This window comes from Amycolatopsis sp. NPDC104587, from assembly GCF_055583645.1.
The window spans coordinates 202,836-258,192 of sequence record NZ_JBVJNO010000013.1 but is presented as its reverse complement, the minus strand read 5'-3'; the positions used below and the strand labels follow the sequence as shown (position 1 = coordinate 258,192).

The following is a 55,357-nucleotide window of genomic DNA, read 5'->3' as shown; positions in this document are numbered from 1 at the left end:
AGGTACGACGCCGCGAAGAGTGAGGCGTAACGCGTTCTAGTCCGCCCAGGGGAGCCGCACCGCTTCGAGTTGCGGGTCGTTCAGCAGCGCTTCGATCAGAGTGGGCGGGCCGGCGACCTTGGTTCCCCACAGGTCGTAGTCGGTACCCAGGCACCAGGAGCGGTCCTCGGCCCAGAGGTTCGAGGGACTGAAGTCGGGCTCGGGGTTGTCGTACAAGAGTCCGGCGTCGCCGAGGCGTCCGGTGCGCACCACGAGGTTCTCCAGGTCGCGAAACCCGAGCGTCGCCGGGCTGTAGTAGGCCAGGCATGGCGTGTCCGGCCCGGCGGGACCGTGCTCGACGAGGACGTCGACCAGCCGTGTCCACGTTTCCCGGTCGAGGCTTCCTTCGGTGGGCGGGATGATGCCGAGCGGCCAGCTGCCGTCCCTCGTGACCGACGGGAAGCACCGATGGCCGGGTAGCTGTCCCCGGGGAACGACGGGATCGCCGACGCGCTCGGCGAGCTCCGCCCAGCGCAGCCGTCGCCAGCCGGGGCCGGGGTGCTCGGCGCGGCCCAGTCCGCCGCCCGTCGTGACGGTCGTGGCTTCGAGGTTGATGCCGCCGAGGGTGATCGGCTCGACCTCGCCCGCGGCCAGGCGCGCCTGGCGGTACTCGTGGTGTGTCGTGCCGGTGGGCCCTTGCTCGTGTTCGTACATCGTGTTGAGAACCCATGCCGCGTCAGGCATCGGCGGTGGCAAGAAGCCGGTCAGGCCGTCGCCGCACAGATCTCGCAGCCAGCCCGTGGTGCCGGATGGTGCGGGCGGCCACTGCTTGTCCATGCGTCCATGATCTCAGCCGCGGCCGGTCCGCCGACCTTGCCCAAAGTAAGAACGTGTTCTAGTTTTGAGCTGTGCAGACCGATCTGGGCTTGACCGGCGCCGTGGTGCTCGTCACCGGCGGCGTCCGCGGCGTGGGCCGGGGCATCACCGACGTCTTCCTCGCCCACGGCGCCCGCGTCGTCACCTGCGCCCGGCACGAAACCCCCACCGACGCCGAGTTCGTCCAGTGCGACGTCCGTGACGAAGCCCAGGTCACCGCCCTGATCGACGGGATCGTCGAACGCCACGGCCGCCTCGACGTCGTGGTCAACAACGCCGGTGGTGCTCCCTTCGCGCCCGCCGCGGAGGCGTCGCCGCGGCTGCACGAGAAGATCGTCCAGCTGAACCTGCTCGCCCCGCTGCTGGTCTCCCAGAAAGCCAACGCCGTCATGCAGCGCCAGGACGGCGGCGGCTCGATTGTGATGATCTCCAGCGTCAGCGGGACCCGCGCGTCGCCGGGGACCGCGGCCTACGGCGCCGCCAAGGCCGGGCTCGGCAACCTCACCGCCAGCCTCGCCGTCGAGTGGGCGCCCCAAGTGCGGGTCAACGCCCTGGACGTCGGCATGGTGCGCACCGAGCAGGCCCACCTGCACTACGGCGGCGAAGCCGCGATCGAGGCGGTCGGCAAGACCGTGCCGCTGGGCCGCCTCGCCGAGCCCGAGGAGGTCGGCGCCTGCGCCGCGTTCCTCGCCTCCGGCCTCGCCTCCTACGTCTCCGGCGCCACCCTGCGCGTCCACGGCGGCGGGGAGGTCCCGGCGTTCCTCGCCGCGGCCGACGTCAACCACCAGGAGGATTCGTGAGCAGGTTGTGCCAGGACCGCGTGGTCGTGGTGACCGGCGCCGGCCGCGGCATCGGGCGGGCCCACGCGCTCGCCTTCGCCGCCGAAGGCGCGCCGGTCGTGGTGAACGACGTGGACGGGGACGCGGCCGCCGGAGTCGTCGCCGAGATCGAGGCGCCGGGCGGCAAGGCCGTCGCGAACACCGACGACATCGCCGACTGGGCCGGGGCGAAGCACCTGGTCGACACGGCGCTGGAGAACTTCGGCCGCCTCGACGTGCTGGTCAACAACGCGGGCTTCGTCCGGGACCGCATGCTGGTCAACCTCGGCGAGGACGAGTGGGACGCGGTGGTCCGCGTCCACCTGAAGGGACACTTCGCGCCCCTGCGGCACGCCGCCGAACATTGGCGCGCCGAAGCCAAAGCCGGGCGGACGCCGAGCGCGCGTGTCATCAACACGAGCTCGGGCGCCGGGCTGCTGGGCAGCGTCGGCCAGGGAAACTATTCGGCGGCGAAGGCGGGGATCGCCGGACTGACCGTCGTGGCGGCGGCCGAGCTGGCGCGCTACGGCATCACCGTCAACGCGATCGCGCCGGCCGCGCGGACCCGGATGACCGAGGCGGTGTTCGCGTCGATGGCGCGGCCCGGCGAGGGCTTCGACGCGATGGCGCCGGAAAACGTCTCGCCGCTGGTCGTCTGGCTCGGCAGCGAAGAGTCCGCGCACGTCACCGGGCGCGTCTTCGAGGTCGAGGGCGGGAAGGTCGCCGTGGCGGAGAGCTGGCGGCACGGCCCGGCCGTCGACAAGGGCGGCCGTTGGGACCCGGCCGAACTCGGCCCGGTCGTGAAGGACCTGCTCGAGCGCGCGCCCGAGCCCGAACCCGTGTACGGAGCGAGCTGATGGGCATCCTCACCAAGCGCGACGGCCACGTCGAAGTGATCACCGTCGACTACCCGCCGGTCAACGCGCTGCCCGTGCGGGGGTGGTGCGACCTGGCCGACGCGCTCAAGAAGGCCGGTGACGACCAGGACGTCCACGTTGTCGTGCTCCGCGCGGAAGGCCGGGGCTTCAACGCCGGCGTCGACATCAAGGAGATCCAGCGCAGCGCCGGGTACGACGCGCTCGTCGGCGCGAACAGAGGCTGTTACGCCGCTTTCGGCGCGGTCTACGACTGCGCGGTGCCAGTGGTCGCGGCGGTGCACGGGTTCTGCCTCGGCGGTGGCATCGGCCTGGTCGGCAACGCCGACGTCGTCATCGCTTCCGACGACGCCACCTTCGGTGTCCCCGAGGTCGAACGCGGCGCGCTCGGGGCCGCCACACACCTGGCGCGGCTGGTGCCGCAGCACCTCATGCGCACGCTCTACTTCACGGCCCGGCGCATCACCGCCGCCGAGCTGCACGCCCACGGCTCGGTCTACGAGGTCGTGCCGCGTGCCGGGCTCGACGACGCGGCCATGGCCGTCGCCCGGGACATCGCGAAGAAGGACCCGCGGGTGATCCGGGCCGCGAAGGAGGCCCTGAACGGCATCGACACCCAGCAGGTGCACCGCAGCTACCGCTTCGAGCAGGGTTTCACCTTCGAACTCAACCTGCTCGGCGCGTCCGACGAAGCCCGCGAGGAGTTCTTGAATGGCCGATAAGCGCACGACCGCCGACGACGCCGTGGCGGAGATCCGCGACGGCATGACGATCGGCATCGGCGGCTGGGGCTCCCGGCGCAAGCCGATGGCGCTGGTCCGCGCGCTCCTGCGCACGCCGGTGAAGGACCTGACCGTGGTCTCCTACGGCGGTCCCGACGTCGGCCTGCTGTGCGCGGCCGGGAAGGTGAAGCGGGTCGTGTTCGGGTTCGTCACGCTCGACTCGATCCCGTACGACCCGTGGTTCGGCCGCGCCCGCGAGACCGGCGCGATCGCCGTCACCGAGTACGACGAGGGCATGTTCGGCGCGGCGCTTTCCGCTGCGGCGCAACGGCTTCCGTTCCTGCCGATGCGAGCCGGGCTCGGCTCGGAAGTGATGCGGGCCAACCCGGACCTGCGGACCGTCCGCTCGCCCTACGCCGACGGCGAGGAGCTGGTCGCGGTGCCGGCGCAGCACCTGGACGTCGCGCTGGTGCACCTCAACCGGGCCGACGCCCGCGGCAACGCCCAGTACCTCGGCCCGGACCCGTACTTCGACGACCTGTTCTGCCTGGCCGCCGCGAAGCGGTTCGTCTCGGTCGAAAAAGTCGTCGAAACACCGGACCTGATGGCGGGCGGGCCGGTGCAGTCGCTGCTGCTCAACCGCGGCAGCGTGGACGGTGTCGTCGAGGCGCCACGCGGCGCGCACTTCACCACCGCCGTGCCGGACTACGGCCGCGACGAACGGTTCCAGCGGCACTACGCCGCCTGTGCCAAGGATCCCGAGGCGTGGCCGGGGTTCGCCGACCGGTTCCTGTCCGGGGACGAGACGCGTTATCTGTCCGAAGTGGACAAGTTCGAGGCGGAGGCGGCATGAGCGCGACCCGGGCCGAGATCGCCGTCGTGGCGGTGGCCGAGCTGTTCCGCGGCGACGGCGAGATCGTCGTCAGCCCGATGGGCCTGGTCCCGCAGCTGGGCGCGAAGCTCGCCCGGCTGACCTTCGAACCCGACCTGCTCATGTCCGACGGCGAGGCGTTTCTGGTCACGACCGACGGGGAAGTCGAGGGCTGGCAGCCGTTCCGCAAGATGCTCGACACGATCGTCCCGCACGGACGGCGGCACGTAGTGATGGGCGCCAACCAGGTCGACCGCCACGGCAACCAGAACATCTCCGCCATCGGCGACCACGCCCGGCCGAAGAAGCAGCTGCTCGGGGTGCGCGGCGCGCCGGGCAACACCGTCAACCACCGCACCAGCTACTGGGTTCCGCGGCACAGCACGCGCGTCTTCGTGGACACCGTGGACGTCGTGTCGGGCGTGGGTTACGACAACGCCGCGAAGGCGGGCCCGTCGGCCGAGAAGTTCCACGACGTGCATCGGGTCGTCTCGAACCTCGGGGTGTTCGACTTCGGCACGCCGGACCACTCGATGCGGGCGGTGTCGCTGCACCCCGGCGTCACCCGCGAGGAGGTCACGGCGGCGACCGCGTTCGAGATCGACTTCGGCGATGCGGAAACGAGCCGTGAGCCCACGGACGAAGAACTGCGGATCATCCGCGCAGTGCTGGACCCGAAAGGCCTGCGCGACAAGGAAGTCCCGGCGTGAAGACGGCGCTGACCGAGCTCGCCGGGATCGACCACCCCGTCGTCCAGACGGGGATGGGCTGGGTCGCCGGGCCGCGGCTGGTGTCGGCGACCGCGGAAGCGGGCGCGCTCGGCATCCTGGCGTCGGCCACGATGACCTACCCCGAGCTGGAAGCGGCGGTCGCGGAGGTCAAGAACCGGACGGGGAAACCGTTCGGCGTCAACCTGCGCGCCGACGCGGCCGACGCCGGCGACCGCGTCGACCTGCTGATCCGTGAGGGGGTCAAGGTCGCGTCGTTCGCGCTCGCGCCGCGCAAGGAGATGATCGCGAAGCTGCGCGACCACGGGATCGTCGTGATCCCCTCGGTCGGGGCCGCCCGCCATGCCGAGAAGGTCGCGGCCTGGGGCGCGGACGCCGTCATCGTCCAGGGCGGCGAAGGCGGCGGGCACACCGGGGGAGTGGCGACCACGCTGCTGCTGCCGAGCGTGCTGGACGCCGTCGACATCCCGGTCGTCGCCGCGGGCGGGTTCTTCGACGGGCGCGGCCTCGCCGCCGCGCTGGCTTACGGCGCGGCCGGCGTCGCGATGGGCACCCGGTTCCTGCTCAGCAAGGAGAGCACCGTCCCGGACGAGGTCAAGCGCGTCTACCTCGAGCAGGGTCTCACCGGGACGGTGGTCACCCGGCGCGTCGACGGCCTGCCGCACCGGGTCCTGCGCACCGACCTGGTCGACAAGCTGGAGCGCACCGGCCGGCTGCGCGGGCTCGCGCAGGCGGCGAAAAACGCGCTCCGCTTCCGGAATATCACCGGACTGTCCCCGGTTGCGATGGTCAAAGAAGGCCTGGCGATGAAGCACGGCAACGCACTGACGTGGAGCCAGCTGGTCATGGCGGCGAACACCCCGATGCTGCTGCGCGCGGGGCTCGTCGACGGCCGGACGGACGCGGGAGTGCTAGCGTCGGGACAGGTGGTGGGCATGATCCACGACCTGCCCACGGTGGCCGAAATCGTCGAGGGCACAGTGGCCGGGGCAGGTGAGATCCTTCGCCGCCTCGGCCGGGAAACGGGAGGATGAGCGAGGGTGGCGCTGAAGGTCGGTTACAAGGCTTCCGCGGAGCAGTTCGGACCGCGGGACCTGGTCGAATACGCCGTGCGCGCCGAAGAGGCCGGCCTCGACTCGGTCTGGGTGTCGGATCACTTCCTGCCGTGGCGGCACGAAGGCGGGCACGCGCCGTGGGCGCTGGCGTGGATGCCGGCGGTCGCCGAGCGCACGAAGCGGGTGCAGATCGGCACGAGCGTGCTGACCCCGACGTTCCGGTACAACCCGGCGGTGATCGCCCAGGCGTTCGCGACGATGTCGCTGCTGTCGGGCGGCCGGGTGATCCTCGGCGTGGGGTCCGGCGAGGCGCTGAACGAGATCGCCGTGTCGGGGCGCGAGTGGCCGGAGTTCAAGGAGCGCTTCGCCCGGCTGCGTGAGTCGATCAAGCTGATCCGCGAGCTGTGGACCAGCGACAACGTGAACTTCGACGGCGAGTACTACAAGCTGGTCGACGCGCGCATCTACGACCGCCCGGAGCAGCCGGTTCCGGTGTACATCGCCGCGGGCGGGCCGGTGGTGGCCAAGTACGCGGGCCGCGCGGGCGACGGGTTCATCTGCACGTCCGGCAAGGGCATGGACCTCTACACCGAGAAGCTGATGCCGGCGGTCAAGGAAGGCGCGGAGGCGGCCGAGAAGACCGTCGAGGACGTCGACCGGACGATCGAGATCAAGCTGTCCTACGACCGCGACCACGAGAAGGCGCTGGAGAACACGCGGTTCTGGGCGCCGCTGTCGCTGTCGGCTGAGCAGAAGCACAGCGTCACTTCGGCCGACGAGATGGAACGGCTGGCCGACGAGCTGCCGATCGAGCAGGTCGCGAAGCGGTGGATCGTCGCGTCCGACCCGGACGAGGCCGTGGCGCAGATCAAGCCGTACCTGGACGCGGGTCTCAACCACCTCGTCTTCCACGGCCCGGGGCACGACCAGGAGCGGTTCCTGAGCCAGTTCTCCGAGGACGTGCTGCCGAAGCTGCGCGCCCTCGGCTGAGCTAGAGCCGCTCGATAATGGTGACGTTGGCGGTGCCACCGCCTTCGCACATCGTCTGCAGGCCGTAGCGGCCGCCGCGGCGCTCCAGCTCGTGCAGGAGCGTCGCCAGGAGCTTGGTGCCGGTGGCCCCGATCGGGTGGCCGAGGGCGATCCCGCCCCCGTTCACGTTGACCCGGTCGGGGTCCGCGCCGGTTTCGTCCAGCCAGGCCAGGACCACACTCGCGAACGCCTCGTTGACCTCGAACAGGTCGATGTCCTCGACGCCCAGCCCGGTCTTCCGCAGCGCCTGCGAGGTGGCCGGGATCGGGCCGGTCAGCATCCACACCGGGTCGGCCGCGCGCACCGACAGGTGGTGGATGCGCGCCCGCGGGGTCAGGCCGTGTTCGCGGACGAAGCGGTCGGACGCGACCAGCGCCGCGCTTGCGCCGTCGGAGATCTGGCTGGCCACCGCCGCCGTCAGCCGGGAGCCTTCGCTGAGCGGCTTCAAGCCGCGCATCCGCTCCAACGTCGTGTCACGGCGCGGGCCTTCGTCCTGCCGGAAGCCGTCGACCGGGACGATTTCGGCGTCGAAGCGGCCTTCGTCGATCGCCGCGAGCGCGCGCTGATGGCTGCGCAGCGCGTACTCCTCCATGGCGGACCGGCTGATCTCCCAGTGCGCGGCGATCATGTCGGCGCTGCGGAACTGCGACACCTCGACACTGCCGTAGCGCTCCTGCCAGCCCTTCGAGCCGGAGAACGGGTCGTCGAAGCCGTACTCGCGCCCGGCCAGCATCGCCGCGCTGATCGGGATGCGGCTCATGTTCTGCACCCCGCCGGCCAGCACGAGGTCCTGCGTGCCGGACAGGACGGCCTGCGCGGCGAAGTGCACGGCCTGCTGGCTCGACCCGCACTGCCGGTCGATCGTCACGCCGGGCACGTGGTCCGGGAGCCCCGCGGCCAGCCACGCCGTGCGCGCGATGTTCCCGGACTGCGGGCCCAGGGTGTCCGTGCAGCCGAGGATGACGTCGTCCACGAGGTCCGGGTCGACGCCGGCGCGTTCGACGACCGCCTTGATGACGTGCGCGCCGAGGTCGGCGGAGTGCCACCCGGACAGCGCGCCGCCGCGGCGTCCCACGGGCGTGCGGACCGCGTCGAGGAGGAAGGCTTCGGGCACGAGAACTCCTAGGGGTGCTGGCTGCTGACGGAGACGACTTCGCCGGTGAGGTAGCTCGCGTAGTCGCTGGCGAGGAAGACCATGACGTTGGCGACCTCCCACGGCTCGGCGGCGCGGCCGAACGCTTCGCGTTTGGTCAAGTCCTCCAGCAGCTCGTCGCTGGTCACCTTGGCGAGGAACGGATGCATGGCCAGGCTCGGCGCGACGGCGTTGATCCGGACGCCGTGCTCGGCGGCGTCGAGCGCCGAACACCGCGTCAACGCCATCACCCCGGCCTTCGCGGCCGCGTAGTGCGCCTGCCCGGCCTGGGCGCGCCAGCCGATCACCGACGCGTTGTTGACGATCGCCCCGCCGCCGCCCTGGGCGACGAACTGCTTCAGCGCCGCCCGCGTGCAGCGGAAGGTCCCGGTGAGCGTGATGTCCAAGACCCGCGACCACTCGTCGTCGGCCATGTCCAGCACCGACTTCGTCCCGCCCAGCCCCGCGTTGTTGACCATCACGTCGAGGCGTCCGAAGTGCTCCACCGCGCCGGTGATGAGCGCCTGGACCTGGTCCTCGGCCGTGACGTCGCAGGGAATCGCGTGCACCTTGCCGAGCGCGGCCAGTTCGGCCGCCTTCTCGCCGAGCCGCCGTTCGTGCCAGTCGGAGACGACGACGCTCGCGCCCTCCTCCAGGCACCGGCGGGCCACGGCCGAGCCGATGCCGGTGCCGGCAGCGGCGGTGACCACGACGACCTTCCCGGACAGCAGGTCGTGGCCTGGTGGGTACTGGGGGATCACGGGCGGGCCTCCCTCGGCAGGCCGAGCACGCGCTCGGCGATGATGTTCCGCTCGATCTCGTCCGACCCGCCGTAGATCGTGTCCGCGCGGGTGAACAGGTAGAGCCGCTGGGCGTCGTCCAGCTCGGCGCCGGCGGCGACGAGCGACCGCGCACCCCGGGCACGCATCGCCAGCTCGCCGAGCCCGCGGTGCCACTGCGCCCACAGCAGCTTCCCGACGGCGACCTCCGGTCCGGCGGGACGGCCGAGCGTCCGCAGCGCGTGCGCGCGCAGCACACGCAGGCCGATCCGGGCGCGGGTGAGGTCGGTGCGCAGCAGGGGGTCGTCGTAGGTGCCGGTCCGTTTCGCCTCGGCGACGATGTCGTCCAGCTCGCGGCGGAAGCCGATCTGCTGGCCGAGCGTGGAGACGCCGCGTTCGAAGCCGAGCGTGGCCATCGCGATCTTCCAGCCGTCGCCGGGCTCGCCGACGACCAGCTCCGCGGACGTGCGGGCGTCGTCGAAGAAGACTTCGTTGAACTCCGACGTCCCGGTCAGCTGCTGGATCGGCCGCACGGTGACGCCGTCCTGGCGCAGCGGCACCAGCAGGTAGGACAGGCCGTGGTGGCGCTGGGATCCGGGTTCGGTGCGGGCGACGACGAAGCACCAGTCGGCCACGTGGGCCAGGGACGTCCAGATCTTCTGGCCGTTGACCACCCACTCGCCGTCACGCAGGACCGCCGACGTCGAGACGGCGGCCAGATCGGAACCGGCGCCGGGCTCGGAGTAGCCCTGGCACCACAGCTCTTCGACGGCGACGATCTTCGGCAGGAACCGTTTCCGCTGCTCAGGGGTGCCGAAGGCAATGAGCGTCGGGCCGAGCAGCTGCTCGCCGATGTGGTTGACCCGCGCCGGCGCGCCCGAGGCGGCGTACTCCTCGTGGAAGGCGACCTGCTCGTCGAGGGACAGGCCGCGCCCGCCGAACTCGCGAGGCCAGCCGACGCACGTCCAGCCCGCGGCGGCGAGGTGGCGTTCCCAGGCCAGGCGCAGGTCGAACGCCTCGTGCTCGCGTCCCGGGCCGCCGAGGCCGCGCAGTTCCGCGAACTCGCCGGTCAGGTTGTCCGCGAGCCAGCCCGCGACCTCGCGGCGGAATCGCGTCGGTTCCACCCACGCCTCCTTGCTGCCGGGCCGGTCCGGCACCTAGGGTAATGAGAACACGTTCTAGTTTGTCGGTCCAGAGGAGGGTGTGGTGGGACAGACCACGATCCCGGCCGTCGTCCGCGATGCCGCAGCGAAGTTCGGCTCGGCCGAGGCGCTCGTCGACGGCACCCTTCGCCTCGGTTTCGACGATCTCCTGGAACGTGTTCAGTCGGTCGCGCGAGCGTTCGTCGCACGCGGCGTGCAGCCCGGCGACCGCGTCACGATCACCCTCCCCAACACCCACCACTGGGTCCTGACGGCTTTGGGCGCGCTCTACGCGGGCGCGACGCTGATCCCGGTCAACACCCGGTTCACCGCCGCCGAGACCGTGGACCTGCTGGTCCGCAGCCGGGCGAAGGCCCTGGTCGTGGCGGCCGACTTCCTCGGCGCCGACCGCCACGCGGCGATCGTCGCGACCGGCGCGGACCTGCCGGACACCGTGGTCCGCGTGCCGCTCGAACAGCCTCACCGCGCTGTTGAAGGCACCTTGGGCTGGGACGAGTTCCTCGCCGAAGCCGACCGCGTGCCCCTGGCCGAAGCCGAGGCCCGCGCCGACGCTGTCCGACCCGAGGACGTCAGCGACATCCTCTTCACCTCGGGCACGACCGGCCGCTCGAAGGGCGTGCTGTCGGCGCACCGCCAGGTGGTCGACGTCGCCGCGGCCTGGGCGGACTGCGGCCAGGTCACCGCCGACGACCGCTACCTGGTGGTCAACCCGTTCTTCCACAGCTTCGGCTACAAGGCCGGGATCGTGGTCGGCCTGCTCACCGGCGCGACGATCATCCCGCAAGCGGTCTTCGACGTCCGCGCGGCGCTCGACGTCATCGAACGCGAGCGCATCTCGGTGCTGCCGGGGGCGCCGACGATCTTCCAGTCGCTGCTGCGCGAGCCTCACCGGGACGTCTCGTCGCTGCGGCTCGCGGTCACCGGCGCGGCGACCGTGCCCGCGTCGCTGGTCCGGCGGATGCGCGCCGAGCTGGGCTTCGAGATCGTCCTGACCGCGTACGGGCTCACCGAAGCCGTCGTGGTCACGATGTGCCGGCCGGGAGACGACGCCGAGCTGGTCGCGAGGACGTCCGGCCGGGCGACCGCCGGGTTCGAGGTCGAGATCCACGGCTCTCCCGGCGAGGTCGTCCTCCGGGGACCCAACGTGATGCTCGGGTACCTCGACGACGCCGAGGCCACCGCGAAAGCCGTCGACGAAGACGGCTGGCTGCACACCGGCGACGTTGGGGAGCTGGACGCCAGCGGGTACCTCACGATCACCGGCCGGCTCAAGGACATGTACATCTGCGGCGGCTTCAACGTCTACCCGGCCGAAGTCGAGCACACGCTGACCGAACTGGACGGCGTGCGCGACGTCGCCGTGATCGGCGTGCCGGACGAGCGGCTCGGCGAAGTCGGCAAGGCGTTCGTCGTCGGCGACGGCCTGACCTCGGCCGGCGTCATCGCGTTCTGCCGCGAGCGGCTCGCCAACTACAAGACCCCGCGGTTCGTCGAGTTCCTGGACGAGCTGCCCCGCAACGCTTCCGGCAAGGTGCTGAAGCGGCTGCTCAGTGAGGAGACGAAATGAGCGAGGACGTCGTCCGCTACGAGCGCCGCGGGCCGGTCGCCGTGGTCACCATGAACCGGCCCGAGTACCGCAACGCCCAGAACTCGGCGATGACGTACGCCCTCGACGACGCCTTCACCCGTGCGGTGAACGACGCCGAGGTCAAGGTGATCGTGCTGGCGGGGGAGGGCAAGCACTTCTCAGCCGGGCACGACATCGGCACCCCGGGCCGCGACGTGGACCAGCCGTTCGACCGGCGCGCGGTGCTGTGGTGGGACCACACCGACCGGACCGGCGGTGACCAGCGGTTCGCCCGCGAGTCCGAGGTCTACCTCGGCATGTGCCGCCGCTGGCGGGAGCTCCCGAAGCCGATGATCGCGAGTGTGCAGGGCGCGTGCATCGCGGGCGGGCTGATGCTCGCCTGGGTCTGCGACCTCATCGTCGCCTCCGACGACGCGTTCTTCGCCGATCCGGTGGTGCGCATGGGGATTCCCGGCGTCGAGTACTTCGCGCACCCGTGGGTGCTCGGCCCGCGGGCGGCGAAGGAGGTGCTGTTCACGGGCGAGCGCTTCACCGTCCAGCAGGCCAAGGAATGGGGGATGATCAACCGGATCGTCCCGCGCGCCGAGCTGGAGCAGCACACGCTGGAGCTGGCGGAGAAGATCGGCGGGATGCCGCAGTTCGGTCTCGCGCTGGCGAAGAAAGCCGTCAACCAGGCCGAAGACCTGATGGGCATGCGGTCCGGAATGGACTCCGTGTTCGGGCTGCACCACCTGGCGCACGCCCACAACGCGGAGACGTCGGAAGACTCCCTCGGCGGGCAGTCGGCGCGGTCGATGCGCCACGCGAACAAGGGGGCTTGATGGACCTCGACATCGACGAGGCCTCCGCGGCCTTCCGGGCCGAAGCGCGTTCGTGGCTTTCCGAGCACGTCCGGCAGTTGCCGTCGATGGACACGGCCGAAGGCTTCGCGGCGCACCGGGAGTGGGAGGCCGAGCTGGCCGACGCGCGGTGGTCGGTCGTGTCGTGGCCGCGGGAGTACCACGGCCGGGACGCGTCGATGCTGCAGTGGCTGCTGTTCGAGGAGGAGTACTACGCTGCGCGGGCGCCGGGGCGGGTGAGCCAGAACGGGATCTTCATGCTCGGCCCGACGCTGTTCGCGCACGGGACGCAGGAGCAGCGTGACCGCGTCCTGCCCGCGATGGCCCGCGGCGACGAGGTCTGGGCGCAGGCGTGGTCGGAACCCGAGGCGGGCAGCGACATCGCGGCCCTGCGGAGCACGGCGGTGCGGACCGACGGCGGCTGGCGGCTCTCGGGCGCGAAGACGTGGAGCTCGCGGGCTTCCTTCGCCGATCGCGCGTTCGGGCTGTTCAGGACCGATCCGGAAGCGCAGCGGCACCACGGGCTGACGTACTTCATGCTCGACCTGCGTGCCGACGGCGTCACCGTCCGGCCGATCCCGCAGCTGGACGGCGAGCCGGGGTTCGCGGAGATCTTCCTCGACGACGTCTTCGTGCCGGACGAGGACGTCATCGGCGAGCCGGGGCAGGGCTGGCGGGTCGCGATGACGACGGCGAACAACGAGCGTGGGCTGTCGCTGCGCAGCCCGGGGCGGTTCCTCGCCGCGGCCGACCGGCTCGTGGATCTCTGGCGGGCGAAGGACTGTCCACCGTCCACACAGGATCGCGTCGCCGACGCCTGGATCGGCGCCCGCGCGTACCGGCTCTACACGTTCGGCACGGTGAGCCGTCTCGCCGACGGTGGTGAGCTGGGCCCGGAGTCCAGTGTGAACAAGCTGTTCTGGTCCCATCTGGACCTCGAGCTGCACGAGACGGCGTTGGACGTGCTCGGCCCGGCCGCGGAAACGAACGCGGACTGGGTCGACGGTTACCTGTTCTCCCTGGCCGGGCCGATCTACGGCGGAACCGACCAGATCCAGCGCACCACGATCGCCGAACGGGTGCTGAAACTGCCGAGGGAGGCGCGCCGATGAGGTTCCAGCTGTCGCCGGAGCAGCGCCAGTTCTCCGCTTCCCTGCACGACTTCCTCGACAACGCCGACACCGCGGCCGCCACCCGCGCCTGGGCGGCCGGGGACCACGACCGCGGCCTGAAGCTCCTGCGCGGACTGGCCGACCTCGGGGTGCCCGCGCTGCTCGTCGGCGAAGACCACGGCGGGCTCGGCGGCACCCCGGTCGACCTGGTGGTCGCGTTCGAGGCGCTCGGGTACCACGCCGTGCCCGGCCCGGTGGTCGAAACCGCGGCCGTCGCCCCTTCCGTGCTGACCGGGGACCGGCTCACGGCACTCGCCGAGGGTGACCTCCTGGCCACGGTCGTCGCGCCGCCGGAGGTGCCGCTCGCCCTGGACGCCGACGTCGCCGGGGTGGTCCTCGACCTCAACGAAGGTGTGGTGTCCGGTGTCGGGACCGAGCTCGTCCGGTCGGTCGACCCGGCCCGGCGGCTGTTCCGGATCACCGGGACCACCCGGCCCACCGCGGCGGACCCGGTCGCGTTCGACCGGGGTGTCCTGGCCGTGGCCGCGCAGCTGCTCGGGGCGGGTCAGTGGCTGCTCGACGCGTCGGTCGCCTACGCCAAGCAACGCAGCCAGTACGGCCGCGCGATCGGCGAGTACCAGGCGGTCAAACACCTGCTGGCCGACGTCGTGACGCAGCTCGAACTCGCCCGGCCGCTGCTGTACGGCGCGGCCGTCGCCGGCGACACGTTCGCCCGCGACGTCTCGGCGGCGAAGGTGATGGCGGGCGACGCCGCGTACCTCGCCGCGCGCACGGCGTTGCAGGTGCACGGCGCCATCGGCTACACCGCCGACCACGACCTGGGCCTCCGGCTGACGAAGGTCCGTGCTTTGGTCGGAGCCTGGGGAACCGGGGCGTTCCACCGGGCGCGAGTCCTGGCGGAGCTGCGATGACCGATCCGCTGGAGACCGAGGAAGCCCAGGCCCTGCGGGACGCGGTGCGGTCGTTGCTGACCCGCCGGTCGGGCCCGGAGGCGGTCCGGGCCGCCATGGAGTCGCCGCTCGGGTACGACGACAAGCTCTGGTCGACGCTGTGCGAGCAGATCGGCGTCGCCGCGCTCACGATCCCCGAGCATTACGGCGGCGCGGGCGCCGGCCTGGCCGAAGCGTGTGTTGTCCTGCAAGAACTCGGCCGCACACTCGCCCCCGCCCCGATGCTCGGCTCCGCGGTGCTGTGCGGCGAAGCGTTGCTGCGCACGGGAAACGACGAAGCTTGCGAGCGCCTGCTGCCGGGCATCGCCGCGGGCACGACTCTCGCCGCGCTGGCCTGGTCCGACGATGACTGGGCGCCGGGTCTGACCGCGTCGGACACCGGACTCGACGGCCGCGCCCACTACGTCCTGGACGGCGACATCGCGGACGCTCTCTTTGCGCTGGCTCGCACCCCGGACGGGATCGGCCTGTTCGAGGTGCCGCTCGAGGACGTCCGCCGGGAGCGCGTCACCACGCTGGACCCGACCCGGCGCCTGGCCGTGGTGGACTTCGAGAAAACACCGGCCCGGCGCCTGGACACCAACGGCTTCCCGTTGCGGAAGCTGCGGGACACGGCGACGATCGCCGTCGCGGCCGAGCAGGTCGGTGCGGCCGCCCGTGCGCTGGAACTGACGGTGGAGTACACGAAGCAACGCCGCCAGTTCGGCCGTCCGATCGGGTCTTTCCAGGCACTGAAGCACCGGATGGCGGACGTGCACGTCCACATCGAGGCGGCCCGCTCGGCGCTGTACGCGGCGTTGGTGGACGGCGACGCCGAGGCCGTGACCACCGCGAAAGTCGTGTGCAGCGAAGCGTTTTCCCACGCGGCGGCGGAGATGATCCAGCTGCACGGCGGCATCGCGATCACCTGGGAGCACGACGCGCACCTGTACTTCAAGCGCGCCCACGGGACCGCGTTGTTCTTCGGCGCCCCGTGAGCGCGCTGTCGTCCTAGGCCAGGTGGTGCACCTCCTGCAGCCCGTAGACCGGCGTCGGCAGGCCTTCCGCCCGCGCCTTCAGCTGCAACGCCAGGTACAGCGAATAATGCCGGGACTGGTGCAGGTTCCCGCCGTGGAACCAGAGCCCTTCCTGCTGGGTGGGCTTCCACATGTTGCGCTGCTCGCCTTCCCACGGGCCCGGGTCCTTCGTCGTGTCCGAGCCCAGGCCCCAGACCTTGCCGACCTTGTCGGCGACCTCCTGGCTGATCAGGTCCGCCGCCCAGCCGTTCATCGAGCCGTAGCCCGTCGCGTAGACGACCAGGTCCGCCTCCAGTTCGGTGCCGTCTTCGAGGACCACGGACGTCTCGGTCAGCGAGGTGACCTGGCCGTGCGCCAGCTTGACGTCGCCGTTGGCCACCAGGTCGGCCGCGCCGACGTCGATGTAGTAGCCGGAGCCGCGGCGCAGGTACTTCATGAACAGGCCGGAGTCGTCGTCACCCCAGTCGTGGCGGAAGCCCGCCGCTTCGAGGCGGTCGTAGAACTCCTGGTCGCGGTCCTTGATCGCGGCGTACACCGGCTGCTGGAACGTGTGCATGATCCGGTAGGGCAGCGAAGCGAAGGTCAGGTCGGCTTTCTGCGTCGTCATGCCCGCGGCGAGCGCGCGCTCCGAATAGAGGTCGCCGAGCCCGAGGTCCATCAGCGAGTCCGACCGCACGATGTGCGTCGAGCTGCGCTGGACCATGGTGACGTCGGCGCCGGCCTCCCACAGCGCGCCGCAGATGTCGAACGCGGAGTTGTTGGACCCGACGATGACGGCTTTCTTGCCGCGGTAGGCGTCCGGCCCCGGGTGCTGGGAGCTGTGGTGCTGGTCGCCGCGGAAGCGATCCTGACCGGGCAGCACGGGAACGTTGGCCTTGCCCGACATGCCGGTCGCCAAGACCAGCTGCTTCGGCTTGAGGACGACCTCTTCGCCGTCGCGGTCGAGGACGACCGTCCATTCCTTCGCTTCTTCGTCGTAGGAGGCGCTCTTACAGGTCGTCGACGACCAGTAGTTCACCTCCATGACCTTCGTGTACATCTCCAGCCAGTCGGCAATCTTGTCCTTCGGCGCGAACACCGGCCAGGTGCGCGGGAAGTCGAGGTAGGGCAGGTGGTCGTACCAGACCGGGTCGTGCAGGCACAGCGACTTGTACCGCCCGCGCCACTGGTCGCCGGGGCGGGCGTGCCGGTCGACGACGACGTGCGGCACGCCGAGCTGGCGCAGCCGGGCGCCCAGCGCGATCCCGCCCTGCCCGCCGCCGATGACCACGACGTACGGCTGGGTGGTCGTCCCCAGCTCCTCTGCCTCCGCCCGCCGCGCCTCGGCCCAGGTGACGCGGTCGCGGTGGATGCCGTGCTCGGCGCCCTTCGGCCGGGTCGTGCCGAGCGGCTCCTCGTGGCCCTTGAGCTCGTGCAACGTCGTGAGGAAGGTGAACGCGCCTTCGTCGGTGAGCCGCAGGTGACCGCGCCCGCGCCCGGCGGCGGTCTCGAAGCCGATCCAGGATTCGACCACGCCGTCGTTCTCGGTGGGCTCTTCGGTGGGGTGGAAGCCGGTCGCCTCGGCGGTGTCCATCGTGGCGAGGAGGAGGTCCTTCACGCCGTCGCGGTTCTCGACGGTCTTGAGGTTCCAGGTGAACGCGACGAGGTCGCGCCAGAACGACGTCGTGGCGAAGAGGGCGGCGGCCCGGTCGGCGTCACGGGCCGCGAGCGCGGCCTCGAAGTCGGCGAGCCAGCCTTCGACGCGCTGCCGGGCGCCGACCGCGGCGGCCGGTTCGAGGGTCTGGGTCATGAGCGGACCTCCCCGTCTCGGGCACCGTCTTCGTCGGCGGCGCGCTCTGCGCAGCCAACACCGCCGGCCGGGCCCGGGGAAAGGGTTGCCCTAGGGTTGCATCAGGACGACGTCGACCCCGTCGGCGATCCGGTACGGCCGCGCGAGCAGCAGGCCGCCGACCACCTTGCGCAGCCGGGACAGCTCGGCACGCACGGTCACCAGGTGCGTGCGGTCGCCGTAGAGCGTCTCCGACAGCTGCGCGGCCGACACCCCGGCCGGGCCGGCGGTCGCGATCAGGCGCAGCAGGTCCGCCTGGCGGCGGCCGAGCGGGTGCGTCCAGCGCACCGAGCCCTCGACGATCGCCCGCGGCGGATCGAGCTCGAGCGTCAGGCGCAGGGCTTCGCCGCGGCTCGGCCGCAGCAGCCAGCCGCCGGGCACCGGCTCGGGCTCGCACGCCCCGACGCCGCGGACCGCGACCGGCACCCCCTGGCGGGGAACGGCGACCCGGTCGATCCCGGGGGCCCCGCTCTGCGCCGCGACCCAGCCGTGGTCGTCGACGACGAGCCCGGGCCCGCTCCCGAGCACGTGCCCGGACAGCTGCCGGAGACCTTCCAGCCGCATTTCGTGACGCTGCCGCAGGACGGCCTCGGCGAGCCGCACCGACGTCCCGACCAGCGCGACGGTCATCGGGTGGACCGTCTCGGCCGGCCCGCTGACGTCGACGATCCCGAGCAGCTCGCCGGTGCGCGGGTCGTGCACGGGGTAGGCGGTGCAGGCCCAGGTGTGGTGCGAGCGCACGAAGTGCTCGGCCGCGAACATCTGCACGGGCGCGGCTTCGGCGAGCGCGGTGCCGATCGCGTTGCTGCCGATCGCGGGCTCGGACCAGGTGGCGCCTTCGGTGAAGCCGAGCGAGTCGGCCCGGTGCCGGACCCGGCGCGCCCCTTCGCGCCAAAGCACAACACCGTCGGCGTCGGTGACGACCATCAGGTGGTGCGCGTCCTCGGCGACCGACGTCAGCGCGCCCCGCAGCTCCGGCAGGACTTCGCGCAGCCGGCTGCGGGTCCGCCGCCGTTCGACCTCGGCGGCGTCGACCGGGTCGGACGCGGGCGGCCGGTCGGGGTCCACACCCTGCGCGGCGACGCGGCGCCAGGAGCGGGCGACGAGCCGCCGCGGGGCGGTCTCGGGCGGCCGTCCGGCGAGGACGGCGTCGTGGATGCCCGCCAGCAGCCGGGCGTGCCCGGCGACGTCGGTGCCGGGCCGGACCGCGCAGACTCCTTCGTCCACCGCCACCTCCAGGGCCGCCTCCCACGGTACTCCGCCGACCGTTACGAACCCGACCACAGCCACGGCCGAATGACTTTGCATCGATGGTCACCACCGCGAAAGGGTCGGCCTGCTTTTGGCCGGATTCGTAACCCGCAGGTGCGGGGGTGGGGCAACCTCGGCGCAACGTCCGGAGTGGCGGCCGGCGGCAACCGACTGTACGGTCCGTGACCGGGCCGCACCCACCGTCACCGTGGCGGTCCACAGTGGACGGCACGGGCGAGCGATCCGGACCTTCCGTACAATCGGGACAAACGACCGAAGTAGGGGAGCGGATGGGCATCGGTGTCGGCACCTGGGTTCTCACCATCGGCGTGATCCTGGCGCTGCTCGCGATCGACCTCGTGATCGCCGCGCTCCGGCCGCACCGGGTCGGGTTCGGGGAGGCGGTCGCGTGGTCGGTGGGGTACATCCTCGTCGCCGTCGCCTTCGGGGTCTGGCTGACGCTGGCCCACGGCGGTGAGTTCGGCGCCGAGTACTTCGCCGGCTACATCGTCGAGAAGAGCCTGTCGGTCGACAACCTGTTCGTGTTCGTGATCATCATGACGACGTTCGCCGTCCCCGAGGAGCACCAGCACAAGGTGCTCACCTTCGGCATCGTGCTGGCGCTGGTCATGCGGGCGATCTTCATCGCGCTCGGCGCGACGCTGCTGGCGTTGTTCTCGTTCATGTTCCTGCTGTTCGGCCTGCTGCTGATCTACACCGGCGTGCAGCTGTTCCGCCACCGCGACGCCGACCCCGACATCGAGACCAACCTGGTGGTCCGCACCGCGCGGCGGCTGCTGCCGGTCTCCGACACCTACGACGGCGGCCGGCTGACCACCACGGTGGCGGGCCGCCGGGCGGTCACGCCGCTGGTGGTCGTCCTGGTCGCGATCGGCGGGGTGGACCTGCTGTTCGCGCTCGACTCGATCCCGGCCGTGTTCGGCGTGACCGAAGAGCCCTACATCGTGTTCGCCGCGAACGCGTTCGCGCTGCTGGGCCTGCGGGCGCTGTACTTCCTGGTGAAGGGCCTGCTCGACCGGCTCGTGTACCTCTCCGCCGGGCTCGCGGTGATCCTCGCGTTCATCGGCGTGAAGCTGATCCTCCACTGGGCGCACGTCGACATCGACGAGCGCGTCCCGGAGATCGCGACGCCGGTGAGCCTCGCGGTGATCATCGGTGTCCTGGCCGTCGTGACGATCGCCAGTCTCATCAAGACTCGCAACGACCCGGCCGCGAAGGCGCACCCGGGCTCGCTGCGCGCGTCCGACACGTCGAGCCGTTCAGACGGCGAAGACCTGTGAGTCGTCCGCGAAGGCCTTGAACTCCAGGGCGTTCCCGGCGGGGTCGAGCAGGAACATCGTCCACTGCTCGCCGGGCTGTCCCTCGAACCGCAGGTAGGGCTCGATCACGAACCGCGTCCCGGCGGCGCGCAGGCGCTCGGCGAGGGTGTGGAACTCCTCGACGGTGAGCAGCAGGCCGAAGTGCGGCACCGGCACGTCGTGGCCGTCGACCGGGTTGTGGGCCCGCTCGGGCGCGCTCGCGGCCAGGTGCGTGACGAACTGGTGGCCGTGTAGGTTCCAGTCGACCCAGCGCTCCGCGCTGCGGCCCTGCTCGAGCCCGAGGACTTCGCCGTAGAAGCGGCGGGCGGCGTCGAGGTCGTCGACCGGCACGGCCAGGTGGAAGCGGGGGATGCTCATGTCCTGATGTTAACATTCCGACATGAGCAGAACGGCCCAGGTCACGCCCGCCCGCCGGCGGGGGCTCGCCGACGAGGTCGCCGACCGCATCCGCGACGCCGTCTTCGACGGGGTCTACCCGCCCGGCAGCCAGCTGCGCGAGGTGGAGCTGGCGGCGGCGCTCGGGGTCAGCCGCGGGCCGGTGCGGGAGGCACTGCTGCGGCTGGAGCGCGAAGGCCTGGTGCGCGGCGAATGGCACCGGGGCACCACGGTGACCGCACTGTCCGATGAGGACGTCGCCGAGCTGGACAGCCTGCGGGCGGCGCTCGAACAGCTCGCCGTCGCGCTGGTGGCCGAGCGCGCGTCCGACGCCGAGCTGGCCACGATCGACGACGCCGTGCGGCGCATGGAGCGCGCGGCCGACGAGCACGAGATGGTCCGCTGCGACCTGGGTTTCCACGACGCGGTCTACGCCGCCTCCGGGCACCGGCGTCTGCGCGAGGCCTGGGAGGCGATCCGCTCGCAGGTGCACCTGTTCCTGCTGACCCGGATCGGCGTGGACACCGAGGGATACCTGGCGGGCATCCCCGCCGAACACCGGCAGCTCGCCGACGCGCTGCGGGCGCGGGAGAAGGAGGCGGCGCTCGAGCTGTTCGCCGAGCACCGCCGCCACGCCTTCGACATCCTCGCCGGCCGCGCGCCGGGCTGACCCGGCGACGCTCGGCCGGGTACGTTCGCCGTGTTCGGGCAGGGCCGCCGGGGCCGCGCCGGGCCGACCCGGTCAGAGCACCAGGTCGGCCAGGTCCCGGATCTCCTTGGCCTCGCTCGTCGACTCCAGGCCGGTCAGCGGGTCGGCGGCGGGCAGCTCCCCGAACGACAGCCCGGTCAGCTCGGCGATCCGCCGGACCGGCACCTGGTAGGTGCGGTAGGCGCCGTAGCTGAACTCGGTCGCGGCCTCCAGGCCCTTGATCAGCTCCTCCTGGCTCAGCAGGTACGCCGTCGCCGACAGGGTGCCGTCGGACTTCACCATCACGACGACCTTCCAGAACTGCCGGGGGAGCCGCACTCCTCGGTAGGCGTCGTCGTCCGCGGCCAGCACCGGGCCGGTGACCACCGTGACCTTGAGGTCGGCGTTGTCGGCGTTCTTCAGCACGTAGTCCTCGAGCCCGGCCCACGTCGTCTTGTTCTGGTTGAAGTCCTTGTGCTGCGGTGAGCAGTTCGTGAAGTGGAACGTGTCGTCGTTGCCGAGCTGGGCGATCGCCTCGGTCGTGCCCCACGCCGGGTCGAGGCGGCGGACCAGGTGCCCGCGGTCGAGCGGGTTGTCCCGGTAGATCTCCTCGCCGATCTGCTCGGTGACGGCCACGCGCGGGTCGAGCGACCAGTGGTCGGCTTCGCGGTGCAGCGCCCGGCTGTGGCGCCCGTCGATGTTGACTGCGGTGAAGAACGCCAGCCCCCGCTCCTTGTTCATGACGAGGCTGAAGTGGCGGTAGGGCAGGACGTACCGCGGCTCGCTCGTGGCCTGCCGGTTGGTGGCCGCCAGCGGCACCATCGAGTCGGACAGCTCGGGCAGCGGAACCGTGTGCCCGGGCAGGAAGTCCGGGTCGTACCCCTCGCGGTTCGAGTAGTCCGGGTCGATCCGGCCGGTCGCTGGGGTCGCGGCGACGGCGGGCGCCTCGGCGCGCAGCCGGATGTCGACCGGCATCGTGAGGGTGAGCACCTGCGGGCCCGCCTCCACCACCGGCCGGGCCGGCTTCGCGCGTTCGGGGCGGGTGGAGAGCCGGTCGACGAGCGCCTGCTGCGCGGGCGGGAACTGCTTGCCCTGCAAGAATCCCAGCAGCCTGCTGACCCGGATCCCCTCGTTGAGGAAGTTGCCGAACTCGGCGTGGCCGTCGGCGCGGACGCTGGCGTGGTGCAGCGCGACGATCTCCCACTGGTCGTTGAACACCGGCGAGCCCGACGATCCCGGCTCGGTGTCGGTTTCGTAGTGCAGGAACTGCTCGAGGACGTCGACGATCCGGTTCTCCCGCAGGGCGACCTGCTTCTTCAGGCCCTGCGGGTGCTGGATGATCGTGACGAAGTCGCCGACGATCGCCTTGCCCTCGGTCCCGATCAGCCGGTTGAACCCGAAGGGGCCCAGCTCGTCGGCGGTCGCCTTCACCGCCACGAGCGCAAAATCGAGGTCTTCGTCGGCGACGAAGAAGCGGTCCGGGTCGAAGCCGAACGCCCGCACCGGCCGGGGCAGGCCGTCGACGCCGTCCTGGTAGTCGAACTCGATGAGGCTGAACCCGGCGGTCGCGGCGTCGGGGAGCACGTGGTGGTTGGTGAGCAGCAGGTCCGGCGAGACGAGCGAGCCCGTGCCGTAGCCGACGAGCCGGCCACGTCCGTCGCGGATGTTCACCCGGCCGACGGCGGCCGAGGCCGTGACGCCGCCTTCGAGGTACCCGACGCCGAGCAGGTCGTTGGTGAGGATGATCCGTTCGAGGATCGCGCCCGCGGCGGTCATCGCGGCCGGGTCGCCGGCGGCGATCGCCGCGGGGCTGACCGGCCGCACGTCGGGGTAGTACCGGCCGAGCCGGTCGATCCGGGTGGCCACGCGGCTCGGCTCGTCGGCGAGGGCGATCCCGCCCTTTTCCCGCAGCAGCGCGATCTTCGCCTGCCGCTGCCCGGTGCGGCGCGCGGCGCGGCCGGCGACGGCCTCCTGCTGTTCGGACGGTCGTTCGGTCTGCACGTCCACGGTGCCTCCCCGGGTGGCTTTTCCGGCGGTGCGGAAACATCGCGTTGCTCATCCGGCCTGAAGCAGGCCGATGAGCAACCATCGGCTCGGTAGTCGGTTTCGCCCGGACCGCGTTACACGATTTCCCGCGTGTCGGAAGGAGTTTCTTTTCAGTGCACCCGGCGTTGTTCTTGCGCCATTTCGAAGAATGGGGAAAATAACCGTCCGCCGCCACGATGTGCGGGCCGCACCACCGGGGTGCGAGCATGCGGGTATGTCTTCCATGCGTGCCTTCGTGCTCACCGGGCCCCGGCGGGGCGAGGTCCTCGAGGTGCCCTCGCCCGAGCCCGCGCCGGGCGAGGTCGTCGTCGACGTCGAACGCGCCGGCGTCTGCGGCACCGACGTCGAGTTCTTCACCGGCGAGATGGCCTACCTGCGCGAGGGGCACGCCACCTTCCCGATGCGGCTGGGGCACGAGTGGGCGGGCCGGGTGTCCGCGGCCGGCGCCGGGGTGGACCCCGCGTGGCTCGGCCGCCGCGTCATGGGCGACACCATGCTCGGCGACCGGACCTGCCGCCGCTGCCGGCGCGGGCACCAGCACACCTGCGAAAACCGCCAGGAGGTCGGGATCCGGGGCGGCCGGGCCGGGGCGCTGGCCGAACGGCTTGCCGTGCCCGCGTGGTCCCTCCACGCGCTGCCCGACGAGGTCGACGCCGTGCTCGGCGCGCTCGTCGAGCCGGGTGGCAACGCGCTGCGGGCCGCGCGGGCGACGAACGCCGGCGAGGGTGACCGCGTGCTGGTGCTCGGTCCCGGCACGATCGGGCTGCTGACCGCGCTGTTCCTGCGGGCGGCCGGCGCCGAGGTGCACCTGCTGGGCCAGGAGCCGCTCGCGTTCGCCCGCGGCCTCGGGTTCACGGAGACCTGGACCCGCGAGACCCTCCCGGACCTGCCCTTCGACGCGGTGGTCGACGCCTCGGGCGCGGCCGAGCTGCCCGCGCTCGCGGTCGAGGTGGTCGAGCCGGCCGGCCGGATCGTCTACATCGGACTGTCCGCGCGGCCGAGCACGATCGACACCCGTGCCTTGGTGATGAAGGACGTCACGGCGGTCGGCGTGCTGTCCGCGTCACCCGGGCTGGCGGACACGATCACCGCCTACGCCGCCGGCACGATCGACCCGCGGCCACTCGTCGGGGCGACCGTCGGGCTGGACGGCGTGGCCGCGGTGCTCGGCGGCGAGCGGTTCGCCGCGCCCAAAGTGCACGTCGATCCGTTGCGCTAGCGGGGTGCGGCCAGGGTCGTGGGGCGGCTGCGGCCGCGCAGCGTGACGTCTTCGGTCGCGACCCACCGGGCCGTTTCTTCTTCCGCCGCCGAGGAAACCGCCGTCCACGAGGCCAGCAGCCGGCCCGGCGCGTTCTTCGCCAGCTCGGTGAGCCGGGCGGCTTCGTTGACCGGGTCGCCGATCACCGTGTACTCGAAGCGGCGCGGGTCGCCGACGTTGCCCGCGACCGCGTCGCCGGTCGCGACGCCGATGCCGGCCGGGCCGTCGGGCACCTCGGCGGCCAGCCGGCGGGCGATCGCGCGGGCGGCGGCCAGCGCGCAGGTCGCGTGGTCGCCGAGCGGGGCCGGTGCCCCGAAGACGGCCAGCGCGGCGTCGCCGACGAACTTGTTGACCAGCCCGTGGTGGCGGTCGACCTCGTCGACGACCACCGCGAAGAACCGGTTGAGCAGCCCGACGACCTCCTCGGGCGGGCGGCTCGCGGCCAGCGCCGTCGACCCGACCAGGTCGACGAACAGCACCGACACCGTGCGCACGGTGCCGCCGAGCTCCGCCGACGAGCGCATGGCCTCGACGGCGACCTCGTGCCCGACGTGCCGGCCGAACAGGTCGCGCATCCGTTCCCGTTCGGCGAGCCCGGCCACCATGTTGTTGAAGCCGGCCTGCAGCAGGCCGAGCTCGGTGCTGTCGTAGACGGGGATCTCGACGCCGAAGTCTCCGGCCCGGACGCGGCCCAGCGCGTCGCGCACCGAAGAGATCGGGCTGACGATCGCGCGGGCGGTGAACACCGTGACGAGCAGGCCGAAGCAGAGCACGACCAGGCCGAGCACGATGACCGACACGGCGAGCTTCGTCGTGGAGACGTCCCCGCGCACCCAGGCCAGCACCGCGGTGACGACCAGGCCCGCGACCGGCACGCCGGTGCCGAGGCACCAGAACAGCAGCATCCGCAGGTTCACTCCGCCGTGCACCGGCCGCGGCGGGGTCGTGTCCGCGAGGGCCAGCGCCGCGTACGGCCGCAGCGCGAGCTCGCCGAAGAGGTAGGCGATCGCGCAGACGACGACGGCGGCGAAGGCGACCACGAGGAACTCGGTGAGCACCACGGCGGGCTGGACGAGCGCGGCCAGGCCGCCGAACACCAGTGTCGCGACGCCCCACAGCACGGCCTGCACGACGGTGAGCCGCAGCGGCACCCGGAGGCTGGCGGCGCGCTCGGCGTCGTCCGGGCGGCGGCCCTCGGCCGCCCAGCGCAGGGTCCGCAGCGCGCCGCGGGTGCCCCAGAGCGTGCCGACGACCACGGCGGACACGACGTAGACCGGCACCGCGACCGTCGTCACGCGCACCAGGTCGCCGGACATGCCCGGCGCCGGCATGAGCAGCGCCGCGAGCCCAACGACGACCAGCGCGCCGATGACGTTGGTGGTGATCAGGGCGGCGGTGAGCAGCCGCTGAACGCTTTTGCGCAGCGCGGAGTCGCTTTGTGGAGGCACCGGATCCTGCCGATCGACGAAGTGAGTGAACGAATGTACACCGAACTTTTCGGGCCTGGCGAGCGACACGCCCGCGTCGACGGCGAAAAGCAGGGGCGCTCGGCGCCGGGGTGTGCACCCGTTGAAGTATGTGTTACGGTTGGTAACAGTGAACTGCGGTAACACTCGACGAGGAGGTCGGCCATGACGAGCACCAGCGAGCGCGAAACCGCCGTGTCGGACCGGGAGACCATGGCCCGGCGCCTGCTCGACTCGTCGGAGCAGCTCTCGTACGACCCCGTCAAGGAGGTCGACTGGGAGACGCCGCTCGACACCGACCACCACGGCGCGAGTCCGGAGTGGAGCACGCTCTACGGCACCTCCTACTGGGCGGACATGACGCCCGGCCAGCAGCGCGAGCTGACGCGCCAGGAGGCGGCGTCGGTGGCCAGCACCGGGATCTGGTTCGAAATGATCCTGCAGCAGATGGTGCTGCGCGACTTCTACGCCAAGGACCCGACCGACCCGGCCTTCCAGTGGGCGCTCACCGAGATCGCCGACGAATGCCGGCACTCGATCATGTTCGCCCGCGGCGCGGCGAAGCTGCGCGCGCCCGCCTACCGGCCGCGCCGGTTCGTCGTCGAGCTCGGCCGCGTCTTCAAGGCCACCGCGACCGGCGAGGCCGCCTACGCCGCGATCCTCGTCGCCGAGGAGGTCCTCGACGTCATGCAGCGCGACTGGATGCGAGACGAGCGAGTGGCGCCGTTCGTGCGCACCATCAACAACATCCACGTCGTCGAAGAGTCCCGGCACATGAAGTTCGCCCGGGAGGAAACTCGCGAGCGGCTCGAAGGCGCCGGCCGGCTGCGCCGCCAGATCAACGGCTTCGTCGTCGCGGTCGCGTCGTACTTCATCGTCACCAGCATGGTGAACCACAAGGTGTACGAGAACGCGGGGCTCGACGGCAAGCGCGCGCGGCGCGAGGCGAAGGCGAACGAGCACCACAAGTCGATGCTGCGCTCGAGCTGCTCCGGGCTGATGGAGTTCCTGCACTCCGCCGGCCTGCTGACCAAGCCGTCGCTGTGGTTCTACAAGCGCGCCAACCTCATCTGACGCCATGGCCTTCGCGATCACCCAGACCTGCTGCGCCGACGCGACCTGCGTTTCGGTCTGCCCGGTCAACTGCATCCACCCGACCCCGGACGAGCCGGACTTCGGGCGGACCGAAATGCTCTACATCGACCCGGACACCTGCATCGACTGCGGCGCCTGCGCGGACGCCTGCCCGGTCGACGCGGTCTTCCCGGCCGGTGACCTGACCGGGCCGCTGCAGGCGTACGAGGAGATCAACGCGGAGTACTACGCGGGGCGTGACGTCCTCGCCGAAGCCACCGTCGCCCCGAACTTCCACCGGTGGGCGCCGCCGGCGTTCACCCGTGTCCTCCCGAGCGACTTCGCGCCCCTTGACGTCGCGGTCGTCGGCACCGGGCCGGCGGGCATGTACACCGTCGAAGACCTGTTGCTGCACACCAACGCCCGGGTCACCCTCGTCGACCGCCTGCCGGTGGCCGGCGGCCTGATCCGCTACGGCGTCGCGCCCGACCACCCGTCGACGAAGAAGATCGGCGAGACCTTCGCCCGCTTCCACGACCACCCGCGCCTGCGGCTGCGGCTCGGCACCGAGGTCGGCCGCGACGTCACGGCCGCCGAGCTGGCCGCCCGGCACGACGCGGTGGTCTACGCGGTCGGCGCCACCGGCGCCCGGCGCCTCGGCCTGCCGGGGGAGGACCTGCCCGGCAGCCTCCCGGCGGCAGACGTCGTCGGCTGGTACAACGGCCACCCGGACGTCGACCCGGACGCCGTCGACCTCTCGGCCGAGCGGATCGTGGTGGTCGGCACCGGGAACGTCGCCCTCGACGTCGCGCGGGTGCTCACCGCGGACCCGGGCGAGCTGGCGGGCACGGCGATCGCGCCGGCCGCGCTGACCCGGCTGCGCTCGGGCAAGGTCCGCGAGGTCGTCCTGCTGGCCCGGCGCGGCCCGGAGACGGCGGCGTACACGCGGTCGGAACTGCTGGCGCTGGCCGCGCGGCCGGACGTCGACCTGGTGGTGGACAACCACGACCCGCGGATCGGGCAGGCGATCGACACCGCCTCGCCGGAGGACAAGGCGGCGCTGGTGCGCGGTTTGCCCCGGGAGGCGGTGGACTGGTCGGCGTCGCCCCCGGACGGCCGTCGCCGGGTCGTGCTGCGCTTCCACTCCGCGCCGGTGGAGTTCACCGGCGACACCGAGGTCCGCGGTGTCCGCGCGACGGGACCCGGGGGCACGGTCGAGATCACGGCGGGCCGCGTGGTCCGGGCGGCGGGGTTCCGCGGCGCGCCGGTGCCGGGCCTGCCGTTCGACGAGACCGCCGGAACCGTGCCGAACCAGGCGGGCCGCGTGGACGGCATGCCGGGAACGTATGTGGCGGGCTGGATCAAGCGCGGGCCGTCGGGCGGCATCGGCGCGAACAAGTCGTGTGCCCGCGAGACGGTGGGGGCGTTGCTCGAAGACGCCGTCGCGGGGCGTTTGCCGGTGCGGCGGAAGGGCGCGGGGTTAGCGGCGAAGCTGCTTCGCCGCTAACCCTCACCGGCCGCGGAGGTCCGGCAGGAACCAGTGCGTTCCCGTCGTCCAGCCGAGGAACCGCCGGCCGGGGCCGCCTTCGACCTCTCCGTCCGCGGTGAACTCACCGCCCGCCACGACGTGCGCCAGACCGGTCACCGCCGGGCCGAACCGGGCGGCCAGGCCCGCGCGGTCCACCGACTCGGCCAGCCGCTCCACCGCCGCCCGCTGGGCCGGCTCGGCGCAGAAGCTCAGGAAGAAGAGCGCCTGCCGCCACGCGTAGGCGGCGTTCTTCACCGCCTGCAGGGCCGCGTGCCGGTGGTCGACCCGCATCGCCAGGCGGCGCACCACCCACGTGAACACCTCGCCGGCCAGCTCCGGCGCCGAGTCCCGGACCCGCTCCCGCAGGCCCAGCGTCTCCACCAGGACGGCGAGGTTCTGCGTCGTGAGGATCTGGCTCTGCTCCAGCACCGTGCCGTTGGCGGCGACCGAACCGAACCCCGGCCTCGGGCGCGCCTCGGCCGCCCGGGCCACGCAGACGTCGGCGAAGTCGTCGGCCGTCCGCCGGGCGAACGCGCGGAACCGGCGCGGGCTCGGCGTCGTCGCCCACGTTTCGGGCAGGGCGTAGTACCGCGCGTACAGCGTGCCGGCCAGCGCCCGGCTCGTGGCTTCCGCCGCCGTGCGCCACTTCGCGGTGAACGTGCCCATGAAGATGTCGGCCGCGACCTCCTCCACCAGCGGCATCGGCGACCCGGCCTGCTTGGCCAGCGCCCCCAGCTCACGCACCAGGGTGTTCGGCAGGATCGCCTGCGGAAACGCCCCGAGCGCGAGCAGCACCGTCTGGTCCAGCGTGTGCCGCGCCGCCCGGGCGGCGTCCGGACGGCGGACCCGCACCGGTTCGAGCGCGCGCACCCACGGCAGCTCCTCGATGCCGACCTGGTGCTCGAGGTCGAGCAGCAACAGCCCCCGACGACGCCGGAAAGCCGCGTACGTCTGCGCGTACAACCCGGCGAGCCGGCCGTCCGCGAAGTTCGCGGCCAGCAGCTGCGCGGTGATCTGCGGCAGGACCGTGGCGAGCACGTCGCCCGAGGTGATCACGCCCGAGGCGATCAGCTCCTCGATCGGCGCCTCGAGCGCGCGGCTGACCTTCGCGACCAGGTGCGGCGGCGCGTCTTCGACGACACTGCCGAGGTCCGGGAGCCCGCCGTCGGCCGGGTAGCGGTCCAGGCGTTCGGCCAGCGCGGTCGCGAGCTCGGCGTACGTCGGCCGCGCGGCGACCGCCGCCTGGATCGCCCGCAGCGCGGCGCGCGGCTCGGACCCCGGCTCGCCGTGCTTGGTGACGGTGTTCGCCAGGGCCCGCCGGATCCAGCCGACGTCCCGGCCGGTCAGGGCCGCGCTGTCGTGTTCGCACGCCAGCAGAGCCCGGTGCAGCCGGGCGAAGTTGCTCTTCGGATGGGTGTGCGCCGACGACGCCGTGTGCCGCGCACTCGCCGTGGCGTAGTCCGCCAGCCACTGCGCGCGGCGCTGGGCCCAGTCCGCCGGCCACGCACGGCACGGCCAGCCGCCGGTGACCGCGCCGGCCTCGGTCAGCCGGGGCAGCTCGCCGTCGACCGTGTCGCACCACAACGCCACCAGCCGGTCGAAGAGCGGGTGCCAGACGCGCAGGGTTTCGCGCATCGCCGTGATCGTGGGCTTGGTGGCCGCCGCGTGCAGGGACGACCGGACTTCGCCGACCGTGGTCAGCCGCACGAGCGCGCCCGGGGGCCGCGGCGCGGCGCCGGGCAGCGGGGCCAGGCGCAGGCGGTGCATCAGCGGCCGGAGCTCGGCGACCAGGTCGAGCGCGGCTTCGGCGTGGCCGTGGTCCAGCAGCCACACGACCACCGGCAGCGCGGCGTCCTCGGGGACCTCGACCCGGTAGGCCTCGGTGGCGAGCGCGGCGCGCAGCGTGGCCAGCCCCGCGTCGGTGAGGTACCAGAGGTTGAGCCGCTCGCGGTCGGTCGTGCCCGGGCCGTCGGCGGGCAGGGCGGCTTCGTCGGGGTGCAGCGGGACTTCGGCGAGGAACCGGCCGGTCGCGAACCCGCCGTGCGCGACTTCGAGGGTCACCCACGCCGGGGTGTCCGCGACCGGTGTCCGCGAGCCGATCCGCAGTGTGCCGTCGGCCATTCCGGCCAGGACCTCCCGCCACCGGCCGGCCTTCGCCCGCGCACGGTGGCGCGCGGCACTGTCCTTCGCGGACCCCGCGGTGCGCAGTGCGCGTTCGAGCTGCCCGTGGGCGTAGCCCGGCGACGCCGTGTGTTCCATGTGGACTCCCCCTGCCGTACGAGACTCGGAGGCAGGGGTCGAACCTGCGCCCTCCCGGAAGGAGCCGGGTGTTCTGCCTGCTGAACTACTCCGAGTGGAGGGGACATGGAGGCAGGACTCGAACCTGCGCCCTCCCGGTTACGAGCCGGGTGATCTGCCGCTGATCTACTCCATGGTTTCCCCGCGGGGAAAAGGTAAACCACCGCGCGGGTGGTCGCCAGCAGTTTTCAGCGGTCAGGACTGCTCCGCCAAGACGTGGTCGACGACCTGCGCGTGCGTGGCGAACCAGACGCCGTCGTGGCCGCCGATGTGGTCGAGCAGCTCGGCCAGGACCGTGATCCGCGAGCGGTGCCCGATGATGTGCGGGTGCATGGTCAGCTGGAAGAGGCCGCGCTCGGCGTAGGCGGCGTCGAACTCGTCGCGCCAGATCGTCAGCACGCCGCGCGGCGGGGTGTAGGGCCGCAGGGACGCGAACCGGTCCATCATGAAGTACGGCGCGTCGTCGCGGATCCACTCGACCGGCAGCTCGACGACGCCGGTGGGCTCGCCGTGCTCGAGGAGCTCGTAGCAGTCGTCGTCGGCCATCAGCGACGAGTCGTAGGTGAGGCCGAGCTCGCGCGTGATGGCGAGCGTGTGCGCGGAGAAGTCCCACGACGGCGTCCGGATGCCGACCGGCCGGGTGCCCGCGAGGCGTTCCAGGACGTCGGCCGCGCGAAAGGCGAGGTCGCGTTCCTCGGTGGCGGTCAGCGCGGTGTTGCGCTCGTGGATCCAGCCGTGCAACGCGACCTCGTGCCCGGCGTCCACATAGGACTGGACTTCGCCGTCGTGCAGCAGCGCCGACACGGCGGGCACGAAGAAGGACGCGGGCGCGTCGTGCCGCCGCAAGAGGTTCAGGATGCGCGGCACGCCGACCCGCGCGCCGTACTCGCCCTGCGCCAGCTTGCCCGGCAGGACGTCGCCGTCGCGCAGGGCGGGCGTCTCGTGGTCGGAGTCGAAGGACAGCGCCACCGCCACCTTCGCCCCGCCGGGCCACGCCTTCGGGCGCAGCGGGCGCCCGGCCCGGACGTGCTCGACGTGCCCGCGCCACGTCTTTTCGTCCCACTGCCACGGCTGTTCGGTCATGCGTCCTCCAAGCCGGCGGCGGGCGTCGGGGCCCACGCGCGCTCGAGCGTCGAAACCCGCAGGGTAGCGGCGATCCGCCGCATCAGAGGCGCGGGCTCATCTCCGCGAAGAGGTCCGCCACGGCGAGGTCGAACTCGCCGTGGTCGCTCCCGAGCCCCTGCGCGACCAGGGCAGCGGCCGCGCAGCCGAGGACCGCGGCCGCGTCGAGGTCGCGGCCGAGGCCCAGCCCCCGGAGGAACCCGGCCGAGAACGCGTCCCCGCAGCCGGTGGTGTCGACGACCGGCACGGCGAACGCGGGCACCGCGAACGTCTCTTCCGCCGTCACGACCAGCGCGCCCTCCGCGCCCCGCGTGACCGCGACACAGCCGACGCCCTTGCCGAGCACCGCGCGAGCGCCGTCTTCGAGAGTGGCGGCGCCGGTCAGGCCGAGGAGCTGTTCTTCGTTGGGCAGCAGGAAGTCCAGCAGCGGCAGGGCGTCTTCGAGCCAGGCGAGCACCCCGGGATCCCCGGGCGCGAGCAGGTCGGCCGACGTCACCACGCCGGCCGCGCGGGCCGGCCCGAGGATCTTCGCGGCCTGCTCGCCGCCCATCAGCTCAGGACCGCCGAGGTGGAGGTGGGTGGCCCCGGTGAGCGCGGCGCGCGGGAGGTCGCCGGGCCCGTAGCCGAGGTTCGCGCCAGGCACGTGGAAGGCGGGACGGCTGCCGTCGGGCCGGATCGGCAGCACGGAGGCCGAGGTCTGCACGCCGTCGCGGCGGCGCACGAGCGAGGTGTCGACGCCGTGACGGGCGAGCATGGTCAGCAGCAGGTCGCCGATGGGGTCGGTGCCGACCGCGCCGGCGGTCCGGACGGTGGCGCCGAGCTTGGCCAGGGTGACCGCCGTGCCCGCGGCGGTGCCGGCGGGGCCGAAGCGGATCTGCTCGACGAGTGCCGCGCCCTGGCCGTCGGGAATGGCCGTGACCGGGCGGACCTGCACGTCCACCACGTGCGCGCCGAGGGTGATGACGGTCTGGCCTCCGGGTCGGCTCACCAGATGTCCGCGATCCGCTGCGGCTGCCCGTAACCCCGCTGGACCGCCGCGGTCACGACGGCCTCCTGCTGCTCCGGCCCCAGCACCCGCGGCTCACCGAGGCTCGCGGCGCGGACGTACAGACCGCAGGCCCACTCCAGCAGCAGCGCGTTGTCCATCGCCGCTTCCAGCGTCGGGCCGTGGGCGATCGCGCCGTGGTTGGCCAGCAGGGCCGCCGTCTTGCCGTCGAGGGCCGCCAGGGTCCCGGTGGCCAGCTCCGGGGAGCCGAAGACCGCGAACGGCGCGACCCGGACCGACCCGCCCAGCGCGAGCTGCTGGTAGTGCACGCACGGCAGCTCGTCGAGCACCAGGGACACCGCCGTGGCCTGCGGGGAATGGGTGTGCACCACCGCACCCGCGCCGTAGTGGCGGTAGATCCCGAGGTGCAGCTCCAGCTCCGACGTCGGCGCGAAGTCACCGGCGACCACACGGCCGTCGAGGTCGACCACCGTCACGTCCGCCGGCTCGGCGCGGCCCAGCTCGATCCCGGTCGCGGTCACCGCCACGTGCTCACCCGCGCGGACGCTGACGTTGCCCGCGGTGCCGATCAGCAGGCCTTCGCCCGCCAGGCCGTGACACGCCCTGGCCACGGCCCGCCGCGCTTCGTCGAGGACTGAGCTCGCCTCCGTCATGCGCCCGAGGCTAGAATAAATCCGAAACAAAGTCACGTTCAGGTTGGGAGGCGGGATGACCGACCCGCTCCCCGCGCGGCTGCGGCGGGTGCCGCGTCAGGCGCGGGCGCGCCAGAAGCTCGCCCGGATCCTGGCGGCCGCCGACCGGCTGCTCGCCGAGGACGGCGTCGAAGCGCTGACCACGACCCGGGTCGCCGCCGAGGCCGGCGTCTCCGTCGGGACGCTGTACCAGTACCTGCCGGACCGCGACGCCATCACCGAAGCCCTCGGCGACGTCTACCTGACCCGGCTCGAAGACCTCATGGACGCCTTCGCCACGCAGGCGGCCGTCGAGACCTGGGACGACCCCGTCGGCCTGCTCGTCGACGCGTTCGCCGGCCTCTACCGCGCCGAACCGGGGTTCCGCGCGCTGTGGTTCGGCCGCGGGCTGACCGAGGGAACGCGGGAAGCCGACCTCGCGCACAAACGCGTGATGGCCGACGGTGTGCGGCGCATCCTGGTGGCACAACACCTTCTCAGCGGCGACGACGACGAAGCCACGGCCGTGTGCCGCACCGCGTTCCTCGCCGCGGACGCCGTGATCCAGGAGGCGTTCCGCGGCGAGCCGGCGGGCGCGGCCGGGCTGCTCGACCAGCTCAAGGCGATGCTGCGGGCGTACCTGGGTCACGTGGTGGCGACGAGGAACTCCTCACCCTTGATGATGCGGAGCCCGTCGGACCGGCCCGCGAAGTAGCGCTCGTCCAGCTCGGCCCCGGAGACGTGCTTGGCGTCGCGGAAACCGGCTTCCCGGGCCAGCGCCAGCATTTCCGCGGGGGAGAAGGAGCTGAGGAACGGCGTGCCCGCGGCCTTCGCCCTGCTCGCCGTCGCGCGGTGGCCGGCACGGTCGCCTTCGTCGAGCAGGTCCGCCGGCAGCATGAACGTCAGCACCAGCCTCGACCCGGGCGCGAACCCGGCGATCCGGCGCAGCGTGGCCGCGTTCGCCTCTTTCGTGAGGTACATGCTGACCCCGGTCGAGGCGACGACCGCGGGCTCGTCCGCCACGAACCCCGCGTCCACCAGCCGGTCGGGCCAGGCCGCGCCGGCTTCGAAGTCGACCGGCACCAGCCGCAGCCAGGCCGGCACCCCGAGGCCGAGCTCGTCGAGCCGCTGCCGCTTCCAGGCCTGCGGGCCGGGCTGGTCGACCTCGAACACGCGGAGCCGGGCCGCGACCTCGGGGCGGCGCTGGGCGAAGGTGTCCAGGCCGGCCCCGAGGATGACGTACTGGGCGACACCCCGGCCGGCCTGCTCGACGACCACGTCTTCGACGAACCGGGCCCGCGCGACCATGCCGGCGCGGTACCGCCCGGCGGTGGCGGGGTCCATGTCCGGCCGGTCGGCCCAGCCGGGCCCGGCGTCGGCCAGACGCAGGCCGAGCTCGTCGTCGAAGACGTGCGGTGGCGGGTCGAGCCGGACGTGCAGGGCCCGCCACAGGGCGGTCCGCACCGCGGTGCTGTCGGGGGCGGCCACGTCAGCGCGCCTGGAGTGTCCACGTGCGGCCGTCGGGGTCGCGGACCGTCATTTCTTTTGTCCCGTAATGGGTTTCCTCGAACGGCGTGACCGCTTCGACGATGCCGCCGGCTTCGAAGGTGTCAGGGACCTTGAACACGGTCTGCGTCCGCAGCTCCCGGCCCTCGGGGACCTCGGCGATGAAGACGCACGGGCCGTCGCCGGCGCGGAGCTGCCCGGAGTTGTGGTCGGTCGAGAACTCGAGCTCGTAACCGAGCGCCTGGAAGAACTTGGCCGCCTTGCCCCAGTTGTGCGTCTCCAGGTACAGCGCCTCGATGCCTTCGGTGGTCACGTCAGGTCTCCTTGTCGGGAACGGGTTCGGCCAGATAAGCGCGCAGGGCGTCGGCGACCAGCGCCGACAGCGACAGCTCCGCTTCGACGGCCCGGTGCTTGACCTGCCGGATCAAGCCGACCGGCAGGTACACGTTGAACTGCTTGACGTCCTCATCGCCCACTAGCCGAGACTAGCATGCTAGCAAGCTAACGCGCGAGGCCGGCGATGCTCGGTCCGCACTGTGGTCACCCGCGCTCATCAGCGGGAACGGCCGCACGACATCAGGGCGATCACCGGGATCATTCCCGACGGGGTCAGCCGCGCCAGTGCCCGGTGGGCAGGGCGGGCACCCGGCGTCCCTGGTGACCGGTCATCTCCCGGTTGGCCACCAGCGCGTTGAGCACCGCCTCCTCGACCGCCTGCACGACGGCGTCGAAGAACGGGTCGATCCGGCCCCACGGCACGAAGCGGAGGTTCTCGTACTCGGCTTCCGAGGTGCGCGGGAAGGAGCTGGTGAGCGCGCCCGGGTTCGCGGTGCTGAAGGCGAGGAACAGGTCCCCGGAGAAGTGCGAGCCCGTCGTGCCGGTGCGGGCCAGCCCGAGTGGGACACGCCGGGCGAGCGCCGTGCACTGTCCCGGCAGCAGGGGCGCGTCCGTGCCGACGACCACGATCACCGACCCCGCCCCGGCGGGCGCCGCCGCCCACTCCGCCATCGGGTCGTCCGCCGCCAGCAGTGCTCCGACGGCCTCACCGGCGACGGTCAGCTCGTGGCGGCTGCCGAAGTTCGCCTGCGCCAGCACACCCACCGTGTACTCGTCCGCTCCGTGGGCCACCACCCGTGACGCCGTGCCGGTGCCGCCCTTGAAGCCGTAGCAGGTCATCCCGGTGCCGCCGCCGACGGAACCTTCCTCGACCGCGCCGCCGCGGGCGGCGTCGATCGCCGCGGCGACGTGTCCACTGTGGATCGTCGGGGCGTTGATGTTGTTGAGGTAGCCGTCCCAGGTCTCGCCGACCACCGGCAGCAGCCACTCCGCCGCGACATCGGGGCGCTCGCGCACCACCCAGTCGATCACCCCGCGGTGGCACGTGCCGACGGCGTGGGTGTTGGTGATCAGCACCGGCAGGGTGAGCGAACCGGTTTCGGCGAGCCATGCCGAGCCGGTCATTTCTCCGTTCCCGTTGAGGGAGAACGTGCCCGCGGCGCACGGCACGGCGAAGTCCGCGCGGCCGCGGGGCAGCACGGCGGTGACACCGGTGCGCACCGACTCGCCCTCGACCAGCGTCGTGTAGCCGACTTCGACCCCGGGGACGTCGGTGAGCGCGTTGTGCGGGCCGGGCCGCCCGGGCAGCGAGAGTCCCAGGTCGCGGGCGCGGGTCATGAAGGCTCCTCCAGGGCGCAGGTGGTGGCGGTGCGGGCGAACGCCAGCAGCATCGCTTCGGCGGTGGCCCGTTCCAGCGTCGGCACGGCCTGGGTGAGGTGCAGGCCGTAGCCGTCTTCGAGGGCGACGAGGTTGCGCGCGATCGTGACCGGGTCGGCGGTCAGGGTGAACTCGCCGGTCGCCGCGCCGGCTTCGAGGATGCCGGTGTAGATCCCGACCTGACGCTCGTACAGCGTGATGTGCCGGGCGGCGTACACCGGGTCGCGGCGGGCGATCGTGCCGAGTTCGTAGAGCAGCACGCACAGTTCGTCGTCCGGGCCGGTCGGCAGGCCGCCGCGGAGCGTCGCGAGCAGCCGTTCGCCCGGGGTCCCGTGGGCCGCGGCCTGTTCGCGCTGGGTGCAGAACCGTTCGACGGCCTCGTGCTGCACCTCCTGCAGCAGGTCGGCCAGGGTGGGGAAGTAGTAGAGCACCGAGCCGGACGACAGGCCCGCGCCGTCGGCGATGTCGCGCAGCCGCAGGTTGAGGACCCCGCGTTCGACGAGGGCGCGCCGCGCCACCGCGATCAGCTCGGCCCGCCGCTCGGGTGCCCTGCTCGGTCGTGCCATGCCCCCATTGTTCGAACGAGCTTCGAAAAAAGCAAGGTCTTGACTCATCGCCGTCAAAGGCCTTTGATCCGTGGTCACCTGGTTTTTCGAACGAGCTTCAGAGAACTGGAGGCCTGGTCGTGACCACCCCAGCCCTGCGCCGCGGTCTGCGCACCCTCGGCACCCTGCTCATCACGCTCTCGGCGATCAGCCCCGCCTCCTCGGTGTTCATCATCGCGCCGGGGGTGCTCACCGGCGCCGGCACCGGCGCGTTCCTGAGCTTCGCGGCCGCGGCGGTCGTCGGGGTGTTCATGGCGTTCGTCTACGCCGAGCTCGCGTCGGCGTTCCCCTTGGCCGGCGGCGAGTACGCGATCGTCGCGCGCACGCTGGGCCGGCTGCCCGGGTTCGCCGTGCTGGGGCTGATGCTCATCACCCAGGTGCTCATCGTCGCGGTGATCGCGCTCGGCGTCGGCACCTACCTGGGCGTGCTGCTGCCCGGCCTGCCGGGGCCGGCCGTCGCGGCGGTGACGTGCGTGCTGGCCGCCGTCGTCGGGATCTTCGACATCAAGCTGAACGCCTGGGTCACCGGCGTCTTCCTGGCGATCGAGATCCTCGCGCTGGTCGTGGTGAGCGCGCTCGGCCTGGTGCACCCAGCGCGGCCGTTCACCGACCTGCTGGCCCACCCGGTGGCGCCCGGCGGCGGCCCGGCGACCGTCGGCGCCATCGTGATCGCGATGGCCGTCGCGATGTTCGCCTACAACGGTTACGGCTCGGCGGTGTACTTCGGCGAGGAGACCCAGGACGCGCCCCGCGGCATCGCCAAGGCGATCCTGCTCGCCCTCGGCATCACGGTGGTCGCCGAGCTCGTCCCGGTGACGGCGGTGCTCCTGGGCGCGCCCGACCTCAACGGACTGTTCGGCGCCGAGAACATGTTGTCCGCCTTCATCTCCGCGCGCGGCGGCAGCACGCTCGACACGGTGATCAGCCTCGCCGTCGCGCTCGCGATCATGAACGCGGTGCTGGCGATCGTCCTGATCAGCTCGCGGCTGGTGTTCAGCAGCGGCCGCGACCGCGCCTGGCCGGGCGTGGTCAACCGGGCGCTCGCCGCGGTGCACCCGCGCTTCGGGACGCCGTGGGTGGCGACGGCCGGCACCGGCGTGGTGGCCGCCGCGCTGTGCTTCGTGGACCCGCAGCTGCTGCTGGTGGTGACGAGCACGTCGATCGTGGCGGTGTACGCGGCCCTGTGCCTCGGCGCGATCATCGGCCGCCGCACCGGCGCGACGGCGCACGCGCAGTACCGGATGCCGTGGTTCCCGGTCGCGCCGGTGCTCGCCCTGGCCGTGCTGGTGTTCGTGGTGTACCAGAACGTCCTGGACCCGGTGGTCGGCCGGCCGAGCCTGATCGTCACGGCGGGGATCGCCGTGCTGGCGGCGGGCTACTACCTGCTGGCGCTGCACCGCCGCGGCGGCTGGCAGCTCGCCGAGCCGGTGAGCGACGAGGAGCCCGCCCGCGACTGAGCGGCGTCAGTCCCCGGGCTCGACGGCCGGGTCGGCGAAACCCCCGGCCAGTGCTCGCAACGCCGCGTCCAGGTACACCGTCAGGTCCGCGTCCGCCCGGGCCGACCAGCGCTCGTACGCCGCGCGGCAGGTGGCCAGCACCGCGCGTCCGACCGCCAGCGGGTACAGCGAGTCCGCCGGCTGGCCGGTCCGCTCGGCCACGTAGGCGCTGACCGCGCGCTCCCACGCGTCGTAGTGGCGGGCCGCGCTCGCGGCCAGCTCGGGGACCGAGCTGACCAGGTGCATCCGCATCCGCAGCTCGGGGACGTCGTCGGCGCGGTAGTGGTTCGCTTCGAGCACCGCCGCGCGGACCGCGGCCATCATCGGCAGGTCGCCCGGCGCCGCCGCGAGCAGCTTGGTGATCGTCTCGACCTCGTGGTCGAACTCGTTCCACAGGACGTCGGACTTGGCGTCGTAGTAGCGGAAGAACGTGCGGCGGCTGACGCCGGCGGCCGCGGCGATCTCGTCGACCGTCGTCTCGTGGAAGCCGCGCTCGGTGAACAGGCGCAGCGCGATGACCTCCAGCTCGCGGGCGCTCGTGCCGGGTGGCCTGCCGCGGCGGGCCGCGGGTGTGTGGTGGGTCATCCGGGTGCCGTTCTCCTCCGGGTCTTGTTTCCGACACTGCGTGACATTACTCTGCTCCCTATTCGTCACAGAGTGCCGAAAAGAAGTCGACGTGCCGAAGGAGTCACGATGACCGAGAAGACCGCGGAAGAGCCCCTGGAAGAGCCTGTCGTCGCCGAGGACCTGCTGGTGGAGGAGGTCTCGATCGACGGGATGTGCGGTGTCTACTGAGCCGTTCGACCTGGACGCGGCCTGGCGCCTGGACGACCGGGTCTCGATCCGGCCGGAGCGGTTCGGCGCGCTGCTGTACCACTTCGGCACCCGCCGACTCTCGTTCCTCAAGAGCCCGGCGCTGCTGACCGTCGTCCGGTCCCTGGAAACGCACCCGACCGCCCGCGCCGCCTGTGCCGGCGCGGGGGTCGGGCCGCCCGAGCTGCCGCGCTACCGCGCCGCGCTGGCCGCGCTGGCGGCGTCGCGGATGATCCAGCCGAGGAGTCTCTGATGTCCCTTGTGGACGAGTTCCAGTACGGGCTCGACGCCCCCATCTGCCTCACCTGGGAGCTGACCTACGCCTGCAACCTCTCCTGCGTGCACTGCCTTTCCTCCTCGGGACGGCGGGACCCGCGCGAGCTCGGCACCGCCGGGTGCAAGGCGCTGATCGACGAGTTCGAGCGCATGCAGGTCTTCTACGTCAACATCGGCGGCGGGGAGCCGACCGTGCGCCCGGACTTCTGGGAGCTCCTCGACTACGCGACCGCGCACCACGTCGGGGTCAAGTTCTCCACCAACGGCGTCAAGATCACGCCCGAGGTGGCGCGGCGGCTGGCCGCGAGCGACTACGTCGACGTCCAGATCTCCCTCGACGGCGCCACCGCCGAGGTCAACGACCACGTCCGCGGCCCCGGCTCCTACGCCACCGCCCTCCGCGCGATGGAGAACCTCGCCGGCGCGGGCTTCGAGAACTTCAAGATCTCCGTCGTGATGACCCGGCACAACGTGGCCCAGCTCGACGAGTTCAAGGCGATCGCCGACCGCTACCGGGCCCAGCTGCGGATCACCCGGCTGCGCCCGTCCGGGCGCGGCGCGGACACCTGGGACGAGCTGCACCCGACCGCCGCCCAGCAGCGCGAGCTGTACGACTGGCTGGTGGCGCACGGCGAAAGCGTCCTCACCGGGGACTCGTTCTTCCACCTCGCGGGCTACGGCGAGGGTGACCTGCCCGGGCTGAACCTGTGCGGCGCCGGGCGGGTGGTGTGCCTGGTCGACCCGGTCGGCGACGTCTACGCCTGCCCGTTCGCCATCCACGACACCTTCCTCGCCGGCAACGTCCGCGGCGACGGCGGGTTCACGTCGGTGTGGCGTGAATCCGAGCTGTTCACGTCGTTGCGGAGCCCGCAGAGCGGCGGGGCGTGCGAGTCGTGTTCGGCGTTCGACGCCTGCCGGGGCGGCTGCATGGCCGCGAAGTTCTTCACCGGCCTGCCGCTCGACGGGCCGGACCCGGAGTGCGTGCGCGGCCACGGCGAGCCGGCGCTCGCGGGGGTCACCAGCGTCCCGAAGCCGTCGCTCGACCACTCCCACCGGCGGCGCCCGGTCCCGGTGACCATCGGCATGCGGCGCCCGCCCGACCGCGCCTGCGACGAGAACCCCCTCGCCGGGTTCAGGCGCTGACCGTGCGGCTCGCCGAGCTGTCCTCCCCGGACGTCGCGGAGCGCGCGGCGGCCGGGGCGATCCTGGCCGTGCCGGTCGGCGCGACCGAGCAGCACGGCGCGCACCTGCCGCTGACGACCGACACCGACATCGCGCTCGCGCTGTGCGACGGCCTCGCCGCCGCGCGGCCGGACGTGCTGGTGGCGCCGGCCGTGGCGTACGGCTCCAGTGGTGAGCACGCGGGCTTCGCCGGGACGCTGTCGATCGGGCAGGCGGCGACCGAGCTGCTCCTGGTGGAGCTCGGCCGGTCGGCGGCGGAGACGTTCCGGCGGCTGCTGTTCGTCTCCGCCCACGGCGGCAACACCGGGCCGGTCACCCGGGCGGTGGCCCGGCTGCGGGCCGAGTCGCGCGACGTCGAGGTGTTCCGGCCCCGGTGGCCGGGGGAGCCGCACGCCGGGCGGCCGGAAACGGCGCTGCAGCTGGTGCTGCGACCCGGCAGCGTCCGGATGGACCGCGCGGTGGCGGGGGACCGGCGCCCCTTGGGTGAGCTGATGCCGGCGCTGCTGCAGGGCGGCGTGCGAGCGGTGACGGGCACGGGTGTGCTCGGCGACCCGAGGCCGGCGACCACGGCGGAAGGCGCGGCCCTGCTGGCCGGGCTGACGACGGCGTTGGTGTCCCATGTGGACGGATGGGGGAAGTGATGACGACGCGGACCGCGCTCGTCACCGGGGCCGCCCGCGGGATCGGCGCCGCGACCGTGCTTCGCCTGGCGCGTCAGGGATATGCCGTGCTCGCGGTGGACCTCGCCGCCGACGATCCCGCGCTGCCGTACCCGATGGGGAGCAAGGCCGAGCTGACGGCCGTCGCTTCGGAGGCGGGCGCCGAGGTCTTCGTCGCCGACGTGCGGGACCCCTCGGCGATGGCAGCCGCGGTCGCCGAAGCGGAAGGGCGCTGGGGCGGGCTCGACGTCGTCGTGGCGGCCGCGGGGGTGATCGCCGGCGGGGCCCCGCTGTGGGAGGTGCCGCCGGAGCGGGAACGCGCGGTGCTGGAGGTCAACCTGAACGGCGTCGTCAACCTGGCCCGCGCCGCCGTGCCCGCGCTGCTGCGGCGCCCGGCGCCGCGGTCGGGCCGGTTCCTGGCCGTCGCGTCGGCCGCGGCCACCCGCGGGCTGCCGATGCTCGCCGCGTACTGCGCGGCCAAGGCCGGGGTCGCCGGGCTGGTCCGCGCGCTGGGCGCCGAGCTGGGGGAGACCGGCGTGACGGCCAACGCCGTGAGCCCGGGGTCGACCGACACGCCGATCCTGGCCGAGAGCGCCCGGCTGTACGACCTGCCCGATGCGGCGGCGTTCGCCGGGCAGCAACCGGTCCACCGGCTGCTCGACCCGGACGAGGTGGCCGCGGTGCTGACGTTCTTGGCCGGCCCCGAGAGCGGCGCGATGACCGGCGCGGTGGTGCCGGTGGACGGAGGTTTGGCCCTGTGACCCCCTTGCCGCCCGGCTTCCGCGTCACCCTCGACCGCGACACCCGCCGCCTGACCGGCGAACTCGTCTTCGGTGGTTCCCCCGCCCGCGTCGTGCGGCTGACCCCGGCCGGGCAGAAGGCGTGGCAAGAGCTCGTCGACGGCCCGATCACGACCACCGCCGCGGGCGTGCTCGCGCGTCGGCTCACCGACGCCGGCCTCGCCCACCCCGTGCCGCCCGAACCGGCCGCGCCGCCGGACGTGACGATCGTCGTGCCGGTCCGCGACCGTGCCGAGCTGCTCGCCCGCTGTCTCGCCGGGCTCGACGGCCGGCACCCCGTCCTCGTGGTCGACGACGGTTCCGAGGACGCCGCCGGTGTCGCGGCCGTCGCCGCCGCACAGGGGGCGAAGCTCGTCCGCCGGGACGTCAACGGCGGGCCCGGCGCGGCCCGGAACACCGCGCTGCACCACGTCTCCACCGACCTGGTGGCCTTTGTGGACAGTGACTGTGCGCCCGCCGCGGACTGGGCCGACCGGCTCGTCGCGCACTTCGCCGACCCGCTCGTCGCCGCCGTCGCGCCCCGCGTGCGGGCCCTGGCCCCGGACACGGTGGCCGGGCGCTACACGCGGGCCGCGTCCAGCCTCGACCTCGGCGACCGGCCCGCGCGGGTCGCGCCCGGGACCCGGATTTCCTACGTGCCGACGGCCGCGCTGGTGGCCCGGGCGGCCGTGGTCCGCGAGCTCGGCGCGTTCGACCCGGGGCTGCGGTTCGGCGAAGACGTCGACCTCGTCTGGCGGCTGCACGCCGCGGGTTTGCGCGTCCGGTACGCCCCGGAGGTCGTCGTCGACCACCACGAACCCGCGTCCTGGCCGGAGCTCCTCCGGCGCCGGGCGCGCTACGGCACGTCCGCCGCCCCGCTCGCCCGGCGCCATCCGGGCGCGCTCGCGCCGCTGGCGCTGCACCCGTGGCCCACGCTGACCGTTGCCGCGCTGCTGGCCCGCCGTCCGGTACTCGCCGCGCTGGCGTTCGGCGGCTCGGTCGGCAGCATGGTCCGGACCCTGCGCGAGCACGACGTCCCCACCGACGGTGTGGTGCGTGCCCTGGCCATCGCCGTCCAGCAGACCTGGCTCGGCTTCGGCCGCTACGGCACGCAGTTCGCGTCGCCGCTGCTCGTGGCCCTGCTCGTCCCGCGCGGGTGGGGCCGCCGTGCCGCTGCCGCGTCGCTGCTGCTCGGCCCGCCGCTGACCGCCTGGGCGCAGCGCCGCCCCGGCCTCGATCCCGTCCGTTACACCGCCGCGGCGATCGCCGACGACGTCGCCTACGGCGTCGGCGTCTGGTCCGGCTGCCTGGAGAACCACACGTTCGAGCCGGTCCGCCCGGCCCTCGCCCGGCGCCTGCTGCGCTTCGACCCGAAGGGAAAACGATGAGCACCTGGTTCGAATCCGTCGCGGAGGCGCAGCGGCGCGCGAAGAAACGGCTCCCCGGGTCGGTCTACTCGGCCCTGATCGCCGGCTCCGAGAAGGGCCTCACCCTGGCCGACAACCTCGGCGCGTTCGACGAGCTCCGGTTCGCCCCGCGCACCGCCGGGCTCTCCGGCGAACGCGAGCTCGGCACGCACGTGCTCGGCCGGGACGTCGCGCTGCCGGTGCTGATCTCGCCGACCGGCGTGCAGGCGGTGCACCCCGACGGCGAGGTCGCGGTGGCCCGGGCCGCCGCCGCGCGCGGGACGTCGATCGGCCTGAGCTCCTTCGGCAGCAAGCCGATCGAGGAGGTCGTCGCCGCCAACCCGAACACCTACTTCCAGATCTACTGGACCGGCACGCGCGACGACATCCTGCGCCGCCTCGAGCGCGCGTGGGCCGCCGGCGCGGTGGGCATCATCCTCACGCTCGACTGGTCGTTCTCGCACAGCCGCGACTGGGGCAGCCCGCACATCCCCGAACGGCTCACCTTCCGCGAGCTGCTGCGGTTCGCGCCGGAGGGGCTGACCCGGCCGGGCTGGCTGCTGGACTACGCGAAGACGCGGCGGCTGCCCGACCTGAGCGTGCCGAACATGGTCGCGCCGGGCGAGGAGGCGCCGACGTTCTTCGGCGCGTACGGCCAGTGGATGCAGACGCCGCCGCCGTCGTGGGACGACGTCGCGTGGCTGCGCGCGCAGTGGGACGGGCCGTTCCTGCTCAAGGGTGTGATCCGGGCCGACGAAGCCCGCCGGGCGGTCGACGCGGGGGTCAGCGCGATCTCGGTGTCCAACCACGGTGGCAACAACCTCGACGGCACGCCGGCGACGATCCGCGCCCTGCCGTCGATCGCGGCCGCCGTCGGCGACCAGGTGGAGGTGCTGCTGGACGGCGGCATCCGCCGCGGCAGCGACGTGGTGAAGGCGCTGGCCCTCGGCGCGCGGGCGGTGCTGGTCGGCCGCGCCTACCTGTGGGGCCTGGCGGCCGGCGGGCAGGCGGGGGTGGAGAACGTGCTCGACGTCCTGCGCAACGGGATCGACTCGACGTTGCTCGCGCTGGGCAAGCGCAGTGTCCACGACCTGAGCCGCGACGACGTCGTCGTGCCCGCGGGCTTCGAGGCCGAGCTCGGCGTCCCGGAACCGGCCACGCAGCGCGCATGAGCGTGGCCCGGGCGAACCCGCCCGGGCCACACTCGGCGAAACTCAGAAACCGTAGACGGTCTCGTAGACGCGCTGCTCCGGCGTGTTCGTCGCCGCGAGGCCGTTGGCCCACAGCGAGTTCACCCGGCTGCGCTCCGCCGCGTTGGGGACGGCGTTGGTGCAGGACGGGCCGGGGCCGCCACCGGACATCAGCTCCGAGCACGGGCCCGAGTAGTGGTCGGGCAGGCCGAGGGCGTGCCCGGTCTCGTGCGCCGCGATGCGGGTCGGGTTGTACTGGCGGGCCTGGGTGTAGTCGATGAAGATGGTGCCGCTGCCGTGCCCGTTGGTCGAGGCGTAGGACCCGCGGGGGTCGTTGCCCTCGGTGTAGCGCAGGCTCGCGCCGGAGTTGCGCTCGACCAGTCTGACGTTGGTCACACTGTTGTTCCAGTTGGCGGCACCGGCGTTGATCACCGAGCGGAACGACGGCGCGCTGGCCGTGCTGTAGTACACCGTCGTGACGGCGGCTTCCTGCTGGGTGGCGGCGGCAGCGGTGCCCGCGGCGACCGGGGTGACGGCCAGGGCGAGCGCGACAGCGCCGGCCAGGGCGAACTTCCTCGACATCGGAAGACTCCTCGTTGGGGACGGGGATTTGCCGGATTTGCGCGCGCTGTCGAAAAAGTTACTCGCTGCCCGGCCCGGCCGGAGCCGACTTAGGTAGGGCGATGGAAGTGGTGATTTACCAACACTTTCTCCGGGTTGACAACGGGCCGCCGCCGGGGTTCACGTGTCCAGGGTCAGGCTGATGAGCTGCTGCTCCAGCTGCCGCGCCGCCGCCACCTCGAGGCCGACCCCCCACAGCGGCGCGGTGCTGGCGCCGTCGGCCGCCGCGACCACCAGCGTCACGACGTGGCCGGGCAGGCCGTCGTCGTGGAGCTCGCGGTCCCAGCGCTCGGCGTCCGCGCGGGCGAGCTCGGCGATCTCCGGGATCGAGATCAGCTGCGCGATCAACGCGATGTTCTCGCGGATCGCGACCTCGTCCTGGGACGTGTCGAGCGACGCTCGGACGTACGCGCGGACCAGCCGGCCCGGGCGCGTGTCGGCCGGGTCCAGGGCCGCGCGCACCTCGGCCCGGTAGCCGTCCAGGATGTCCTGGGCGAGCGCGCGGACCAGCGCGTCCTTGGCGGGGAAGTGGTACAGCAGCCCGCCTTTCGACACCCCGGCCGCCTTCGCGATGTCGTCGAGGGACGCGGAGATCCCGCGCGTGCGGATGACGGTCCCGGCCGCGTCGAGCAGCGCCCGGCGCGTTTCCTCCGGGCCGCGCCCGGCTTTGCGAGGCATGGTCAGTCCTTTCCGGACGGAATCGTACGCCAGGCGATCACCGCGGCGACGGCGGTGACGGCCGCCGCCGCGAGCGAGGTCACCTGCATCGCGCCGGTGAACGCTTCCCTTGCCGTGTGGGCGAGTCCGGACGCCGGGTCGAGCACGGTCACCGCCGCGGCGAGGGAGTCGCGCGCCTCGGCGGGAACCCCGTCGGCCGGCAGGAACGCGCGGTAGCCGATCGTCACCAGCGAGCCGAGGATCGCGATGCCCAGCGCCGCACCGAGTTCGTACGCGGTCTCGGAGATCGCCGACGCCGAGCCGGCCTTGTCCCGCGGGACGGCGGACAGCACCGAGTCCACGGTGAGCGTCAGCGCGAGCCCGACCCCGAGGCCGACCGGCACCAGGCTCAGGCCCAGCCACCAGTACTGCGGCGCCCGTTCGGCCACGGCGACCAGCGCGAGCCCGAGCGCGGCGACCGCGAGGGCGGCCGCGACGGCCCGACCCCGGCCGAGCCGGCCGACGACCACCCCGACGGCGGCCACGACGACGATCGAGGCGAGCGTCGCCGGCATCTCCGCGAACCCGGCCTGCAGTGGCGAGAAGCCGCGCACGAGCTGCAGGTACTGGGAGAAGAAGAACAGCAGGCCCATCAAGGCGAACACCGCGATGAAGCTGGCGAGGACGGCGCCGCTGAACGCCCCGTTGCGGAAGAGCGTGACGTCGATCAGCGGGCTCGCCGACCGTCGCTGACGGCGCACGAACACCACACCGGAGACGACGCCCACGACGGCCGCCACGGCGACCTGCGCGTCGAGGCCGGAGCTGACGGCGTGCTTGACCGCGTAGACCAGCGGGACGATCGCGGCCAGCGAGAGGCCGGCGGAGAGCAGGTCGAAGCGGCCCGGGGCCGGGTCGCGCGACTCCGGCAGCAGGACGGCGCCCGCGATCAGGAAGACCACGACGATCGGGACGTTGATCAGGAACACCGAGCCCCACCAGTAGTGCTCCAGCAGCACGCCGCCGACGAGCGGGCCCAGCGCGATACCACCGCCGGACCCGGCCGACCAGATCGCGATGGCGCGGGTGCGCTCGCGCGGGTCGGTGAAGAGGGTGCGGATGATCGAGAGCGTCGACGGCATGATCGTCGCGCCCGCGACCCCGAGCAGCAGCCGCGCAAGGACGAGCACCCCGGCGGTGGGGGAGAAGGCGGCCAGCGCCGAGGCGACCCCGAAGGCCGCGGTGCCGATGAGCAGCACCCGCTTGCGGCCGAAGCGGTCGGCGAGGTTCCCGGCCGTGACCAGCAGGCCCGCCAGGGCGAGCGAGTAGACGTCGCCGATCCAGAGGATTTCGGTGGCGGTGGGCGCGAGCTCGCGGGTCAGGGACGGCACGGCGAGGTACAGGACGGTGCCGTCGACGGCGAGCAGCAGCACGGCGCCGACCAGCACGGCGAGCGCGGCCCAGCGGCGGGTCGCGGGCGGGGAGACGGTCAGGCTGGTGGTCATGCGTCTTACTATACCGTCCAGACGGTACAGTAACGCGAGTGGAGCTGGTCACACCGCGGCTTTCGCCTAGGTCAGAGGCTTCGATGGGCTCCCGAGGCCGGGCCCCGGCGGGTCAGCTCTTCGGCCAGGATCAGGCTGACGTGCACGGATGCCTGCCCCAGCGTCCGCCGAGCCACGCCGACCGCCGTGAACAGCACAAGCACGGTCACGCTGAGGAGCAGGCCACCGACGGTGTCGCCGGGGATCACCGCGGCGACCGAAGCGGCCAGCACGACCGGCGGCCACCAGGGCGCGGGCAGCGCGTGCCGCGGCCGCCGGATCCTGGCGTGGGCCCGATGGATGCTCATGGCCGCCTCCGCTCCACTGTGCGCCGGGGTGGCCTTGCAGCATGACCGACCGGATCGTCCGGGTGACCGGGTATTCGCGTTACGTACACGATCGCCCCGGAATGCACCGCCGAACGGCCTAACCCACGCCGTGTCCGATGCGCTGTGGGTGGCCTCGTATCACCGCTTCGGGGCATGGTCGCGCGGTGCTGGAGGGTGCTAGCGACCGGTGATCAGAGCCACGCCACCACTGTCTCGGCGCGCCTAGACTGGAGGTATGACGGCGGAAGAGCTGATGATCGAGTTCGCCTTGACGCGCCTCGATCACCCGGATCTCGACCTCGAGGACCTGGCCGCGCTCGTCGTCCGGCGAGGCGGGCCGGAGCGCGAGCTGGAGTTCGCGGCCCGCAACCTGGCCGACCGCGGCGAACTGCGCGGCGCGGCCTTCCCGACGGCCGTCGAGTACGTGCTGCGCGTGGTGCTGACTCTGCGGGGGCCGTCGGACTGACCGGCGCCGCCGAACGGCACCGCTAGGCCTCGCCGGCCGCCCGGCTGAGGCCCCGCCGGTCGAAGACCAGCTCCCGCGCCGTGCCCAAGGCTGTCGCGATCGCGCCCGCCAGGACGGCGTCCTCGCCCAGCTGGCCGGCCACGATCTCCGGGACCACCGGGATCGTCACGGCCAGGGCGCGCCGCATCGGGTCGGCCAGGAGGTCGGCGTTGCCGCCGACACCGCCGCCCAGCACGATCAGCCGGGGGTCCAGCACCGCCGTCACCGCCGCGACCACGTACGCCAGCTTCTCCGCCTCGTCCTCGACCACGCGCATCGCCCGCTCGTCACCCGCGCGGGCCAGCCGGAAGACGTCCTTCGCCGAACGCGCCTTCGTGAGCCCCAGCTCGTGGGCCGTCTCGACGATCGCCTGGCCCGACGCCGCCGTCTCCACCGGGCCCGGGCGGTGGGTGGTCGCGCTGCCGGCGAGCGGGCCGTAGGGCAGGTCGGCGATCTCGCCCGCCGCGCCGTGCGCGCCGCGGAAGAGCTTGCCGTGCACCAGCAGGCCCATGCCGATCCCGGTGCCGACCGTCAGGCACACCAGCACGTCGACCCCGAGCGCCGCGCCCAGCGCGTGTTCGCCGACCGCGCACAGGTTCGCGTCGTTCTCGACCACGACGTCCGAACCCGCGACGGCCAGCGCCGAGACGAGCTCGTGCAGCAGCCCGCGCCGTTCCCAGCCCGGCAGGTTGGGCGCGCGGTGCACCGTCCCGGTCGCCGGGTCGGGGACCCCGGGCGTGCCGACGACCGTCGCGACGATCTCGTGCGGGCTCAGCCCGGCCGAAGCCACCGCGCGTTCGACGGATTCGCTCACGGTGCGCACCAGCGCGCTCGCGGAACGGCACCGGTTGGGCTCGTCCAGCCGCGTGACGATGCTGCCCTCCAGGTCGGCGACGGCGATCCGGATCGCCCGGCGGCCGATGTCGACGCCCACGACGTGCCCCGCGTCCGGCGCCGCCTGGTAGACGACCGCCGCCCGGCCCGGGCCGGACAGGCTGCGCCCGGTGGTTCGGACCAATCCGTGCTGCTCGAGATCGAGGAGCGCCTGTCCCACCGTGGGTTTCGACAACCCCGTGTCGGTCGCGATCTGCGGTCGTGTCGCTTCGCCCTGGGTGCGCAGCCGGTCCAGCACCAGGCGCTGGTTCAGCGCCCGCATGCTCGCCGGGGTTCCCACCTGCGGCCCGTTTTGTCCCACGAATCCTCCTGAGTTGCCGCAAGTTTATCCATGGAACTCTTTCGAGTGCCCTCGTTTTATGTTAAGAAACTTTACTAACTATCGGACGGAGGCACGTCGTGAGTTCACCCACTCGTTCAGGGGAACCCGGGCCCGCGCAGCCCAGCCTTGAACGCAAGATCGGCCCGCTCCAGGCCACCGCGATCAACATGACCCAGATGTGCGGTATCGGCCCGTTCGTCACGATCCCCGCGATGGTCGCCACCATGGGTGGTCCGCAGGCGATGTTCGGCTGGGTCATCGGGGCGATCGTCGCACTGGCCGACGGGCTCATCTGGGCCGAACTCGGCGCCGCGATGCCCGGCGCCGGCGGCACTTACCTGTACCTGCGCGAGGCGTTCCAGTACCGCACCGGCCGGCTGATGCCGTTCCTGTTCGTCTGGAGCGCGGTGCTGTTCATCCCGCTGATCATGTCGACCGGCATCATCGGCCTCGTCCAGTACCTCGGCTACCTGATCCCCGGCGTCACCGACGACGCCGGCACGACGCCGCTGGGCAAGATCATCGGCGTCGGCATCACGCTCGTCATCGTCGCCGCGCTGTTCCGCAAGATCGGCCAGATCGGCAAGCTGACGACGGTGCTGTTCGTGGTCATGCTGATCGCGGTGCTCACCACGGTCGTCGCCGCGTTCACGCACTTCAGCGGCGCGCAGGCGTTCGCCTTCACCCCGGGCGCGTTCAGCTCGGCCGGCGAGGGCACGTTCTGGGGCGGCCTCGGCGCCGGCCTGATCATCGCGATCTACGACTACCTCGGCTACAACACCACCGCCTACCTCGGCGGCGAGGTCCGCTCGCCGGGCCGGACGCTCCCGCGGTCGATCCTCTTCTCGATCGTCGGCATCATGAGCCTCTACTTCCTGCTGCAGGTCGGGGTGCTCGGCTCGATCCCGCTGGACGAGCTGAAGTCCGCCACCTCGGTCGCCTCCAGCGTGCTCGAACAGGCGTGGGGCACCACGACGGCGAAGATCGTCACCGTCTTCATCGTCGTCGCGGCCATCGGCTCGGTGTTCGCCGGCCTGCTCGGCGGCTCGCGCGTGCCGTTCGAAGCCGCGCGAGACAAGGTGTTCCTGTCGATGTTCGGCAAGCTGCACCCGAAGCTGAACCTGCCGACCGCCGGCGTGCTCACCATGGGCGCCATCACGATCATCGGCTCGCTGTTCACGCTGACCGACGTCATCAACGCGGCCGTCGCCACCCTGGTCATCATCCAGTCGCTGGCCCAGGTCCTGGCGATCTGGACGCTGCGCCGCCGTCAGCCGAACCTGAAGCGGCCCTACCGGCAGTGGCTCTACCCGGTGCCGACGCTGCTCGCGCTGGTCGGCTGGGTCTACATCTACGTCTCCGCGACGCCGCTCTCGATCGGGCTGTCGCTGGGCTGGATCGCCGTCGGCGCGATCGCGTACCTGATCTACGCCAAGGCCGAGCACACCTGGCCGTTCGGACCCAAGGAGATCAAGGAGGCCTTCGCCTCCGCCGAGACCGAAGGGGCTCAGGCATGACCAAGAAGCTCGCGGCGCTGGCCGCGCTGCTCCTGGTGCCGGGGGTGCTGAGCGTGGCTCCGGCCGCGGCGCAACCGGACACCGCCCGGCCGCAAGGCCTCAGCACGATCGGCCTCCAGGGCTGGCAGGTGCTCACCACCGCGAACGTCAAGGACGGCGGCGACAAGGTCTCGACGCCCGGCTATGGCACGCGCGGCTGGCTGCCGGTGAAGCCGGACGACGCGGGCGCGCCCGGCACCGAGATCAACGCGCTGGTGCAGAACGGCAAGTGCCCGGACGTCTTCTACTCCGACAACATGCGCAAGTGCTTCGGGTACGTCGACAAGCTCGGCCCGGTCGTCACGAAGCCGTTCTCCGACCCGTGGTGGTACCGCGCCGACTTCACCCCGGACTTCCGGAACGGCCAGCACGCGAAGCTCACCATCCCGGGCATCGTCGGCGAGGGCGACGTCTGGGTCAACGGCAAGCTCGTCGCCACGAAGGACGTCGTCAGCGGCGCGTTCGCCGGGCACACGTTCGACGTCTCGAAGCTGGTGAAGCCGGGCAAGAACACCCTGGCGATCAAGGTCTACCCGAACGACCCGCTGAAGATGTACACCCTCGACCAGGTCGACTGGGGCCAGATCCCGCCCGACAACAACACCGGCATCCAGTTCGCGCCGACGCTGCAGGTGGGCGACGCGCTGACCGGCGACAACGCGCACGTCGTGCAGGACAATGCGCCCGACCTCTCCAGCTCGAAGCTGACCGTGAAGGTCGACGTCACCAACGACGCGGCGACCCCGCAGACCGGTGCCGTCGCCGCGACCATCACCCCGCCTTCGGGCGCGGCGATCGTCGTCAACCAGCGCGTGACGATCCCGGCGAACACGAAGAAGACCGTGACGTTCGCGCCGGTCAAGATCAGCAAGCCGAAGGTCTGGTGGCCCTACTCGATGGGTGACCAGCCGCTGTACACGCTGACCACCGCGGTCTCGCAGAACGGCACGCTGTCGACGTCGTCGAAGAGCACCTTCGGCATCCGCACGGTCACCTCCCGTCTGGTCGGCAAGTCCGCGCCGCTGCCCGAGGGCGCGCGGCAGTTCACGATCAACGGCAAGGACTTCGTCTTCCGCGGCGGCGGCTTCGCGCCGGACCTGTTCCTGCGCTACGACTCCGCCGACACCGCGCACCAGATCGCGCTGATCAAGAACATGGGCCTGTCCGGCGTCCGGCTCGAGGGCCACGACATGCCGCAGGACTTCTACGACCAGGCCGACCGCGCCGGCCTGCTCGTGATCGGCGGGTTCCTGTGCTGTGACGCCTGGCAGCCCGAGGACGCCTCGACGCTGACCGAGCGCGACTACCGGATCATGCACGACTCGGCGTACACGATCGCGCAGAGGGAGCGGAACCACCCGAGCGTCTTCAACTACGGCTGGAGCGACAACGAGCCGGTGCCGCGCCAGGAGTCCGAGACGCTCAAGGCGTTCAAGGAAGCCGACTTCCAGGTGCCGGTGATCGCCTCGGCGGAGTACAAGAGCACGCCGACGCTCGGCCAGTCCGGGGAGAAGGAGGGCCCGTACGACTGGGTCCCGCCGTCCTACTGGTACGACACCTCGCACTTCGACGCCGAGGACTCCTCGCGCACCAACGCGGGCGGCTCGTGGGGCTTCGCGAGCGAGCAGAGCGCCGGGCACACCGTGCCGACGCTCGACTCGATCAAGCGGTTCCTCTCGCCCGCCGAGCAGGCGAAGCTGTGGCAGGACCCGGCGTACAACCAGTACCACGCCAACTTCGAGCCCGACCACGGCGGCTACGCGTTCGGCACGCTCTACACGCTGGACCAGTCGATCCGGCAGCGGTACGGGAAGTGGAGCTCGCTGAAGTCCTATGTGGACCTGGCGAACATCGCGAACTACGAGAACACCCGCTCGCAGTTCGAAAGCTTCCTGCACCACTCGACCGACAAGGACAACCCCGCGACAGGCGTCGTCTACTGGCAGCTCAACAAGGGCTGGCCGACGCTGCTGTGGTCGCTCTACAACGACGACGGCGACCAGGCCGGCGCGTTCTTCGGCGCCAAGAAGGCGAACAAGCCGCTGCACGCGATCTACGGCTACGACAACGGTTCCGTGACCCTGGACAACCTCGGCGCGGGCACGCAGAACGGGCTTTCGGTGCAGGCCCGGGTGCTCGACACCGCGGGCAAGGTCCTCGACGACCAGACGGCGTCCGGCCTCTCGCTGGGCTCGCAGGGCGTGAAGACCGGTGTCCTCAAGCCGAAGGTGCCCGCCGAGACGAAGGCGCCGGCGCCCGCGCAGGTCTACTTCGTCGAGCTGCAGGTGAAGCAGGGCGGGAAGGTCGTCGACCGCAACGTCTACTGGCTTTCCACGCAGAAGGACGTCGTCGACTGGGGCAAGACGCTGGGCAACCCGCAGGCCACGCTGTCGCAGTACAGCAACCTGCAGGCCCTGCAGAACCTGCCGAAGTCGCAGGTCAGCGCCGTCGCCTCGACTCGGGCGCACGGCGGTGACCTCGTCACGACGGTGACCGTGACCAACACGGCGAAGACTCCGGGGGCGGCCTTCTTCCTGCGGGCCGACGCTCGTCGCGGCACGCCGGACGGCCGCGAGGCGCCGGGGGACAACCAGCTCGTGAACGCGACCTGGGACGACAACGACATCACCCTGTGGCCGGGCCAGTCCCAGACGCTGACCGTCACCTACAAGGCGGCCGACCTGCGCGGCGCCGCGCCGGTGATCAGCGTCGACGGGGTGAACACCGGCCGGATCGTGGTCCGGGGGACAGGAGGGGCTGCGGAGTGAGTAGCGAAGTGATTCTCGGGATCGACTTCGGCGGCACGAAGGTGGCGCTGGGGCTCGCCGACCACGACGGGAACCTGCTGGCCACCTGCCGGCTGGACACCGACGCGCAGGCGGGAGCCGAACAGGTGGTCGTGCGGGCGCTCGCCGGGGCCAAGGGGCTCCTGGCCGATGCGGGCGCCGTGCCCACCGCGATCGGCGTCGTCAGCCCGGGGATCGTGCTGCCGGATCGGATCCTGCTCGCGCCGAACGTGCCGGGCTGGGAGCAGCTGCACCTGGCGGAGCTGGTGGCGGCGGCGTTCCCGGCCGTGCCGATCTCGGTCGGGACCGACGCCAAGGCAGCAGCACTCGCGGAATGGCGCTGGGGCGCGCTGACCGGGGCCGACCCGGCGGTGTTCCTCTCGCTGGGCACCGGCATCGCGGCGGCGGTGCTGGTCGGCGGCCGGTTGCTGACCGGCGCCAACGGAGCTGCGGGCGAGATCGGGTACAACCTGCTCTCACCGCAGGACACCGAGGGCTTCGCGAGCGGAGCGGCGCCGCTTGAGGAAGCCGTCGGTGGGCGTGGGCTGGGCGGCCGGGCGAGCAGTCTGCTCGGCCGCCCGGTCACCGCGGGCGAGCTGTTCGCGCTGGCCAAGGAGAACACCGAGGCCAAGGAGCTGGTGACCGCGGCGCTGGACGAGCTGTCGATGCACGTGGCCAACCTGGCGATCGCCCTGGACCCCCAGCGCATCGCGGTCGGCGGCGGGCTGGTCCGCTCGGCGGAGGTCCTGCTGCCGGCGCTGGCGGACCGGCTCGCGCACGCGGTCCCGTTCCCGCCGGAGCTGGTGTCGGCCCGCTTCGACCAGGACGCGGCGCTGCTGGGAGCCGTGGCGCTGGCGCTGGGAGGCTAGCCGTCCGGGGGGGGGGGGGGGGGGGGGGGACGGGGGGGGGGGGGGAGGGGGGGGGGGGGGGGTGGGGGGGAGGGGGGGGGGGGGTGGCGGTGGTCAACGAAGACGCCGTGCGGGGGTCGGTGGTGACGGTGTTGAAGAACTTCTC

General features: G+C 72.4%; 55 protein-coding genes and 2 tRNA genes (1 of these 57 running past the window's edge). 31 read left to right on the top strand and 26 right to left on the bottom strand.

The window, feature by feature from the left end; all coding sequences use genetic code 11:
- Positions 1-30: the 3' portion of a winged helix-turn-helix transcriptional regulator gene (locus ACZ61C_RS35565; protein ID WP_465312278.1), read on the top strand. 375 nt of this gene lie to the left of the window's left edge; 30 of the gene's 405 nt are visible here — the last part of the coding sequence; its start codon lies off the left edge, out of view; it ends in the stop codon at positions 28-30.
- A gap of 6 nt (positions 31-36) precedes the next feature.
- Here the strand turns inward: ACZ61C_RS35565 and ACZ61C_RS35560 are convergent, their stop codons facing one another.
- Positions 37-816 (bottom strand): hypothetical protein, encoded by a 780-nt coding sequence (locus ACZ61C_RS35560; protein WP_465312277.1) that lies wholly within the window; start codon positions 814-816, stop codon positions 37-39.
- Between the two features lie 71 nt (positions 817-887).
- On the opposite strand from ACZ61C_RS35560, the gene ACZ61C_RS35555 reads away from it, so the two are divergent.
- From ACZ61C_RS35555 to fgd, 7 genes are read left to right on the top strand one after another with little or no spacing between them, the layout of a single operon-like run.
- Positions 888-1,655, top strand: a complete 768-nt coding sequence (locus ACZ61C_RS35555) for an SDR family oxidoreductase (RefSeq protein ID WP_465312276.1) — start codon at positions 888-890, stop codon at positions 1,653-1,655.
- On the top strand, positions 1,652-2,530 hold the full coding sequence (locus tag ACZ61C_RS35550; RefSeq protein ID WP_465312275.1) for an SDR family oxidoreductase: 879 nt from the start codon (positions 1,652-1,654) through the stop codon (positions 2,528-2,530). Before ACZ61C_RS35555 ends, ACZ61C_RS35550 begins: the two co-directional genes overlap by 4 nt.
- Entirely contained in the window at positions 2,530-3,270 is a 741-nt protein-coding gene (locus ACZ61C_RS35545; protein ID WP_465312274.1) for an enoyl-CoA hydratase family protein, read from the top strand. The genes ACZ61C_RS35550 and ACZ61C_RS35545 overlap by 1 nt, the downstream gene beginning before the upstream one ends.
- Positions 3,260-4,123 (top strand): CoA transferase subunit A, encoded by an 864-nt coding sequence (locus ACZ61C_RS35540; RefSeq protein WP_465312273.1) that lies wholly within the window; start codon positions 3,260-3,262, stop codon positions 4,121-4,123. Before ACZ61C_RS35545 ends, ACZ61C_RS35540 begins: the two co-directional genes overlap by 11 nt.
- Positions 4,120-4,851 carry a CoA-transferase subunit beta gene (locus ACZ61C_RS35535; protein WP_465312272.1) on the top strand — a complete coding sequence of 244 codons (732 nt, stop codon included), beginning with the start codon at positions 4,120-4,122 and terminating at the stop codon, positions 4,849-4,851. The genes ACZ61C_RS35540 and ACZ61C_RS35535 overlap by 4 nt, the downstream gene beginning before the upstream one ends.
- Entirely contained in the window at positions 4,848-5,903 is a 1,056-nt protein-coding gene (locus ACZ61C_RS35530; RefSeq protein WP_465312271.1) for an NAD(P)H-dependent flavin oxidoreductase, read from the top strand. Before ACZ61C_RS35535 ends, ACZ61C_RS35530 begins: the two co-directional genes overlap by 4 nt.
- Before the next feature lie 6 nt (positions 5,904-5,909).
- The gene (fgd, locus tag ACZ61C_RS35525) at positions 5,910-6,914 is read left to right on the top strand and encodes a glucose-6-phosphate dehydrogenase (coenzyme-F420) (protein ID WP_465312270.1); all 1,005 of its coding nucleotides are present in this window, start codon (positions 5,910-5,912) and stop codon (positions 6,912-6,914) included.
- 1 nt (position 6,915) lies between these two features.
- Here fgd and ACZ61C_RS35520 read toward each other — a convergent pair whose 3' ends face one another.
- Genes ACZ61C_RS35520 through ACZ61C_RS35510 form a run of 3 tightly spaced genes read right to left on the bottom strand, consistent with a single transcriptional unit; the run spans position 6,916 to position 9,988 of the window.
- Positions 6,916-8,067 carry an acetyl-CoA C-acetyltransferase gene (locus ACZ61C_RS35520; RefSeq protein WP_465312269.1) on the bottom strand — a complete coding sequence of 384 codons (1,152 nt, stop codon included), beginning with the start codon at positions 8,065-8,067 and terminating at the stop codon, positions 6,916-6,918.
- An 8-nt stretch (positions 8,068-8,075) separates the two neighbouring features.
- A complete protein-coding gene (locus ACZ61C_RS35515) occupies positions 8,076-8,846 on the bottom strand; it encodes an SDR family oxidoreductase (RefSeq protein WP_465312268.1) in 771 nt (256 codons plus the stop codon).
- Complete coding sequence (locus ACZ61C_RS35510; RefSeq protein ID WP_465312267.1) at positions 8,843-9,988, bottom strand: acyl-CoA dehydrogenase family protein; 1,146 nt, start codon at positions 9,986-9,988, stop codon at positions 8,843-8,845. Before ACZ61C_RS35510 ends, ACZ61C_RS35515 begins: the two co-directional genes overlap by 4 nt.
- 82 nt (positions 9,989-10,070) lie before the next feature.
- Between ACZ61C_RS35510 and ACZ61C_RS35505 the strand changes: the two genes are divergently transcribed.
- From ACZ61C_RS35505 to ACZ61C_RS35485, 5 genes are read left to right on the top strand one after another with little or no spacing between them, the layout of a single operon-like run.
- Positions 10,071-11,594, top strand: a complete 1,524-nt coding sequence (locus ACZ61C_RS35505) for a FadD3 family acyl-CoA ligase (protein WP_465312266.1) — start codon at positions 10,071-10,073, stop codon at positions 11,592-11,594.
- Positions 11,591-12,436, top strand: coding sequence for an enoyl-CoA hydratase (locus ACZ61C_RS35500; protein WP_465312265.1), 846 nt, complete (start codon positions 11,591-11,593; stop codon positions 12,434-12,436). Before ACZ61C_RS35505 ends, ACZ61C_RS35500 begins: the two co-directional genes overlap by 4 nt.
- Positions 12,436-13,566 (top strand): acyl-CoA dehydrogenase family protein, encoded by a 1,131-nt coding sequence (locus tag ACZ61C_RS35495; protein ID WP_465312264.1) that lies wholly within the window; start codon positions 12,436-12,438, stop codon positions 13,564-13,566. The genes ACZ61C_RS35500 and ACZ61C_RS35495 overlap by 1 nt, the downstream gene beginning before the upstream one ends.
- A complete protein-coding gene (locus ACZ61C_RS35490) occupies positions 13,563-14,498 on the top strand; it encodes an acyl-CoA dehydrogenase family protein (protein ID WP_465312263.1) in 936 nt (311 codons plus the stop codon). The genes ACZ61C_RS35495 and ACZ61C_RS35490 overlap by 4 nt, the downstream gene beginning before the upstream one ends.
- On the top strand, positions 14,495-15,514 hold the full coding sequence (locus ACZ61C_RS35485) for an acyl-CoA dehydrogenase family protein (RefSeq protein WP_465312262.1): 1,020 nt from the start codon (positions 14,495-14,497) through the stop codon (positions 15,512-15,514). The genes ACZ61C_RS35490 and ACZ61C_RS35485 overlap by 4 nt, the downstream gene beginning before the upstream one ends.
- Before the next feature lie 13 nt (positions 15,515-15,527).
- Here ACZ61C_RS35485 and ACZ61C_RS35480 read toward each other — a convergent pair whose 3' ends face one another.
- Entirely contained in the window at positions 15,528-17,342 is a 1,815-nt protein-coding gene (locus tag ACZ61C_RS35480; protein WP_465312261.1) for a flavin-containing monooxygenase, read from the bottom strand.
- A gap of 90 nt (positions 17,343-17,432) precedes the next feature.
- Entirely contained in the window at positions 17,433-18,608 is a 1,176-nt protein-coding gene (locus ACZ61C_RS35475) for a GAF domain-containing protein (RefSeq protein ID WP_465312260.1), read from the bottom strand.
- Between the two features lie 314 nt (positions 18,609-18,922).
- Here ACZ61C_RS35475 and ACZ61C_RS35470 point away from each other — a divergent pair, with 314 nt between their 5' ends.
- On the top strand, positions 18,923-19,933 hold the full coding sequence (locus tag ACZ61C_RS35470) for a TerC family protein (protein ID WP_465312259.1): 1,011 nt from the start codon (positions 18,923-18,925) through the stop codon (positions 19,931-19,933).
- Here the strand turns inward: ACZ61C_RS35470 and ACZ61C_RS35465 are convergent.
- Positions 19,913-20,329 carry a VOC family protein gene (locus ACZ61C_RS35465; RefSeq protein WP_465312258.1) on the bottom strand — a complete coding sequence of 139 codons (417 nt, stop codon included), beginning with the start codon at positions 20,327-20,329 and terminating at the stop codon, positions 19,913-19,915. The genes ACZ61C_RS35470 and ACZ61C_RS35465 overlap by 21 nt on opposite strands.
- Positions 20,330-20,351: 22 nt before the next feature.
- On the opposite strand from ACZ61C_RS35465, the gene ACZ61C_RS35460 reads away from it, so the two are divergent.
- Positions 20,352-21,017 carry a GntR family transcriptional regulator gene (locus tag ACZ61C_RS35460; RefSeq protein WP_465312257.1) on the top strand — a complete coding sequence of 222 codons (666 nt, stop codon included), beginning with the start codon at positions 20,352-20,354 and terminating at the stop codon, positions 21,015-21,017.
- A gap of 72 nt (positions 21,018-21,089) precedes the next feature.
- Here the strand turns inward: ACZ61C_RS35460 and ACZ61C_RS35455 are convergent, their stop codons facing one another.
- A complete protein-coding gene (locus tag ACZ61C_RS35455; protein ID WP_465312256.1) occupies positions 21,090-23,042 on the bottom strand; it encodes a DNA/RNA non-specific endonuclease in 1,953 nt (650 codons plus the stop codon).
- Between the two features lie 262 nt (positions 23,043-23,304).
- On the opposite strand from ACZ61C_RS35455, the gene ACZ61C_RS35450 reads away from it, so the two are divergent.
- A complete protein-coding gene (locus ACZ61C_RS35450) occupies positions 23,305-24,300 on the top strand; it encodes a zinc-dependent alcohol dehydrogenase (protein ID WP_465312357.1) in 996 nt (331 codons plus the stop codon).
- Here the strand turns inward: ACZ61C_RS35450 and ACZ61C_RS35445 are convergent.
- Positions 24,297-25,787 carry an adenylate/guanylate cyclase domain-containing protein gene (locus tag ACZ61C_RS35445; RefSeq protein ID WP_465312255.1) on the bottom strand — a complete coding sequence of 497 codons (1,491 nt, stop codon included), beginning with the start codon at positions 25,785-25,787 and terminating at the stop codon, positions 24,297-24,299. The two genes, ACZ61C_RS35450 and ACZ61C_RS35445, sit on opposite strands and share 4 nt — an antisense overlap.
- Positions 25,788-25,970: 183 nt before the next feature.
- Here ACZ61C_RS35445 and ACZ61C_RS35440 point away from each other — a divergent pair, with 183 nt between their 5' ends.
- Positions 25,971-26,879 (top strand): AurF N-oxygenase family protein, encoded by a 909-nt coding sequence (locus ACZ61C_RS35440; RefSeq protein ID WP_465312254.1) that lies wholly within the window; start codon positions 25,971-25,973, stop codon positions 26,877-26,879.
- 4 nt (positions 26,880-26,883) lie between these two features.
- Positions 26,884-28,386 (top strand): FAD-dependent oxidoreductase, encoded by a 1,503-nt coding sequence (locus ACZ61C_RS35435; protein WP_465312253.1) that lies wholly within the window; start codon positions 26,884-26,886, stop codon positions 28,384-28,386.
- A gap of 3 nt (positions 28,387-28,389) precedes the next feature.
- Here ACZ61C_RS35435 and ACZ61C_RS35430 read toward each other — a convergent pair whose 3' ends face one another.
- From ACZ61C_RS35430 to ACZ61C_RS35405, 6 genes are all read right to left on the bottom strand, one after another.
- A complete protein-coding gene (locus ACZ61C_RS35430; RefSeq protein ID WP_465312252.1) occupies positions 28,390-30,666 on the bottom strand; it encodes a hypothetical protein in 2,277 nt (758 codons plus the stop codon).
- Between the two features lie 23 nt (positions 30,667-30,689).
- A tRNA-OTHER gene (locus ACZ61C_RS35425) sits at positions 30,690-30,761 on the bottom strand.
- 8 nt (positions 30,762-30,769) lie between these two features.
- Positions 30,770-30,841, bottom strand: a tRNA-Thr gene (locus tag ACZ61C_RS35420).
- A 59-nt stretch (positions 30,842-30,900) separates the two neighbouring features.
- Positions 30,901-31,788: a polysaccharide deacetylase family protein gene (locus tag ACZ61C_RS35415; protein ID WP_465312251.1), complete on the bottom strand. Its 888-nt coding sequence runs from the start codon at positions 31,786-31,788 to the stop codon at positions 30,901-30,903.
- An 82-nt stretch (positions 31,789-31,870) separates the two neighbouring features.
- Positions 31,871-32,815, bottom strand: coding sequence for a carbohydrate kinase family protein (locus ACZ61C_RS35410; RefSeq protein ID WP_465312250.1), 945 nt, complete (start codon positions 32,813-32,815; stop codon positions 31,871-31,873).
- On the bottom strand, positions 32,812-33,486 hold the full coding sequence (locus tag ACZ61C_RS35405; protein ID WP_465312249.1) for a class II aldolase/adducin family protein: 675 nt from the start codon (positions 33,484-33,486) through the stop codon (positions 32,812-32,814). The genes ACZ61C_RS35410 and ACZ61C_RS35405 overlap by 4 nt, the downstream gene beginning before the upstream one ends.
- Positions 33,487-33,541: 55 nt before the next feature.
- Between ACZ61C_RS35405 and ACZ61C_RS35400 the strand changes: the two genes are divergently transcribed.
- Positions 33,542-34,219, top strand: coding sequence for a TetR/AcrR family transcriptional regulator (locus ACZ61C_RS35400; protein WP_465312248.1), 678 nt, complete (start codon positions 33,542-33,544; stop codon positions 34,217-34,219).
- On the opposite strand, the gene ACZ61C_RS35395 is transcribed toward ACZ61C_RS35400, so the two are convergent.
- From ACZ61C_RS35395 to ACZ61C_RS35375, 5 genes are all read right to left on the bottom strand, one after another.
- Positions 34,150-34,992: a class I SAM-dependent methyltransferase gene (locus ACZ61C_RS35395; protein ID WP_465312247.1), complete on the bottom strand. Its 843-nt coding sequence runs from the start codon at positions 34,990-34,992 to the stop codon at positions 34,150-34,152. The genes ACZ61C_RS35400 and ACZ61C_RS35395 overlap by 70 nt on opposite strands.
- A gap of 1 nt (position 34,993) precedes the next feature.
- Positions 34,994-35,323 (bottom strand): VOC family protein, encoded by a 330-nt coding sequence (locus ACZ61C_RS35390; RefSeq protein ID WP_465312246.1) that lies wholly within the window; start codon positions 35,321-35,323, stop codon positions 34,994-34,996.
- Position 35,324: 1 nt separating this feature from the next.
- Complete coding sequence (locus tag ACZ61C_RS35385) at positions 35,325-35,486, bottom strand: CopG family transcriptional regulator (protein WP_465312245.1); 162 nt, start codon at positions 35,484-35,486, stop codon at positions 35,325-35,327.
- Between the two features lie 133 nt (positions 35,487-35,619).
- Positions 35,620-36,684 carry a DmpA family aminopeptidase gene (locus tag ACZ61C_RS35380; protein WP_465312244.1) on the bottom strand — a complete coding sequence of 355 codons (1,065 nt, stop codon included), beginning with the start codon at positions 36,682-36,684 and terminating at the stop codon, positions 35,620-35,622.
- Entirely contained in the window at positions 36,681-37,289 is a 609-nt protein-coding gene (locus ACZ61C_RS35375; protein ID WP_465312243.1) for a TetR/AcrR family transcriptional regulator, read from the bottom strand. Before ACZ61C_RS35375 ends, ACZ61C_RS35380 begins: the two co-directional genes overlap by 4 nt.
- Positions 37,290-37,408: 119 nt before the next feature.
- On the opposite strand from ACZ61C_RS35375, the gene ACZ61C_RS35370 reads away from it, so the two are divergent.
- Positions 37,409-38,785: an APC family permease gene (locus tag ACZ61C_RS35370; protein WP_465312242.1), complete on the top strand. Its 1,377-nt coding sequence runs from the start codon at positions 37,409-37,411 to the stop codon at positions 38,783-38,785.
- Positions 38,786-38,791: 6 nt separating this feature from the next.
- Here the strand turns inward: ACZ61C_RS35370 and mftR are convergent, their stop codons facing one another.
- Complete coding sequence (gene mftR, locus ACZ61C_RS35365; RefSeq protein ID WP_465312241.1) at positions 38,792-39,409, bottom strand: mycofactocin system transcriptional regulator; 618 nt, start codon at positions 39,407-39,409, stop codon at positions 38,792-38,794.
- A gap of 108 nt (positions 39,410-39,517) precedes the next feature.
- On the opposite strand from mftR, the gene mftA reads away from it, so the two are divergent.
- The 7 genes from mftA to mftD are packed head-to-tail and all read left to right on the top strand — an operon-like array spanning position 39,518 to position 45,111.
- On the top strand, positions 39,518-39,619 hold the full coding sequence (gene mftA / locus ACZ61C_RS35360; protein ID WP_465312240.1) for a mycofactocin precursor MftA: 102 nt from the start codon (positions 39,518-39,520) through the stop codon (positions 39,617-39,619).
- Positions 39,609-39,890 carry a mycofactocin biosynthesis chaperone MftB gene (mftB, locus tag ACZ61C_RS35355; protein WP_465312239.1) on the top strand — a complete coding sequence of 94 codons (282 nt, stop codon included), beginning with the start codon at positions 39,609-39,611 and terminating at the stop codon, positions 39,888-39,890. The genes mftA and mftB overlap by 11 nt, the downstream gene beginning before the upstream one ends.
- Positions 39,890-41,056: a mycofactocin radical SAM maturase gene (mftC, locus tag ACZ61C_RS35350; RefSeq protein WP_465312238.1), complete on the top strand. Its 1,167-nt coding sequence runs from the start codon at positions 39,890-39,892 to the stop codon at positions 41,054-41,056. The genes mftB and mftC overlap by 1 nt, the downstream gene beginning before the upstream one ends.
- 2 nt (positions 41,057-41,058) lie before the next feature.
- Positions 41,059-41,736 (top strand): mycofactocin biosynthesis peptidyl-dipeptidase MftE, encoded by a 678-nt coding sequence (mftE, locus tag ACZ61C_RS35345; RefSeq protein WP_465312237.1) that lies wholly within the window; start codon positions 41,059-41,061, stop codon positions 41,734-41,736.
- Positions 41,736-42,515 carry a mycofactocin-coupled SDR family oxidoreductase gene (locus ACZ61C_RS35340; protein WP_465312236.1) on the top strand — a complete coding sequence of 260 codons (780 nt, stop codon included), beginning with the start codon at positions 41,736-41,738 and terminating at the stop codon, positions 42,513-42,515. The genes mftE and ACZ61C_RS35340 overlap by 1 nt, the downstream gene beginning before the upstream one ends.
- Entirely contained in the window at positions 42,512-43,921 is a 1,410-nt protein-coding gene (gene mftF / locus ACZ61C_RS35335; RefSeq protein WP_465312235.1) for a mycofactocin biosynthesis glycosyltransferase MftF, read from the top strand. The genes ACZ61C_RS35340 and mftF overlap by 4 nt, the downstream gene beginning before the upstream one ends.
- Complete coding sequence (gene mftD, locus ACZ61C_RS35330) at positions 43,918-45,111, top strand: pre-mycofactocin synthase MftD (protein ID WP_465312234.1); 1,194 nt, start codon at positions 43,918-43,920, stop codon at positions 45,109-45,111. Before mftF ends, mftD begins: the two co-directional genes overlap by 4 nt.
- A 42-nt stretch (positions 45,112-45,153) precedes the next feature.
- Here the strand turns inward: mftD and ACZ61C_RS35325 are convergent, their stop codons facing one another.
- The 4 genes from ACZ61C_RS35325 to ACZ61C_RS35310 form a co-directional block, all read right to left on the bottom strand.
- Positions 45,154-45,711 (bottom strand): snapalysin family zinc-dependent metalloprotease, encoded by a 558-nt coding sequence (locus ACZ61C_RS35325; RefSeq protein ID WP_465312233.1) that lies wholly within the window; start codon positions 45,709-45,711, stop codon positions 45,154-45,156.
- A gap of 159 nt (positions 45,712-45,870) precedes the next feature.
- Positions 45,871-46,428, bottom strand: a complete 558-nt coding sequence (locus tag ACZ61C_RS35320) for a TetR/AcrR family transcriptional regulator (RefSeq protein WP_465312232.1) — start codon at positions 46,426-46,428, stop codon at positions 45,871-45,873.
- A 2-nt stretch (positions 46,429-46,430) separates the two neighbouring features.
- Positions 46,431-47,912: an MFS transporter gene (locus ACZ61C_RS35315; RefSeq protein ID WP_465312231.1), complete on the bottom strand. Its 1,482-nt coding sequence runs from the start codon at positions 47,910-47,912 to the stop codon at positions 46,431-46,433.
- A 71-nt stretch (positions 47,913-47,983) separates the two neighbouring features.
- Positions 47,984-48,259, bottom strand: a complete 276-nt coding sequence (locus ACZ61C_RS35310; RefSeq protein ID WP_465312230.1) for a hypothetical protein — start codon at positions 48,257-48,259, stop codon at positions 47,984-47,986.
- A 256-nt stretch (positions 48,260-48,515) separates the two neighbouring features.
- On the opposite strand from ACZ61C_RS35310, the gene ACZ61C_RS35305 reads away from it, so the two are divergent.
- Positions 48,516-48,746, top strand: a complete 231-nt coding sequence (locus ACZ61C_RS35305) for a hypothetical protein (protein ID WP_465312229.1) — start codon at positions 48,516-48,518, stop codon at positions 48,744-48,746.
- A gap of 22 nt (positions 48,747-48,768) precedes the next feature.
- Here ACZ61C_RS35305 and ACZ61C_RS35300 read toward each other — a convergent pair whose 3' ends face one another.
- Positions 48,769-49,941: an ROK family protein gene (locus ACZ61C_RS35300; protein WP_465312356.1), complete on the bottom strand. Its 1,173-nt coding sequence runs from the start codon at positions 49,939-49,941 to the stop codon at positions 48,769-48,771.
- A 137-nt stretch (positions 49,942-50,078) separates the two neighbouring features.
- On the opposite strand from ACZ61C_RS35300, the gene ACZ61C_RS35295 reads away from it, so the two are divergent.
- From ACZ61C_RS35295 to ACZ61C_RS35285, 3 genes are read left to right on the top strand one after another with little or no spacing between them, the layout of a single operon-like run.
- The gene (locus ACZ61C_RS35295) at positions 50,079-51,518 is read left to right on the top strand and encodes an APC family permease (RefSeq protein WP_465312228.1); all 1,440 of its coding nucleotides are present in this window, start codon (positions 50,079-50,081) and stop codon (positions 51,516-51,518) included.
- Complete coding sequence (locus ACZ61C_RS35290) at positions 51,515-54,325, top strand: glycosyl hydrolase 2 galactose-binding domain-containing protein (RefSeq protein WP_465312227.1); 2,811 nt, start codon at positions 51,515-51,517, stop codon at positions 54,323-54,325. The genes ACZ61C_RS35295 and ACZ61C_RS35290 overlap by 4 nt, the downstream gene beginning before the upstream one ends.
- A complete protein-coding gene (locus ACZ61C_RS35285; RefSeq protein ID WP_465312226.1) occupies positions 54,322-55,212 on the top strand; it encodes an ROK family protein in 891 nt (296 codons plus the stop codon). The genes ACZ61C_RS35290 and ACZ61C_RS35285 overlap by 4 nt, the downstream gene beginning before the upstream one ends.
- Positions 55,213-55,357 lie beyond the last annotated feature (145 nt).

Coding starts and splice junctions, on each gene's coding strand:
- ACZ61C_RS35430 (WP_465312252.1), bottom strand. CDS start 30,666: ATGGAACACACGGCGTCGCCGGGCTACGCCCACGGGCAGCTCGAACGC.
- ACZ61C_RS35560 (WP_465312277.1), bottom strand. CDS start 816: ATGGACAAGCAGTGGCCGCCCGCACCATCCGGCACCACGGGCTGGCTG.
- ACZ61C_RS35375 (WP_465312243.1), bottom strand. CDS start 37,289: ATGGCACGACCGAGCAGGGCACCCGAGCGGCGGGCCGAGCTGATCGCG.
- ACZ61C_RS35440 (WP_465312254.1), top strand. CDS start 25,971: ATGACGAGCACCAGCGAGCGCGAAACCGCCGTGTCGGACCGGGAGACC.
- ACZ61C_RS35325 (WP_465312233.1), bottom strand. CDS start 45,711: ATGTCGAGGAAGTTCGCCCTGGCCGGCGCTGTCGCGCTCGCCCTGGCC.
- ACZ61C_RS35470 (WP_465312259.1), top strand. CDS start 18,923: ATGGGCATCGGTGTCGGCACCTGGGTTCTCACCATCGGCGTGATCCTG.
- mftA (WP_465312240.1), top strand. CDS start 39,518: ATGACCGAGAAGACCGCGGAAGAGCCCCTGGAAGAGCCTGTCGTCGCC.
- ACZ61C_RS35315 (WP_465312231.1), bottom strand. CDS start 47,912: ATGACCACCAGCCTGACCGTCTCCCCGCCCGCGACCCGCCGCTGGGCC.
- ACZ61C_RS35320 (WP_465312232.1), bottom strand. CDS start 46,428: ATGCCTCGCAAAGCCGGGCGCGGCCCGGAGGAAACGCGCCGGGCGCTG.
- ACZ61C_RS35400 (WP_465312248.1), top strand. CDS start 33,542: ATGACCGACCCGCTCCCCGCGCGGCTGCGGCGGGTGCCGCGTCAGGCG.
- ACZ61C_RS35305 (WP_465312229.1), top strand. CDS start 48,516: ATGACGGCGGAAGAGCTGATGATCGAGTTCGCCTTGACGCGCCTCGAT.
- ACZ61C_RS35545 (WP_465312274.1), top strand. CDS start 2,530: ATGGGCATCCTCACCAAGCGCGACGGCCACGTCGAAGTGATCACCGTC.
- ACZ61C_RS35405 (WP_465312249.1), bottom strand. CDS start 33,486: ATGACGGAGGCGAGCTCAGTCCTCGACGAAGCGCGGCGGGCCGTGGCC.
- ACZ61C_RS35500 (WP_465312265.1), top strand. CDS start 11,591: ATGAGCGAGGACGTCGTCCGCTACGAGCGCCGCGGGCCGGTCGCCGTG.
- ACZ61C_RS35495 (WP_465312264.1), top strand. CDS start 12,436: ATGGACCTCGACATCGACGAGGCCTCCGCGGCCTTCCGGGCCGAAGCG.
- ACZ61C_RS35340 (WP_465312236.1), top strand. CDS start 41,736: ATGACGACGCGGACCGCGCTCGTCACCGGGGCCGCCCGCGGGATCGGC.
- ACZ61C_RS35490 (WP_465312263.1), top strand. CDS start 13,563: ATGAGGTTCCAGCTGTCGCCGGAGCAGCGCCAGTTCTCCGCTTCCCTG.
- ACZ61C_RS35310 (WP_465312230.1), bottom strand. CDS start 48,259: ATGAGCATCCATCGGGCCCACGCCAGGATCCGGCGGCCGCGGCACGCG.
- ACZ61C_RS35540 (WP_465312273.1), top strand. CDS start 3,260: ATGGCCGATAAGCGCACGACCGCCGACGACGCCGTGGCGGAGATCCGC.
- ACZ61C_RS35535 (WP_465312272.1), top strand. CDS start 4,120: ATGAGCGCGACCCGGGCCGAGATCGCCGTCGTGGCGGTGGCCGAGCTG.
- ACZ61C_RS35450 (WP_465312357.1), top strand. CDS start 23,305: ATGCGTGCCTTCGTGCTCACCGGGCCCCGGCGGGGCGAGGTCCTCGAG.
- ACZ61C_RS35460 (WP_465312257.1), top strand. CDS start 20,352: ATGAGCAGAACGGCCCAGGTCACGCCCGCCCGCCGGCGGGGGCTCGCC.
- mftC (WP_465312238.1), top strand. CDS start 39,890: ATGTCCCTTGTGGACGAGTTCCAGTACGGGCTCGACGCCCCCATCTGC.
- ACZ61C_RS35435 (WP_465312253.1), top strand. CDS start 26,884: ATGGCCTTCGCGATCACCCAGACCTGCTGCGCCGACGCGACCTGCGTT.
- ACZ61C_RS35300 (WP_465312356.1), bottom strand. CDS start 49,941: ATGCGGGCGCTGAACCAGCGCCTGGTGCTGGACCGGCTGCGCACCCAG.
- mftD (WP_465312234.1), top strand. CDS start 43,918: ATGAGCACCTGGTTCGAATCCGTCGCGGAGGCGCAGCGGCGCGCGAAG.
- ACZ61C_RS35465 (WP_465312258.1), bottom strand. CDS start 20,329: ATGAGCATCCCCCGCTTCCACCTGGCCGTGCCGGTCGACGACCTCGAC.
- ACZ61C_RS35380 (WP_465312244.1), bottom strand. CDS start 36,684: ATGACCCGCGCCCGCGACCTGGGACTCTCGCTGCCCGGGCGGCCCGGC.
- mftR (WP_465312241.1), bottom strand. CDS start 39,409: ATGACCCACCACACACCCGCGGCCCGCCGCGGCAGGCCACCCGGCACG.
- ACZ61C_RS35485 (WP_465312262.1), top strand. CDS start 14,495: ATGACCGATCCGCTGGAGACCGAGGAAGCCCAGGCCCTGCGGGACGCG.
- ACZ61C_RS35480 (WP_465312261.1), bottom strand. CDS start 17,342: ATGACCCAGACCCTCGAACCGGCCGCCGCGGTCGGCGCCCGGCAGCGC.
- ACZ61C_RS35290 (WP_465312227.1), top strand. CDS start 51,515: ATGACCAAGAAGCTCGCGGCGCTGGCCGCGCTGCTCCTGGTGCCGGGG.
- ACZ61C_RS35415 (WP_465312251.1), bottom strand. CDS start 31,788: ATGACCGAACAGCCGTGGCAGTGGGACGAAAAGACGTGGCGCGGGCAC.